The following is a 55989-nucleotide window of genomic DNA, read 5'->3' on the forward strand; positions in this document are numbered from 1 at the left end:
GCCAAGAAGGCGGCCGGCTATTTCTCGCTGGAGCCGCAGAAACCCGAGGCGCTCGGCGACACCGTCGGCCGCCCGCTCGAGAAGTACTGAGCGCAGCAGCAGATCATGGACGACGTCTCATATCTCCTGTCGGCCCGCGCCGTGCGCGAGCGGTCGCATCAGCTGCTTGCGCTCGGTCTCGCCGACAAGCTGCCGCATTTCCGCATCGACATCGCCCGGCTCGACGCGATCGCCGACGTCGTGCTCGATGTGACCCGCAAGGCCTATCCCGACGGCGAGGTGCCGTTCCACTCGCGCTGGCGGCATTTCGTGGTCGGTGGTGTCGATCGCTGGGCCGCGATCGCCGACAAAGTGAATTGGCCGAATGCGGCGTCGCGGGCGCGCGCCGAGTTCGATCTCGCCATCGCGAGCGTGCTGCTCGACGCCGGCGCCGGCGCGGCGTGGCGCTATCATGACGAAGCCAGCGGCTTCAGCATCGGCCGCTCCGAAGGGCTGGCGCTGGCCAGCCTCGAGATGTTCGCAAGCGGCGCGTTCTCGTCCAATGCGAGCGATCCGCTGCGGGCCGATGCGGCGAGGCTCAGGCAGCTCACGATCGCGGATCTCGAACGCGGTTTTCAGGTCGGCGCCGACAATCCGCTGGTCGGGCTCGAGGGGCGCGTGGAGTTGCTCCGGCGGCTAGGCGCCGTCGTGGCGGCAAGCCCCGAGGTCTTCGGTGCGAAGGACGGTCCGCGGCCGGGTGGCCTGTTCGATCGGTTGGCTGCTGGCGGCCGCATCGAGGCCCCTTCGATTTTGCAGCAGGTGCTGCGTCAGCTCGGCCCGATCTGGCCGTCACGCCTGACGCTGCACGGCACGGCGCTCGGCGATTGCTGGCGGCATCCATCATTGATCACCGATGACGCGACCACCGGTCTCGTCCCGCTGCACAAGCTGTCGCAATGGCTGAGCTATTCGCTGATCGAACCGCTGCAGCGCGCCGGCCTTGTGGTGGACAACATCGACGGCCTCACCGGCCTCGCCGAATACCGCAATGGCGGCCTGTTCGTCGACGGCGGTGTGCTGAGCTTGCGCGATCCCGCCGATGCCGCGCGCGTGCATGAGGTCGATTCTCCGCTGGTGGTGGAATGGCGCGCGTTGACCGTCGCCCTGCTCGACCGGCTGGCCGAACTGATCCGCCGGCGCACCGGCCAGACCGCGGAGCAGCTACCGCTGGCGCGCATCCTCGAAGGCGGCAGCTGGGCCGCCGGCCGCAAGCTCGCCTTCGCCCGCCGCCCGGACGGTTCGCCGCCGCTGACCATCCTCACCGACGGCACGGTGTTTTAAGGGGTTTGGGCCTGAGGTCGCCGACCTCGCGGTTCCGTCATTGCGAGCAAAGCGGGAAGGACGTCTGGATTGCTTCGTCGCTTCGCTCCTCGCCATGACGAAACTGATCAGTTGCGCGTACGGTGGGCAAAGCGCAGCGTGCCCACCATTCCAAGCTGAGCTAAGATCGCGGTGGGCACGGCGCGTCGCGCCTTTGCCCACCCACCGCTTCGGAGATGAAAGCCATGGAAGGCGTCACGGTCGTCGATCATCCGCTGGTGCAGCACAAGCTGACCCTGATCCGCGACAAGTCGATCTCGACCAAGTCGTTCCGCGAGCTCTTGAAGGAGATCGGCATGCTGCTCTGCTACGAGGTCACGCGCGACCTGCCGCTGACCGAGGTCGAGGTCGAGACGCCGCTGGCGCGGATGCAGTCGGCCAAGATCGCCGGCAAGAAGCTGGTGTTCGTGCCCGTGCTGCGCGCCGGCGTCACCTTCGTCGACGGCATGCTCGATCTGGTGCCGACCGCTCGCGTCGCCCATATCGGCCTGTACCGCGAGCCGCAGACGTTCACCGCAGTCGAGTACTTCTTCAAGGCGCCGTCCGACCTGCAGGAGCGCCTGGCCGTCGTCGTCACCCCGGTGCTCGCGACCGGCAACAGCGCCGTCGCCGCGGTCGACCGGCTCAAGGAGCGCGGCGCCAAGGATATCCGCATGGTTTGCATGATCGCAGCTCCGGAGGGCGTCGAGCGCGTCCGCGGCCTGCATCCGGATGTCGCCCTGTGGACCGCCGCGATCGATGAAGGCCTCGACGACGACGCCTTCATCGTCCCCGGCCTCGGCGACGCCGGCGACCGCGCCTACGGCACGCGGTAGCAGCATTCAGCCGGCGAATGCCGCCTCTGCCTCCGGCAGCGCCCAGATCCTCTCGATCGCAGCAGTACCCGCGGCGGTGATGGCCGCCTCGTCGCCGTGGAGATAGCGGCCGTCGTGGATCAGCAGCCGGCCATCGATCATCACCTGGTCGATGTTGGCGCGGTTGGCGAGCGCGATCAGGCCGCGGCGCGGGTCGTGTAGCGGCCGAAGATGTGGATGCGTCATGTCGACGACGGTGAGGTCGGCGGTCGCCCCCGCCGCGAGGACGCCGAGATCGTCGCGCTTGATCATGGCGGCGGCCGTCGTGGTGACGGCGTCGATCAATTCCGGCGCGCTCGCCGTCTCGGCGCTTCCCAGCGCGATCTTCGAGATCATCGACGCCGCGTTGAGCTCGCCGAGCAGGTCCATGTTGTAGCCGTCGGTACCGACGGCGGTGCGCACGCCGTGCGCCGCGAAGCGGCCGAAGGCGGCGGTGACGCCGGCGCGCGCGAACACGCGCGGGCAGTTCAGCACGCCGGCGCCGCGCGCCGCCATCAGCGCGAGGTCGGCATCGGTCGAGGCATGGCAGTGCGCGGCCAGCAGATCGGGACCGAGCAGGCCGAGCCAGTCGAGATATTCGGCCGGCGTGCGGCCGCCATGGCGCTGCGCAATCGTCGCGACTTCGCCTGGGCTCTGCGCCATGTGCGTCGTGATGGGAACGTCGAGCTCGCGCGCCCGGCTCGCGGCCGCGCGCAAGAGATCCGGCCCGCAGGTATCCGTCGCGTGCGGGCTCATCGCGAGCCGGATGCGGCCGTCGCCCTGCCCGTGCCAGCGCTGATGCAGCGCGTTCCAGGTCGCCATGTCGGCTTCGCCGTCGTCACCGGCATAGTGCACGGTGCCCGAGGCATCCGCCTTGGCGTCCGAGGTCGAGAACAGATAGGGCGCGCCGTAGAAGCGCAGGCCCATCTCGAATGCCGCATCGAACAGCTCCGGGATGGCGTTGCGGAACGGCTCCATCACCGTGGTCGCGCCGCCCTTCAGGAGCTGCAGCACGCCCATGCGGCCGATCGCCAAGCGCTCCTCCGCGGTGAGGATCTCCGCGCCGCGCTTGGACAGCGGCAGCAGCACCGTATAGACGATGCTCTTGTTGTTGCGGCGGCCGTTGCCGTCCTCGGTGAGCGTGCGTGCGATCGCCTCGCTGAAGATGTGGTTGTGCAGGTTCAACAGCCCCGGCAGCACGAATCGGCCCGGACGATCGAACACCTCGTCCGCCGCCGGCCTGTCGCGCGTCACGGCCGCGATGCGCCTGCCCTCGACCAGCACCCAGTGATCGCGCAGCACGTCCTGTGCGCCGTCCCTGCGCGTCAGCACATAGCTGCCGAAGATCGCGGTCGTGCTCATACGCTCTTCGCTTCCGCCGCCTCGTGACGCTGGTAGTTCGCGGCGATCTCGGCGCCGGTCGTGATCCAGACGTCCTGGCACGATTTGGCGTAGGTCAGGAACTCGCGCAGCAGGCGGAAGCGCATCGGCCGGCCCGAGACCTGCGGATGCAGCACGGTCGTCACCATCGCGCCCCAGTCGCGGACTTCGTCCAGCTCATCCTTCCACATCGACAGCACGTGTTCCTTCGGAAAGATCGAGCGCGGCGAGAACCGCGCCGACAGGCCATGCATCCAGTCGTCATAGCTCGCGGTCACCGGGATCTCGATCGTGCCCGGCCTGCCGTCGGCAAGGCGATGGCGATAGGGCCTGACGTCGTCGCGGAACGACGAGGTGTAGACGATGCCCTGCCGCACCAGCGCGACGCGCAGCTCCTCGCAGAACTCGCCGAACGGCGCGCGGTAGCCGATCGGCCGGATCCCGAGCCGGCGCTGGATCGCCTCGAAGCCGCGCTCGACCTCCTCGACGATGAAGGGATCGCCGGGATCGGGCAGCAGGTGATGATAGCCGTGATGGCCGACCTCGTGGCCGGCCTTGAGCACCGCCTCCGCCATCGCCGGATGCGCATCGACCGCCCATCCCGTGATGAAGAACGTCGCCTTGAGATCGAGTTCGGCGAGCAGCTCCAGCAGCTTCGGCGTGCCGACGCGCGCCTCGTAGCCGCCGAAGCTCATCGTCACCAGCCGCGCCGCATGCGCCGGGTCCTTCGACGTCCAGGCGCTCTCGGCGTCGATGTCGAACGACAGGAACATCGCCGCTCTGTACGGCGCAGGCCATGGATAGTCCGGCGCCGGCGGCGCAGTGTTGGCGGGAACGACCGGGATCCCCGCGAGCGCCTTACTGTCCAGCATTGATCAGCACCTTCTCGATTCCGTTGTCGCTGAGCTTCCACTTCGCCAGAAGCGCCTTGTAGCTGCCGTCGGCGATCAGGCCCTCCAGCGCAGCGTGCAGCGCGCCACGGAGCTCGTCCGCCTTCACCGGCGTCGCGAGTCCGGTATATTGCAGCGCGATCATCTCGCCGACCGGCGTGTAGGCGTTCGGCTCGAGGTCCATGATGTAGGGCAAGGTCTCGTTGCCCTGCACGGCGGCATCGATGCGGCCCTGCTTCAATTGCGTCCGCGCGTCGGCCGAGCCTTCAGTGCCGACGAACTGGATCGGGCTTGATCCGCAGTTCTTCTCGCTCCAGGCCGCGATCTGGTCCGGAAACTTGGTGCGCCTGGAGGCGCCGACCTTCCTGCCGCACAGCGCGGTCGGCTCCTTGAGCTCGGCCGCGCGCGACGCCTGCACGAAGAAGCGCGGGCCGCTGCGCAGATAATCGATGAAGGTCGCGGTGTCCTGCCGGCTCTTGTAGTCGGTCATGCCGGTCAGGATGATGTCGAAACGCTGCGTGGCGAGGCCCGGCATCAACTGGTCGAAGCTCGTCTCCTGCCAGACAGCCTTGACGCCGAGCTTCTTGGCCAGCGCCTCGCCGAGCTCGACATCGAAGCCGGTCAGCGTCGATGTGGCCGGATCCTTGAACTCCATCGGCGGATAGTTCGGCACCACCGCGATGCGCAGGCCGTTCTGCTTGATCTCGGCCGGCAGTTCGGCGGCGAGAGCCGTGCCCGCCACGGCGGCGCTCATGAGTCCAGCCAACACGATCCACTTCAAATCCATCACCTCACCCCACTTCCGCTGCCAGAAACGCTCTTGTTCTCGCCTCGCGCGGCGCGCGCAGCACCTCGCGGGCCGGGCCGCTCTCCACGATCACGCCCTGGTCCATGTAGACCACCCGGTCGGCGACCTCGCGCGCAAAGCCGAGCTCATGCGTCACCACCAGCATGGTCATGCCGGATGTCGCGAGCTCCTTCATCACGGCAAGCACCTCGCCGACCAGCTCCGGATCGAGCGCCGAGGTCGGCTCGTCGAACAGCACCAGCCGCGGCTTCATCGCAAGCGCCCGCGCAATCGCGACGCGCTGCTGCTGGCCGCCCGACAATTGTGACGGATAGGAGCCCGCCTTGTCGGCGAGGCCGACCCGGCGCAGCAGCGCCATCGCCTCGTCCTTCGCCTCGGCCGGCCTGCGCCTCTGCACCTGCACCGGCCCCTCGATGACGTTCTCCAGCGCCGTCATGTGCGGAAACAGGTTGAAGCGCTGGAACACCATGCCGCAGGCGAGCCGCTGCCGCGCGATCTCGCGCTCCGACAGCCGGTGCAGCCGGCCGTCCTGCTCGCGGAAGCCGAGCAGCGCGCCGTCGAGCCAGATGCCGCCGCTGTCGGCCGTGGTCAACTGGTTGACGCAGCGGAGCAAGGTGGTCTTGCCGGAACCGGATTGCCCGATCAGGCAAACCACCTCGCCCTCGAACACGTCGAGCGAGACCTGCTTCAGCGCCTGAAATTCACCGAAGCGCTTGCTCAGTTGGCGGATGGCGACCAGCGGCCTCATCAGCGGCCGCCTCGCGCGATGCCGCGGGCAAAGCGGCGTTCGAGCAGCATCTGCAGCGGCGTGAGGATCGAGACCACGAGCAGATACCACAGGCCGGCGACGATCAGGAGCTCGATGACGCGCGAATTGGCGTAGTAGATGTTCTCGGCCGAGTGCAGCACCTCCGGATACTGGATCACGCTGGCGAGCGAGGTCGCCTTGACCAGGCCGATGAACTCGTTGCCGAGCGGCGGGATCACCACGCGCATCGCCTGCGGCAGAATGATCCGGCGCAGCGCCTGCAATCGTCCCATGCCGATCGCCTGCGCCGCCTCGTATTGCCCGATATCGACCGACAGCAGGCCCGCGCGCATCACCTCGGACGTGTAGGCGCCCTGGTTGATGCCGAGCCCGAGCAGCGCGGCCAGGAACGGCGTCATCACATCGACCGCGCGCGCGCTCCACAGGCCGGGAATGCCGATGGTTGGAAACACCAGCGCCAGATTGAACCACAACAACAACTGGAGGATCAGCGGCGTGCCGCGGAACAGCCAGGTGTAGCCGGCGGCGACCGACCGCAGCACCGGATTGGGCGACAGCCGCATGATCGCAACGACGACGCCGAGCGCGATTCCGAGCATCATCGCCAGGACCGCCATGACCATCGTGTTGACGATGCCGCGCAGGATCACCGGCGCCGTCAGGAAGCGTTCGACGAACACCCACTCGATCTGCCCCTTGGCGAAGGCCCGCCCGATCGCGACGAGGACGACGACGATGACCGCGGCCGCGAGCCAGCGGCCCCAATGCGCCTGCCGCGCAATCCCGTGTCCGGACAGATCCGGGAAGCCGTCGGCCAGGGCCTCGCTGCGGCTCATTGCGGCGCCGCGTTGAGCATGGGCTCGCGGACCGCATTGGCCCCGAGCCCCCATGTGTCCAGGATGGCCTTGTAGCTGCCGTCGGCGATCATCGCCTTGAGCTGCTCGGTCACCACTTCACGCAGCGCGGCATCATCCTTGCGGAACATGATGCCCTGGTAGCCGAAGGCGATGGGCTCGCCGACGATGCGATACTTGCCGGCCTCCTGCGACTGCGCATAGGGCAAAGTCTCGCTGCCCTGCACGGCAGCATCGATGCGGCCCTGCTTGAGCTGATTGCGGACATCGATCGAGTTCTCCCCCGGCACATATTGCGCGGCGGGCTTCCCTGCGGCCTCGCAATTGGCCTTGCTCCATTTCTCGATCTCCTGCGGGAAGCTGGTCGAACGCGTGGTGCCGATCTTCCGGCCGCACAGATCGGTCGCGACCTTGGCATCGCTGTCCGCCAGCACGAAGAACTGCGGGCCGGTGACCAGATAGTCGACGAAGTCGGCGGTCTCGCGCCGCGACGCACGATCCGAGATGCCGGAGATGATGAAGTCGGCGCGCTTCGTCTGCAGCGACGGAATGAGCTCGGCGAACGGCGTCTCGCTCCAGACGATCTTGACGCCGAGGCGCTTCGCCAGCGCGTTGGCGAGGTCGATGTCGAGACCCTTCAGCTCGTTGGTGGCGGGGTCGTGATATTCCATCGGCGCGTAGGTCGAGTTGACCGTGAGCTTGAGCACGCCAGCCTGCTTGATCTCAGCGGGCAGCTCCGCCGCCCCCGCCGCAGCAAACGAGGCGAGGATGACGAGACCTGCAAACAACGAACGGCGCATCCTGCAACACTCCCCCATGTGAACGGCTAATCGACCACGACCGGCTCGACGACGCCGGCGCGCTCGGTGATGAGCCTGTACTGATCCGGCCGGCGATGGGCCGCGAAGTTGAACATCTTCTCCTTGCCCTGGCGGCACAGATCGAGGTCGATGTCGGCGACGACGACCTCGTCAGCGAGCGTCCTCGCCTGCGCCACGATGCAGCCATTGGGATCGACGATGCAGGAGCCGCCGATCAGCCCGCTGCCATCCTCGTCGCCCGCCTTTGCGACCGCGATCGCCCACGTCGCATTCATGTAGGCGTTGGCCTGCGCCACCAGCGTGGAATGGAAGGTGCGCAGCGCGGCATCCTCGGTGTTGCCGCCGTTCGGATCGTAGGCCGCGGAATTGTAACCGACGCAGACCAGCTCGACGCCCTGCAGTCCGAGCACGCGCCACGATTCCGGCCAGCGCCGGTCGTTGCAGATCATCATGCCCATGATGGCGCCGCCCCACTCGCGGCCGGCGCGCACGGCCGGAAAGCCGAGATCGCCATAGCCGAAATAGCGCTTCTCCAGCTGCTGATACTTGGCACCCGGGCGCGGCTCGACGGAGCCGGGCAGATGCACCTTGCGATATTTGCTGATGATCTCACCGTCGGGATCGACCAGGATGGAGCTGTTGAAGCGGCGTCCGTCCGGTGTCAGCTCGGCATAGCCGACATAGAAGCCGACGCGAAGCGCCCGCGCCCGGTCGAACAGCGCGGCAACGGACGGATTCGGCATCGAACGCTCGAAGTGGCCGTCGAGCGCCTCGCCTTCGAGGATCCAGCGCGGGAAGAAGGTCGTGAATGCGAGTTCGGGGAAGACCACCAGCTTCGCGCCCTCGCTGGCGGCCTGATCCAGCAGCGCGATCATGCGGGACAGCGTGTGCGTCCGGCTGTCGGCGCGCTGGGTCGGTCCCATCTGGGCCGCGGCGGCGCGGAAGATACGGCTCAATAGTGCCTCCAATCTGTGCGTCATGCCGAACGATCAGGCGGAACGCCGCCTGAATGCGCGCACTGAAAGAAGGGATCATTTGGCGAAAGCGGCGCGGGATTTGCAATCTGCCCACACGGCCGCGCGCTATGATATTTTGGCCGAGACCATAACCTGGGCTTATAGGGCGTTCACATGAACCTGCGCCAGCTGGAGATCCTGCGGGCGGTCATCCGCCACCACACCACGGTCGCCGCCGCCGAGGAGCTGGCGCTGTCGCAGCCCGCGATCAGCAATGCGCTGAAGGCGATGGAGGCGCAGGCCGGCTTCACGCTGTTCGAGCGCGTCAACAACCGGCTGTTCCCGACGCCCGAGGCGATGACGCTCTATGAGGAGAGCGAGGCGATCTTCACCTTGCATGCCCGGCTGGAAAGCCGCGTGCGTGACCTGCGCGAGCAGAAGACGGGTCATCTGTCGATCGTCGCCACGCCGCCGCTCGCCTACAGCATCATCCCGCCGACCTTGTCAGGCTTCCTGCGGCGCCGGCCGCAGACGCGGATGTTCTTCGACGTGCGCCGCTACGAGGGCATCATCGAGGGCGTGCTCGGAAACGTCGCCGAGCTCGGTTTCGCGCTCGGACTGTCTGACCATCCCGGTATCGCGCACGAGGTCGTGCACACCGGCGAGATGGTGTGCGTGATGCCGGCCCGGCATCCGCTTGCGGAACGCGACATGATTTCAGCGCGGGACCTTGCCGGGTTCCCGCTGATCGGCCTCGAACGCGGCACACGCCTCGGCGAAGCCGTGCGCGAGAGCTTCCGGCAAGCCGACGCCGACTTCCAGCCGACGGTCGAAGTGCGTTACTGCAACACGGCCTGCGTGCTGGCTTCGACCGGCGTCGGCGTCGCCGTGGTCGATCCATTCTCGCCGCGCCAGGGCGGGCATGATCTCGTGGTACGGCCGTTCACGCCGAGCACCAAAGTCTCGGCCTATGTGTTGTGGTCGGAGGCGCGGCCGCTGTCGAACCTGGCGAAGACGTTTCGCAGCGAGGTGCGAAACGCGAGCCGCAGTCTCGCAGATGGCCTCGACGCGGCGGCTCCGAGTCTCGCCGCTTCCGCGGAACGCGGCTGATTGCCGATCGGCACGACGCGTCCAATAGACCCGTGGACGTATCGTTTGCGGTCCATCATCCGAAATGCCTGCCTGCGGCGGGCTTCTCGCGATGATGCTCTGCGCCTCCGTCATCTTGCGGCTGGCGGCGGAATGGTTGCAGGAGACATTGTGGACCATGGCTCGCCCGCCCGCAATCGCGCCGCCAGCGCCGCCGCGCAGCCGACGAGCAGCTTCTCGCCCTTTGCAGCAGATGCCTTGCGCGCATCGCCTGCGACGCCGGAGGTGGTGATGTCGGCGAACGATCTGAACATTTTCAGCGACGGCACCATCGAGCCCATGATGTCGAAGCTCGGCCCGAAGGCCGCGTCGAGCCTCGCCGCATCGACGAGGCTCGGATGAGCCGCCATCATCATCGACGTCTCGGCTTCGCAGGCGTGCATCACACCGTCCTGATCCTCGAGGACCTCGGCCATCGTCTCCCGCCCTTCCATGAAATAGGTCGTGGTCGCGATCGGGGCATTGAACTCGCGCGTCAGTTCGCCGGTGAGGGCGGCCAGCGCCTGGATGTTGCCGCCATGGCCGTTGACGATCACGATGCGGCGGAAGCCGGCATTCAGGATCGAGCGGCAAAGGTCCCTGAGCACAGCGTGGTAGGTGGAGAGACGGAGGGTAAAGGTGCCGCCGAATGGAACGTGATGGTCGGCGAGCCCGCACCAGACAGTCGGCGCGACCACGATGGGATGGTCTGGAGCCAGCTCCAGCGCGGTGCGGCGGCAGACCTCGCTGCACAGGAAGTCGTCGACTCCCGTCGGCAGATGCGGGCCGTGCTGCTCGGTCGAGGCCACCGGCAACAGCACGAGCGCGTCACGGGCCGCGAGCGCGCGAAGCGCTGCGGCGGAAAGTCTATTCCAGGCGGTTTCGGTCATGATGGCTGCTCGCGTGGTCGGAGATGAGGTAGATTGGCTCAGATCACGCAGCGACCGCAACAGCCCATCTCGGCGTCTCTTGCGCGCAGGCCGACAGTGGCCTGCGTGCAGCCAGGCCTGCACGCCACTGCGCGATACAGCGGCCTCTCCCACAAGGGTGACGGCGCGGCAACCCGGACCGCACCCTCGGCTACATCAGGAGCATGCTCTCCATACGCTCAAACATCGACAGCGATTTCGACCTCGAAGGTGCAACGGCCCTGCGTCCTCACAACACCACGGCTCGCGCGGCGGGCCAGTCTCACGCCCGCGTCAATTCGATGTCGTGGGTCTGCTTCGTCTCCGCGTCGTACACCCTGATCTGCAACATCGGAAACCGGCGCTTGAGGTCATGCGCGCCGTTGTGTGCGCCATCCTTGGTCTTGAATTCGGTCTTGATCTGACCATCGACCACGACGGCATAGCCGGTCAGCGGAAGGTCTTTGCCGGATTTGTCTTGAGCAGGCTTGTTGTGAACAGACTTCTCTTGGGCAGACTTGAGCATTGCGAGCCGACGTCGATTCGTGAGTTGAAGGGGTGCCGAGCGCGCGATCTCTCCGCCTCGGACGACTCCGATGTAAGGTGAGTCTGTCGCGACGAGCAAGCGAAGACGTGTTCTTCACAAGCAGGACAACTACGGTTCAACCTGACGGCGCAGCGCCGGCCCGCGATGATCTCGGGATGTTCAGCGCGAACGAGTCGCGCAAGTTCCAGACTTGCGACGCGAACGTTCCGGTCGCTCGGCATCATGCTCGCCACCGCGAACGAGGAGCGCTGTGGTCGCGCGTCTCTCAGGGCCCGCAGCGCCCACCTCGCACCACCCCCAAGGCAGCAGCCCGATGCCAACTTGAGATGCGCTCTCCAACTGAGCACGGGTAGACGCAAAATCCCGCCACCATCGAACGAACGAATCAGCATGACCGCCATGCGCGAATTGCCCGTCGTGTTAGTTCGTCGCACGTTTGGCACTTGCGCCGTCGGGCAAATCACCTGCACATTTCCGCGCATCCCGCCTCATGAAGAGGGGCGTGTCGCGAACGTCACGAGACGTGGAGTGCGGGATGCGATGGACGCGACGTGTCGCAGCGGGTGTCATGCCTGCGGACGAACGGCACGGCGCGGACGGCGAAATCGCATGGTCCTGGCGCCGCGACGCTGGCGTCAAGCTCGCGACGAGGTTTCAGCCTCGCGCGGGTGACGGTGGCAAGACAGCCCGTTCACCGGGGAGAGTGCGTATAAGCCGTAACACCGTCGCGCAGGGAAGGCCGGGATGTCTCGGCCGAACCTGTGGTTCCTGCCCCGTGCATTCTTTCCGCACGGGGGCCATGGGGGCGGCAAGCTCCCGGCCTTCCCTGCGCCCTTGAAGAGGGTTCCGTCAAGCAAGACTCGGGCGCGATCCGCGCCGCGAGATCGCGACGTGCTGATTTGTAGACGTTCTGTTTGTCGATGGCTGTTTGTCGATGGCTGTTTGTCAGAGTGAACTGCTGACCAATGTTGCGTGCCGTGCACGGGGGCACGACGATCTCCGTAAGATGACGGATGGGCTTGCCGACCGCCGGTGCCGCTCCGGCAGCCAGGGATCGTAAACGGCTGGGCAGACCGTTGACCCGCCATTTACCTCACGGTCCGACCACGACATCGTGATTTGATGCAGGTCAACATGCCCGGCCCGGACGCACCACCTACTGACAAGGCGTTCAAGCGAATCAGGCCTTGCCGTTACCTCGTTCGGCGTCCCTCGAACGGTCCTGTGCACTTGTCATCATGGAGAACCACATGAGCGAGACCGGCGTGACCGCCCTGGATCACACCGTCCAGGAAACCAACATCTGGCTGAAGGCCATCGAGCAGCGCCTCGCGCTGGCGAGCCGGCAGCAGGCCTACAATGCACTGCGTGCCGTGCTCCATGTGCTGCGCGACCGCATGCCCCTGGCCGTCGCCGTGAATTTCGGCGTCCAGTTGCCGATGCTCATTCGCGGGATCTACTACGAGGGCTGGCACCACGCGGCAACCCCGACCAAGGACCGCCATCTCGAATATTTCGTCGATGACATCTTCCGCCAACTGCCGCCGCAATTCCCGGTCGATCCGCTCACGGCGGCGCGCGGCATCTTCGAGATTCTCTGGGAGAAGCTCGATCCCGGCGAGTTCGACAAGCTGATGGCCCACCTGCCCGTGTCGCTGCGCAATCTGCGCGAGCCGGCGACGTAAGCGTCAGTGCGCCAACTGCCGGTACAGCGCCGGCAGTGCGGCCGGTAGTCGCCGGATGTTGCCGACGATGGCGTAGCCGCCGCGACCGAACAGGGTTGGAAAATACGACTGCGCCGACGCATCGATGGTCACGCCGAACACCGCGACGCCGCCGCGTCGCGCTTCCTGCACCGCCTTGCGCGTGTCCTCGATCGCGAACCGTCCCTCATAGTGATCGACGTCGTTCGGCTTGCCGTCGGTCAGCACCAGCAGCAGGCGCTTGCGCTCGGATCGCTCGGCGAGCTCGCCGGCGGCGTGACGCACCGCCGTGCCGATACGCGTGTAGTAGCCGGGCCTGAGCGCGCCGATGCGGCGCTCGACCCGCCCGCTCATCGGCTCGCCGAATGCCTTCACGGTCTCCAGGCGGACCCACGAGTTGCGCCGCGAGGTGAAGGTGAGAATGCTGTGGCTGTCGCCGCAGGCCGACAGCCCATGCGCCAGCACCAGCAGCGCCTCCTTCTCGACGTCGAGGACGCGCACGCCATCGATCCATGCATCGGTCGACAGGGACACGTCGACCAGGAGAGTCACCGCGAGATCATGCGCCAGCGGTCGCATCGCGAGGTGCACGCGGTCGATGCCGCCATGGCCGGCATTGAGATCGCTGCGCGCGCGCACCAGCGCGTCGATGTCGAGGTCGTGGCCGTCGGCCTGCGCGCGCATGATCTCGTGGCGCGGCCGCAAGGTCTCGAACCTGCGCCGGACGCTGCGGATCCGCCGGCGCATCGCATCGTCCGGAGCCCACGCCTCGCCCGCTTCGGCGGCGTCGCCGGTCACGACGCGGCAATGATCCGGCAGATAGGCGCCGCTGCGATAATTCCATTCGGGATACAGCCAGCCGCTGTCGAGCCTCGCGGTGTCGACCGCCTCGGGCGGCAGATCGAGGTCGAACTTCAGCTTGCTCGCCGGCCGCCCCTTGCGCCTGGCGATCGCAAGCTCGTCGAGATCGTCGGCGGCCTTGCGGGCGTCGTCATCGTCGGTATCGTCGGACGGACGATCGACATTGACCATCTCCGCCATCGCGAGGATCTTCTCGAAGCGGTTGAGAATGAATGGATCGCGCTTGGCCGTGTCGTCGCGCTCGCGCCGCGCGAATCGCTTGCGGGTGTCGGGTGCCCCCTCCTGCTCTGCGGGCGCCTGCGTCTCGTCGTCGTCCCGCGCCGCGGCAACGGCATCGCGACCCCAGCAATCGCCCCACAGCGGACACGGCAGCATCGGCCGATAGCCGGGCGGGGCGGCCTGCGGCAACGGGCCGCCGGCGATGACCGCATTCCACAGCGCGCCTTTGGGCGGCGCGCCCGCGCCGAGCAGCGCAATGACGATGTGCTCGACCTGCTGCTCGAGCCGAGGCAGCGGCCGCCGCGGCCGCGCCGCAGCCAGCGCTTCAGCGAGTTGCGCATGCGGACGCGCCAGCCCCGGGAAGCGCGCCAGCACCAGCGAGGTCGTCTCACAGGCCCGGCGCAGCGCCAGCAGATCACGCCGCAGCGGATCGCGCTCCGCGATCGGCTCGACTGCCATGGTCGCGAACCACGCCGCGAGCCAGTGATAGAGCTGCGCATTGAGCGCGCGATCCGGCAGCAGCGCGATGGTCTCCGGCAGGAACACGGTGGCGCCGTCGCGCCCGGCCTGGTCGAGGCATTCGTCGCCGAGGCCAATGCGCTGGCGCCAGCCGAGCCGATGGCCCGATTTGCGCGCCTTGGCTCCGGCGACCTGCACGCCGCTCTCGCCGCCCAGCGCGCGGAACATGACGGCGATGCGGCCGCTGATCTCGTTCAGGGCGACGGCCTGGTCCGGATGGACCGGATAGCTCGAGGTCGTGCCGACCATGCGATGCCAGGCACGGCCGACGGTCTCCTCCAGTTCGAGGAAGTCGAGCATGGCTCACCCGATCACGGCATGCGCGACCTCGCGCAGCGCGGCCTTGACGTCGGCGTCGTCGGTGAGCGGCTCGATCATCGCAGCGAGCACGGCGTCCGCGATGGATGCTCCGGCGGCGACGAGCGTCGCACAATAGACCAGCAAGCGCGTCGAGACGCCCTCCTCCAGGTCATGGCCCTGCAGCGCGCGCAGCCGATGCGCGAGCGCCACCAGCGGCCGAACGCGCTCCGGCGCCAGCCCGCTCTCGGCGGCGACCACCACGATCTCCTGCTCGGCCGGCAGGAAGCCGAATTCGATGGCGATGAAGCGCTGCCGTGTCGACGGCTTGAGCGCCTTGTGCAGCGACTGGTAGCCGGGATTGTAGGAGACCACGAGCATGAAGCCGTCGGGCGCGATCAGCTCCTCGCCGGTGCGCTCCAAGGGCAGGATCCGGCGGTCGTCGGTGAGGGGATGCAGCACGACGGTGACGTCCTTGCGGGCCTCGACGACCTCGTCCAGATAGCAGATTCCGCCCTCGCGCACCGCGCGGGTCAGCGGGCCGTCGGTCCACACGGTGTCGCCGCCCTTGAGCAGATAGCGCCCGGTGAGGTCGGCGGCGGTGAGGTCGTCGTGACAGGCGACCGTGTGCAGCGGCAGGCCCAGTCGCGCCGCCATGTGCGCGACGAAGCGGGTCTTGCCGCAGCCGGTCGGCCCCTTCAGCAGCACCGGCAGGCGATGTCGGAACGCATGCTCGAACAGCGCGCATTCATGGCCGGTCGGCGTGTACGAGGGGAACGACGGGGCGGTATCGATCGCGTGCAGCGCGGGCTTCATGACAACTCTCCGTATCAGGGGGATGCAGGCGGCGGCATCGAGGCTGCCGCCTGCGGGATTTCACTCCGCCGGCTGCAGCGCGCCGGGCAGCGCAGCCTCCTTGGTGCGGCCGGGCACCAGCACGGCCCAGACGAACATCAGCGCCGCGATCGCCACGAACACGCCGGAGCCGAGCCGCACCCAGTAGAACATCGCGAGCTGGTCCTGCACGTCCATGTAGCTCTGGCCGAGCACGCGCTGCAGATGCACCTGGATGATACCGGCGAAGGTCAGTGCAAAGGTCATCGTCATCATCGCCGTGCACATGATCCAGAAGCTCGCCATCGAGAGCCACTGGTTATACGGCGCACGCTGGCGCAGCTGCGGCACCGCATAGGCCATGACGGCGAGGTTGAGCATCACATAGGCGCCGAAGAAGGCGAGATGGCCGTGTGCCGCCGTGACCTGGGTGCCGTGGGTGTAGTAGTTCACGCTGGACAGCGTGTGCAGGAAGCCCCACACGCCGGCGCCGAGGAACGCCATCACGGAGCAGCCGACCGACCACAGCAGCGCGGCGCGGTTCGGATGCTTGCGGCCGGCCTTGAGCGTCATCTGCACCGTGAAGATCACCATGGTGAAGAACGGCGCGACCTCGAGGGTCGAGAACAGCGAGCCGATCCACTGCCAGTAGCCGGGGGCGCCGATCCAGTAGAAATGATGGCCGGTGCCGAGGATGCCGGAGAACAGCGCAAGGCCAATGATGACGTAGAGCCACTTCTCGACCACCTCGCGATCGATGCCGTTGAGCTTGATCATCAGGAAGGCCAGGATCGAGGCCATGATCAGCTCCCAGACGCCTTCGACCCAGAGATGGACGATGTACCACCAGTACATCTTGTCGACGGCGAGATTGGCCGGATTGTAGAAGGCGAACAGGAAGAAGATCGCCACGCCCCACAGCCCGAACAGCAGGATGTTGGTCACCGTGGTCTTGCGACCCTTGAGCGCCGTCATCGTGACGTTGAACAGGAACATCAGGCAGACGACGACGATGCCGACCTTGATGATGAAGGGCTGCTCGAGAAACTCTCGGCCCTCATGGTAGTGGAAGAGATAACCGACGACGGCAGCCCCCGCGGCGCCGAAGAACATCCAGAACTGAATCTTGGCGAGCAGCGGGCTGTAGAGCTCGGTCTCGGTCTCCTCGGGCAGCAGGAAGTAGGTGGCGCCCATGAAGCCGATCAGCGACCACACGATCAGCGCGTTGGTGTGGATCATGCGGACGATGTTGAAGGGCAGCAGGACCGACAGCGTGTTCGGCAGCACGTAGATCGTGCCGGCGAGCAGGCCGAAGATGACCTGAGCGAGGAAGAGCGTCAGCGCGCCGTAGAAATACAGCATCGCGACCTTCTGGGTCTCATATCTCATCGCGGATCTCTCTCATGACGGGGGGCGGGATGCCGGCTCAGCCGGCCTTGTTCGGCGGCCAGTCCTGGCGCTTGATCGTGTCGGTCCATTGCAGGAAGTCCGCGAGATCGTTGAGCTCCTGGTCGGACAGGTTGAACTGCGGCATCTGCCGGCGGCCGGGCGCGCCGGAGGGTTGCGACTGCATCCAGGACTTCAGCATCTCGCGCGCGGCGGCCGGGTCCTGCCTGCCGCCCCAGCGGTCCCAGACATTGCCGACCTCTGGCGCGAAATAGGCGCCCTCGCCCAGCAGCGTGTGGCAGTTGATGCAGGAGTTTTTCTCCCAGACGTGCTTGCCGCGAGCGACGCCGTCGGACAGCGTCGACGCACTGGTCGAGGTCGTGACCATGTAGTAGTGGCTGTGCGCTGTGAGCCCGAGGAAGATCGCAAAGAAGAAGGCCGAACCGCCGTAGAAGACGTTCCGTGCGGCAGACTTGGTCAGGCGTTCCGCCATGACACGTCCTTTCCGTTTGGTGAAGGTCGATGGTGAAGGCAATCTACCGGCACTGCCGGGAGTCTCTTTGTCGCCGCGCAAGCAGCATGGCGATGGCGCGTCAGACCAGTGCGCGGATCGCCACCGCGAGCCCGGCGAGCGCGACCAGGCCTAGGAGCCACGATGTGAGCAGGCCCCGCCACAGCGCGGGCGCATGGCGCAGGCCGAGAAAATCCAGCACGATCACCCTGCCCTTGGCCAATGCGAGCACGAGCACGAGAGCATCGGCGAGCCAGCGATTCGGCAGCAGCAGCGAGGCCGCGAGCGTGGCGGTGGCGAGGCTCATCAATTGAAGCCAGGCGAGCGTGAGGCGATCGCGGACCATGACTCATCCCACCAGATAGAGGATCGGGAACATCACGATCCAGACCAGGTCGACCATGTGCCAGAACGCCGTCCCGGTCTCGACGCTGTCGGGCGCGGCATGACGACCGACGCCTCCCAGGATGACCATCCCGAGCACGACGTGGAGCAGATGGAAGCCCGTGAGCAGAAAATAGAGCGTGAAGAACGGCGACGTCTCCAGGCCTGCGCCGGCGGCAATCTCCCTGCCATACTCGGTCAGCTTGACGGCAATGAAGGCCGCGCCGAGCAGGATCGCCAGCATGATCCAACGCCGTGCGGTGGGCGGCGATGCGCCTCTCGCCGCGGCCGCCGCGCGCGCCGCAGCCCACCCGCTCGTCACAAGCACGATTGTGTTCAATGCGGCGAGAGGTCCGTCCAGCATGGCCTGCCCGGCCGCGAACACGACTGGATTGACTGCGCGCGCCACGACGAAAGCGCCGAGCAGCAGGCCGAAAGCGACGAGCTCGCTGAGGATCAGGACCCACATCATGGGGTCGCCCGGCAACCCGTCGAGCACGCCCCAGCGCTCCGTTGGTTCCGGTTCGTATGTGAGTGCCGACACCGCCACCTCCGATCAGATGTCGGCAAAGCTAATCGGGACGGCAGACATGCTCTTTGTCGGCGCACAAACAGCACGGCGCCTGGATGCGCTACGGGATCGGCATCAGGAGCATGTCCATGACCGAAGCGCAGCTCGGCCTCATCACCGCCACCCCGATCATCATCGTGTTTGCAGCGGCGCTGCGGCGCATGGGCGTGCTGTCGACCACCGGGACGGTGTCCGCGATCGCGCTCTCCGTTGCGATTGCGGTTGTCCTGTTCACCACGCAGTAACCGGGCCTGGAACCTTTGCCGCTCTCGGGCGTCAGATCGTCCGGAGGTGCCGCATGGACGACAACCGGTTCGCAGAGCTGCTCGGAAGCGCCGCCATCGGCGTCTGGGGCGACATGCCGCGCGACATCCAGGAGGCGCTGTTCGAGACGGCGATGCGCGGTCACGACGATCTGAGGCACGAACTCGCCAAGCTGCTTCACGACCGGCATCCGCGGACACAGCATCCGCCGCGCCCGGCGTGAGCGGTCTCAGTCGCGATGATCATCAGCCCCGAACTGTGATGGTTCGTCGTAGCCCTTGCGGCTGCTGTAGAACAACAGCACCATCAGCCCGATCCCCACGATGAGCGAAAACACCACGCCGAGCGCGAGCGCGATCCAGCCCCCGGCCGGCATCGGATCGCCAGGCAGGGTCATGCCCTGATAGGCGAAGATGACGGCGGCTGCGAGAATCAGCAGCAATGCAACGATGATGGTGATCGGTCCTGCCCGCATGGCGGTCGCACTCCTGACACGAGAACAGGACGGGACCATGATCGTTCCTGCACGGGTGCGGTAGAGGCGCACGGCGGCAGTTCCGAAATTCGAGGACGGCCTCCCCACCCTTCTCGCTGCGCCGCCGAAAGCATCGCGCTGCATCCCATCGCAGCATCATCTGCTCAAAGGATGACGCGCGCTCCTCCGCGCCTTGCCGCGGGCCGCATGGCTGCTCTCGCGGCGGATCGCTAGGCGTCGGGGAACTTAGCTGATAACCATACCGGCTTCCTATCGGCTAAAGAGGACAAGACCGGAGATGGACAACCGCAGCGAGATCTGGCGCGGCGTCGACGCGATCAAGACCCGTTTCATCGAGCTCAGCGACCGGGTGTGGAGCATGCCCGAGGTCTGCTACACTGAGGCCCGCTCATCTGCCGAACACCTCGCCGAGCTCAAGCACCAGGGTTTTCGCATCACTGAAAAGGTCGCGGGCATCCCGACGGCGCTGATGGGCGAATGGGGAGAAGGCGGTCCGGTCATCGCCTTCATGGGCGAATACGACGCCCTGCCCGGCCTCAGCCAGGAAGCGGGAGTTGCCGAGCATCGTCCGATCGAGACCGGCGGCCACGGCCATGGCTGCGGCCACAATCTGCTGGGCTCGGCGGCGCTGCTCGCGGCCACCGCCGTCAAGGACTGGCTCGCCGCCAACAAGGTCCCGGGACGCGTGCGCTACTACGGCTGCCCTGCCGAGGAAGGCGGCGCCGCAAAGGCCTTCATGGTGCGCTCAGGCGCGTTCGAGGATACCGACATCGCGATCACCTGGCATCCGTCGAGCTTCTGGGAAGTGGTGATGACGCCCTCGCTCGCCAACACGCGCGCGGACTTCATCTTCACCGGACGCACCTCGCATGCGGCCGCCTCGCCGCATCTCGGCCGCAGCGCGCTCGACGCGGTGGAATTGATGAATGTCGGCGTCAACTACATGCGCGAGCACATGCCGAGCGACGCCCGCGTGCATTACGCACTGCTCGACACCGGCGGCATCGCACCCAACGTCGTGCAGGCGCATGCGCGCGTGCGCTACTCGATCCGCGCGCGCGACCTGCCCGGCATGAACGAGCTGGTCGGGCGCGTGCACAAGATCGCGCTAGGTGCCGCGATGATGACCGAGACCAAGGTCGAGATGAAGATCATCTCGGCGGTCTCCAACATCCTGCCCAACACGCCGCTCGAAGAGGCGCTGCACGGGATCATGGAAGAGCTCGGGCCGCCGCATTTCGACACGACCGACAAGGATTTCGCCGGGCAGATCCAGGCGACCCTGACCGACAAGGACATCGAATCCGTCTACTACAGCATCGGCATGGACCCGACCGACAAGCCGCTGGCCGACTTCCTGGTGCCGCTGAACGCCAAGCGCAATCCGCAGATCGGCTCGACCGATGTCGGAGACGTCAGCTGGGTGGTGCCAACGGTGCAGGTGCACGCGCCGACGGTGGCGATCGGCACGCCGTTCCATACCTGGCAGGTCGTCGCGCAAGGCAAGACGCCGGCCGCGCACAAGGCGATGGTGCAGGCCGCGAAGGCGATGGCCGGTCTCGGCATCAAGGCGCTCAATGAGCCGGCGCTGATCGCAGCCGCCAAGGCCGACCTGAAGAAGCGGACGCAGCGCACGCCCTATGTCAGCCCGCTGCCCGCCGAGGTCGAGCCGCCGCTGACGATGTCGGTCGTTTGAGAGATAGATAACTGGGGGAAACACGATGGCGAAGACAGCGACAAAGAAGAAGCCGGCGGCGAAGACCGCCAAGCCGGCTCCGAAGCGCGTGTCCGCGCGCGCCACGGCTGGCAGGAAGCCCGCAAAGACGAAGCCGCAGGCCAGACCACAGGCAAAGGCAGCCGCGCCAAAGCCGCGGCTGCCGAAAGGACCGGTCTGGCAGTGGTCGGCGCTCGACACCGCCGCTGCGATCCGCTCCGGCGCGGTCTCCTCGGTCGAGGTGACCGAGGCTCATCTCGCGCGCATGCATGAGGTCAATCCGAAGCTGAATGCGGTCGTCGTCGATCTGTCCGAAGAAGCCTTGAAAGCTGCGCGCGCCGCGGACAAGGCGCGCAACAAGGACGGCCTGCTGCATGGCGTGCCCGTCACGATCAAGGAGAACGTCGACTACGAGGGACGGCCAAACCCCAACGGCGTTCCGGCGCAGACGGGGATCATCGCGCCGTCGGACGCGCCGGTCGTGCGCAACCTCAAGAAGGCGGGCGCGATCGTGCTCGGCCTCACCAACACGCCGGAATTCTCATTCCGCGGCTTCACGGACAACCCGCTGCACGGGCTGACCTTGAACCCGTGGGATCCCGAGATCACCTGTGGCGGCTCGTCGGGCGGCGCCGGAGCCGCGGTCGCCGCCGGCATCGGCACCATCGCGCATGGCAACGACATCGGCGGCTCGCTGCGCTGGCCGGCGCATTGCAACGGCGTGGTCACGATCAAGCCGACACAGGGGCGCATCCCGGCCTACAATGAAAGCGCCGCGGCCGAGCGGCCGATGCTGGCGCATCTGATGTCGTCGCAGGGGCCGCTGGCGCGCAGCGTCGCCGACGTCAGGCTGGCGCTGGAGGTGATGAGCCGGCGCGATCCGCGCGATCCCTGGTGGGTGCCGGCCCCGCTCGAGGGCGAGACGCCCAAGCGGCCGATCAAGGTCGCGCTCGCCAAGATTCCTGATGACATGGACGTCGATCCCTCGGTGCAGGCCGCGCTCCGGCAGGCCGCGGATCATCTGGAGCGCTCCGGCTACCGGGTCAGCGAGGTCGAGGTCCCCGACATCTCCGGCGTCTGGCAGACCTGGTGCGACGTCATCACCACCGAGGTGGTCGTGATGCAGGAAGCCAAGATGCTCGCCGTCACCTCCGAAGACTTCCACAAGGCGTGGGGCGGGATGCGGGCCAAGGCCGAGATCCTCGACCTCGCAGGCTGGATGAACGCGACGGCGCAGCGCTCCACCCATATCCGCGCCTGGCAGATGTTCTTCGAGGAGTATCCGGTGGTGCTGGCGCCAACGACGGTCAAGCCGACGCCGGGCCCGCGCGAGGACACGGTAAGCCCGGAGCGCGTGCGTGATATCTTCTTCAACGAGATCCGCTTCATCTCGGCCATCAACGTGCTCGGGCTGCCCGGCGCGGTGGTGCCGGTGGCGGTTCACAATGGCCAGCCGATCGGCGTGCAGCTGATCGCCGGCCGCTATCGCGAGGACCTCGCGCTCGATGCCGCCGCGGCGATCGAGAAGCGCGCGGGCATGCTGGTGCGGCAGCTCTGGGAGCGGATGGCTTAGTCTCGCGCCGGCCCGAAGACCCCTGGTTCTCGGGCCGTCACGTTTCCGACATCGCTTCAGCCTCGATTGTCGAAAGTCGAACACTGACGCCCATCGCGTTTGCCCGAGGGAGCCCCTCGGGTTGACGGGACGTCGCCGACCTGTCTATTTTGATGTATACGAATGAATATAGCACGGCATCGGTACGGGCCGCTGCGCCGGAACGAGACTTGCAATTCACCGAAGCGAACCCGTCTCTGTCGATATGAACGAGGACAATTGTGATGAGATCGATGCGCTTCGTCGCCGCTGCTCTGTGCGCGGCTGCCGCTCTCCTGACTGGGGCAAACGCGTTTGCCGGCAGCGCCAACATCGCCGTGGCCGCCAACTTCACCGAGCCGGCGAAGGAGATCGCCGGCCTGTTCAAGGCCAAGACGGGACACGAATTGGTGCTGAGCTTCGGCGCGTCCGGACAGTTCTACACCCAGATCAAGGAGAACGCGCCGTTCGCGATCCTGCTCTCCGCCGACGACGAACGGCCTAAGAAGCTGGTCGACGAGGGCCTCGGCGTCGCCGAGAGCCGCTTCACCTACGCCATCGGCAAGCTCGTGCTGTGGAGCAAGGACCCGAAGGCGGTGAAGGGCGAGGAAACGCTGAAGGCGAACGCGTTCAACAAGCTGTCGATCGCCAATCCCACCGCCGCGCCCTATGGCGCGGCCGCAGTGGAGACGCTGAAGGCGCTCAAGCTCTATGAGACGATCCAGCCCAAGATCGTGCAGGGCAACACGATCTCGCAGGCGTTCCAGTTCGTTGATACCGGCAATGCCGAGGTCGGCTTCGTCGCGCTGTCGCAGCTGATGCCGAATGCGGGCGGGTCGCGCTGGCTGGTGCCGCAGACCCTCTACACCGAGATCCGCCAGGATGCCGTGCTGCTGAAGGCATCCGCCGGCAACGAGGCGGCGACTGCGTTCCTGACCTTCCTCAAGACTCCGGAAGCCCGTGCGGTCATCGAGAAGTTCGGCTATGCTCTGGACCCGAAGTCCGGCAGCTGAGCGCCCACGTCGATGAACTTCCAGGGATGAACTTGCACGTCTCGGCCGATATCTGGCAACCGGTCAGCCTGACCCTTGAATTGGCAGCGATCACGACCGTCATTCTGATGATCGTGGGAACACCGATCGCATGGTGGCTGGCGCGGTCGCAGGCGTGGTGGAAAGAGGCGGTCGCAGCCCTGGTGGCGATTCCACTGGTGCTGCCGCCGACCGTGCTCGGCTTCTATCTACTGGTCGCGCTCGGCCCGAGCGGTCCCGGCGGGGCGCTCGCTTCCTTGTGGGGCGCACGCACCCTCGCCTTCACTTTCCCGGGCCTCGTGATCGGCTCGGTGCTGTTCTCGATGCCGTTCGTGGTGCAGCCGATCCGCAACGCCTTCGAGGCCATGGGCGAGAAGCCCCTGGAAGCAGCCGCCACGCTGCGGGCCTCGCCCTGGCGCGCGTTCTGGACGATCGCCGTGCCGCTGGCGAGCCCCGGCTTCCTCACCGGCGCGATCCTCGGCTTTGCCCACACTGTCGGCGAGTTCGGCGTCGTGCTGATGATCGGCGGCAACATTCCCGGCAGGACGAAGGTGCTGTCGGTCGCGATCTACGACTACGTCGAGACCTCGCAATGGACCGAAGCCTCCGTGCTGGCGCTCGGCATGGTCGTGTTCTCGTTCGGCGTCATTCTGACGATGATGCTGATCGAGAAGAAGATGACGCGACGGGCGTCATGAGCACCGTCAAGGTCGATTTCCGCGGTACGCTCGGGCGCTTTGAGCTGAACGCGCGGTTCGAGGTTCCGGCGCGCGGCGTCACCGCGATCTTCGGCCCGTCCGGCTGTGGCAAGACCGCCGTCATGCGCAGCATCGCCGGCCTCAACCGCCTGGACGGACGATGCTCCGTCGCCGGCGACGTCTGGCAGGACGAGAAGACCTTCCGCCCGGTGCACCGGCGCCCGATCGGCTACGTGTTCCAGGAAGCCAATCTGTTTCCGCATCTCTCCGTCCGCCGCAACCTCATGTACGGCCATCCCGGCCCGTCCGGCCCCACCGCCATCGGCTTCGATGAGGTCGTGTCGCTGCTCGGCATCGCCAAGCTGCTGGAGCGCTCGCCGCGCCATCTGTCCGGCGGCGAGCGGCAGCGCGTGGCGATCGGCCGCGCTCTGCTCAGCCAGCCGAAGCTGCTGCTGATGGACGAGCCGCTGTCGGCGCTCGACCAGATGACCAAGGACGAGATCCTGCCCTATCTGGAGCGCCTGCATGCCGCGCTCGACCTGCCGATCCTCTACATCAGCCACGATATCGCGGAGGTCGAGCGGCTTGCCGATCAGCTGGTGCTGATGCGCAATGGCAGCGTCCTGGCTTCGGGCCCGCTGTCCGTGCTCCAAGCCGACCTGACACTGCCGCTCGCGCTCTCCCGCGATGCTGCGGTGAGTCTCGACGCCACCGTTCTGAAGCACGACGCCATCGACGGCATGGTGACGCTTGCGGTGCCCGGCGGGCATTTCGTGCTGCCGGCCGAGCCGCTTGCGTCCGGAACACGCCGCCGCCTGCGCGTGCTGGCCGATGACGTCAGCCTCGCCGTGGAAACGCCGAGCCGCAGCACCATCGTCAACGTGCTGCGCGCGAAGATCCTGGAAATCCGCAGCCAATCGGACCACCGCGTCACCGCCCTGCTCGGCCTCGGCGAGGACGGTGAGGGCGCGCGATTGCTGTCGCGGGTCACCCAACGCTCGTGGAACGAGCTCGGCCTGCAGGCGGGGCTTGCCGTCTACGCCCAGGTCAAGGGCGTCGCGCTGGTTCGGCGCGAAGAGCCCATCGTCTGATCGGCACGCGCCGACCCTCCTCCCACCATCGCAACACATGTTGTATAAGCGACAATATAGCGTCCGATGTTATATCCTAGACAATATAGCTTTGGATCGCAAAACCGAAGCCTGCCTGCTTTTCCTCAATGCAATGAACAAGTTGGTCGGCGCCTAACGATCTGGCCCGCGGCTTGCTCATTCGATCTCGCAACACGAGGTCATCAGCATGAAAGCCGCCGCCGTCACCTGGCATCCGAACGCGCCCAAGCCGCTCGCGCTGGTGCTGGGCACCAACGAGATCGCCTCCGCGATCGCGGCCAAGCTCAACCAGGCATGCTTCGCGCTCGTCCTTTGTCACGACGCCTTTCCGCCGGTGATCCGACGCGGCATGGCCTTTCACGACGTCCTGTATGGTGAGACGTGCGACATCGACGGCGTGATCGGCTGCCGGGCCGAGGGCATCGCGGACGTCGTGCGCATTCATCGCGAGCCAGGCCGGGTCGCCGTCACCGGGATGCATCTCACCGACATCATCGCGTTCCGCTATCCCGCGGTCATCGTCGACGCACGGATGCAGAAGCATCTTGCCACGCCGGATCTGCGCGGCGTCGCCGGCATCGCCGTCGGCATTGGGCCGCGCTTTGCGGTCGGGCACAATTGCGACATCGCGGTCGAGACACATCCTTGCGAGACCGGCGCGATCGTGGCGCACGGAACGACGCGCGATGCGGACGGCAAGGCACGCGATCTCGGCGGCGCAGGCCGCGAGCGCTTCGTCTATTCCGATCAGGATGCCGTCTGGCATACGCCGCTCGACATCGGCACCCGCGTCTACAAAGGACTGCAGCTCGGATCGCTCGGCGGCACGCCGGTGCTGGCGCCGCTCGATGGCGCACTGCGCGGCATCGCGCGCGACGGTCTGCGCGTGCCGGCCAACGTCAAGCTGCTGGAGATCGATCCGCGCGGCCGCCACGCCGCATGGACCGGCATGGACGACCGCGGGCGATCGATCGCCGCGAGCGTCGTCTCGGCTGTCCAAGAGATCATGCGAACCGGTCGGAAGGCGGGCCGCGTCTCCGCCAATGCGTGAGGAGGACTGCCATGGGTGTCGCTGAGGTCGGGACATGTCAGATCGTGGCGCTGCAGGGCGCCGCGTCCACCGTCATCCAGGAGCTGCTCGACGAACTCGCCACGCGGCTCGCAGGCGTGGGGCTGCGCGTCTCCGGCGTGATCGAGAGCAGCGTCGACAAGACCAGGCCGTGCAAGGCCATGATGCTGCGCAGCCTCGACGACAACCGCATGTTCTCGATCTCGCAGGATCTCGGCCCGGGATCGCAGGCCTGCAACCTCGATCCCGAAGGATTGGTGCTGGCCTGCGCCGCCGTGCAGCAGTCGATCGCGCGTGGCACGGATGTCGTGATCCTCAGCAAGTTCGGCAAGCAGGAGGCGGCGGGAGGTGGCCTCGCCGACGCCTTCGGCTCGGCGATGTCAGCCGGGCTTCCGATCATCACGGCGGTATCGCCTGCGATGATGGAGGCGTGGACGCGCTTCGCCGGCGTGTTCGCCGAATGCGTCCCGGTCGAAGTCGCGCGCCGTGCCGGCTGGATCGAAGCGTGGTCCGGCCGCATGGTGACAGCGCAGAGCCCGCGTGACATGATCGGCTCACAACGCGAGCGGATCGGAATAGGATGAAGCGCGAAGCTCAGATCGCATTGACCATCACTTTCGGCAACGGCGGAAGTCTGTCGCCCGAGGATCTGCTGCTGATCGACTTCATCCGCCGGGAGCGCTCGATCCTGGGCGCCGCGCGCGCGAGCGGCATCTCCTACCGCAAATGCTGGCTGATGGTCGATGCGCTCAACCGCACCTTCGAGACGCCGGTGTTCGAGACCCATCCCGGCCGCCGCGGCGGCGGCGCCGAGATCACGCCGTTCGGCGAGCGGCTGATCGCGCTGTATCGCTCGATGGAGCGGCGCACCCGCACGGCCACCGCTGCGGCGCTCGTCGAGCTGCAGAAGGCTACCGATCCGCGCTATCAGAAGCGGGCCAGCGGCGCGGCCGAGGCAGCTCCGAAGGCCGAACCGCGCCGGGTCCGATCGCGACGCTCTTGATCATCGCCCAGGCCGATAGATCCGGCTCCAACGCCAGCCGCTCGACCGATTCCAAGGTCACGAGCGCGTGGAGCCTGGTCGCACCGAGATCGAACGTCACGCGCACATAGGGCGGATCGAGCGGCAGGATCTCCTCGATCCGGCCCGGCAGCCGGTTGGTGATCGACACATCCATCGGCCGCGACAGCGCGATCGAGACGTCGCGGGCCTCGATGGTCACGGAGACGCCGGCGTCAACAGCCGCATCGACCATCGGCACGCGCAGCTCGCCGTCGGCGAAGAACAATGTCGACATGCCGTATTGCGGATCATGGCGCAGCACGCGCGCCGGCACCGTCGTGCTGAGAACGACGGACGAGGCTGAAGACGATGCAGACGAGCCGGTCATCGCGCGGCAGCCTCCACAGCCTCAGGGCCGGTCGTGATCGTACAGGACGCGCACGCGGATCGTGCCCTCCACCGCGCGCAGCTCCGACAGCAGCGCCTCGCCCTCACCGCCGACCACGTCGGTCTCGAGCACGACATAGCCGACCTCGGGATCGGTCTGCAGATATTGCGCAAGGATGTTGATGTTGTGCCGCGACACCGCATCGTTGACCTGGCGCAGCACGCCCGGCACGTTCCGGTGGACATGGATGAAGCGCGTGCCGGTCGGGCGCGCCGGCAACTGCACCTGCGGGAAGTTCACGGCGCCGAAGGTCGAGCCGACATCGGAATAGTCGATCAGCTTGCGCGCAACCTCGCCGCCGATGCGGTCCTGCGCCTCCTCGGTGGAGCCGCCGACATGCGGGGTCAGGATCACGTTGGGCAGGCCCTGCAGCGGCGAGACGAACGGATCGGCGTTCGAGGCCGGCTCGACCGGAAACACGTCGACGGCGGCGCCTGAGAGCTTGCCCTCGCGCAACGCGCTGGCCAGCGCCTCGATGTCGACTACCGTGCCGCGCGAATTGTTGATCAGATAGGCGCCGTCCTTCATGTGACGGATCTGGCGCTCGCCGATCATGTTGGCGGTCGCCGGCGTCTCCGGGACATGCAGCGACACGACGTCGCTGATCGCCAGGAGCTCGTCGAGGCTCTCGACCGGCTCGGTGTTGCCGTGGCGGAGCTTGTCGGTGAGATCGAAGAAGATCACCCGCATGCCCATGGCCTCGGCGAGGTTCGACAGCTGCGAGCCGATGTTGCCGTAGCCGACAATGCCGAGCGTCTTTCCGCGCACCTCTCGGCTGCCATTGGCGGACTTGTCCCAGCCGCCCGCATGCGCCGACACCGAGCGCGGGAAGATGCGGCGCATCAGCATCACGACCTCGGCGATCGTCAGCTCGGCGACGCTGCGGGTGTTCGAATAGGGCGCATTGAACACGGGGATGCCGAGCCGCTTCGCGGCATCGAGATCAACCTGGTTGGTGCCGACGGAGAAACAGCCGACCACCATCAGCCGGTCGGCGGCCTGCAGCACTTCCTCGGTCAGATGCGTGCGCGAGCGAATGCCAAGCATGTGCACGCCCGACAGCATACGTTTCAACTCCGCCGAACCGAGCGCCTTCGGCAGCCGTTCGATTTCCGTATAGCCGTTGGCCTCGAACATGCGGACGGCCGAGTCGTTCACGCCCTCGAGGAGCAGAACGCGGATCTTTTGCTTGGGCAGCGATAGCGGCATGGGCCTGGCCTGATTCAGTCGTGGAGGTGGCGTAGTGTAGCGGTTGTTACAGTCGCGATGCGTTGAAACTTGGTGAATGCGACGCGGCAGGGTGGCTTTCTGTCGCTTTCTCAGGGTCTTGTCCACTCCGTCGCGGCCTTTTGACCGGCGATGCAAAATCAGCGCCTGGCATACCTGCCGCGCTGCACGGTCCGCACTGCAACAACCGCAGATCGTTGTTTTGGCTGCTGACAAACCATGCGAGCAGAGCTAGCCTTTCCTCCAATCACAAAATCATCGGGAGGTCAGCATGTCAGACGGGATTGTCGAGACACGCGCGTCGGAGGCGTCGGGCGGTGAAACGCAGACGGTCGATGTCGCCGTCGTGGGGGCCGGATTTGCAGGGCTTTACCTGCTGCACCGTCTGCGCAAGGCGGGCTTCTCGACCGTCGCTCTGGATACGGCCAACGACGTCGGCGGCACCTGGTACTGGAACCGCTATCCCGGCGCGCGCTGCGACATCCAGACCGTCGACTACAGCTACACCTTCGATCCCGAGCTCGAAAAGGCCTGGCAGTGGTCGGAGAAATACGCCACCCAGCCGGAGATACTGCGCTATCTCGGCTTCGTCGCCGATCGCTACGATCTGCGCCGCGACATCCGCTTCGGCACCCGCGTGCTCGGCGCCGCCTGGGATGAGGCCAGGGAGCGCTGGCTGCTGACGACCGACCACGGCCCTGCCGTGTCCTGCCGCCACTACATCATGGCGACCGGCTGCCTGTCGCAGCCGAAGCCGCCGGAGATCGACGGCGTGCACGACTTCAAGGGCGAGATCTACTTCACCAGCCGCTGGCCGCATGATGGCGTGGACCTCCGTGGCAAGCGCGTGGCCGTGATCGGCACCGGCTCGTCCGGCATCCAGTCGATCCCGATCATCGCCGAGCAGGCCGCGCAGCTCACGGTGTTCCAGCGCACGCCGAATTTCGCGCTGCCGGCGCATAACGGTCCGCTCCCGGCCGATCGCGCCGCGCAGCTCGCGGAGGATCGCAAGGGGCTGCGCGAGCAGGCACGCTGGTCGATGACCGGCGTGCCGATCCCGCCGGCCACCGAGTTCAGCTGGGCGCTGAGCGAGGCCGAGCGCCGCGAGCGCTTCGAGAAGATGTGGGCCTCCGGCGATCTCGTCGGCATGCTGACGCAGCTCTGGGCCGACCAGGGCGTCGATGCCGACGGCAACGCGCTGCTCGCCGATCTCATCCGCGAGAAGATCCGCGAGATCGTCAAGGATCCCGAGACGGCCGAGGCGCTCACGCCGCACGATCACCCGTTCGGCGCCAAGCGTCCATGTCTGGACACGAACTACTACGCGACGTTCAACCGTCCGAACGTGACGCTGGTGAACCTGCGCAAGGAGCCGATCGCATCCATCACATCCAATGGCATCAAGACCGACAAGCGCAGCTTCGACATCGACGTCATCGTGTTCGCGACCGGCTTCGATGCCATGACCGGCGCGATCCGCGCGGTGCATCCGATCAAGGGCCGTGGCGGCAAGTCGCTCGACGACAGCTGGGCTGATGGCCCGGAGAGCTATCTTGGATTGACGGTCGCCGGCTTCCCCAACCTGTTCCTGATCACCGGTCCCGGTAGTCCATCGGTGCTGTCGAACATGGCGGTGTCGATCGAGCAGCACGTCGACTTCGTGGTCGATCGTCTCGCCGCGATGCGCGACGCCGGCTTCACCACCATCGAGCCGACCGAGACCGCGCAGGCCGGCTGGATGCGCCACATGGCGGACTGCTCGACGGTCACGCTGCACCGGCTCGCCAACACCTGGTACACAGGCGCCAACGTGCCGGGCAAGCCGCAGACGCTGATGCCATACACCGGCGGCGTCGGGCCCTATCGCGGCATCTGCAACGAGGTCGTCAGCCGCGGCATGCTCGGCTTCAAGCTCACGGGCCCGAACGGTGCGAGCCAGTGCAACGACGGCGAGATCGTGAAGCTGCAGCCGGATGTGCGGCTGGTGCTGAACATGCTCACCGAGATGAACCTGCCGCCGATCGAATCGATGGGCGCGCAAGGCGCACGCGACTTCGTCGCCGAATTCAACAAGGCCCGACCGCCGGGCCGCCCCGTGGGCGAGGTCAAGGACGGCACTCTGCAAGGCGCCGAGGGCCCTCTTGCCTACCGCCTCTACCGTCCGGCCACGCCCGGGCCGCATCCGATCGTCGTGTATTTCCATGGCGGCGGCTGGGTGCTCGGCGACGAGCAGTCGGACGATCCGTTCTGCCGCGACATGTGCCGCCGCTCCAACATGATCTTCGTCAGCGTGAACTACCGCCACGCGCCCGAGCACCGCTTCCCGGCGGCGGCCGAGGACGGCTATGCAGCGGCGCGCTGGGTCGCCGAGCACGCCGCCGAGCTCGGCGGACGCGACGGACCGGTGCTGGTGGCCGGCTGGAGCGCCGGCGGCAACATCGCAGCCGTCACCTGCCAGCTCGCTCGGGATCGCGGCGGGCCTGCGATCGGCGGTCAGCTGCTGGTGTGCCCGGTCACCGACTGCAGCTTCGATCGTCCCTCCTACACCGATAATGCGGCCGGCTACTTCCTGACGCGCGGCCTGATGTACTGGTTCTGGGACATCTACTGCTCGCCGGCGGATCGCACCGATCCGCGCGCGTCGCCGTTGCGGGGCAAGCTGCAGGGCCTGCCGCCGGCCTACATCGTCACCTGCGAGTTCGATCCGCTGCGCGACGAGGGTGTCGCCTATGCGGAAGCGCTCGCCGCCGCCGGCGTGCCGGTCGGGCAACTCAAGGCCCACGGCCACTTCCACTCGTCGTTCACGATGGTCGACGTCGTCATCACCGGCGTCGGCGGCCGCATGCAGATGGCGGAGGCGCTGCAGGCGTTCACGCAGTCTGCGGAGGAAGGCGAATCGCCCGAGATCAACGCCGCCGCGAGCTGACCAGCGGAGGCCGCCGCCGAGCGTTGTCGCAACGACCCGCAGCTTTGCGGGCCGTTGCCGTGACGCGCAGCTTGCGCCGGATCGTCCACGCCGTCACCGAGACAACGAGCCAGCCGGTCGTTGCGGTGACGAAGGCGGTCGCGACGCTCGTCCGACAACATCACGAGACCGTCATGGAGTGTGGACGCACTCAGCTCGCCGCTGCGATGGCCTCGTCATAGGCACGAACCGAAGCGGCCGCGGTCTGCCGTACATCGCTCGCGCTCATGCCCGGCTTGTACAGGCTCGAGCCCAGTCCGAAGGCCCGCACGCCGACTGCAGCATAGGAGGCGAGATTGCTGTCCGACACGCCGCCGACGGCGCCGACCACGACGCCCTTCGGCAGGACGGCAAGCTGCGCGGCAATTCCCGACGGACCGAGCACTGAGGCAGGAAAAAATTTCAGGGCCGAGGCGCCGCAACGCAGCGCGAGAAACGCTTCGCTCGGCGTGAACACCCCGGGCATGGTCACCATGTCATAGGCCTGCGCGGTCGCCAGCACTTCGACGTCGACGTTGGGGCTGACCATCAGACGCCCGCCGGCCTCCGCGACCCGCACGCAATCTGCGGCATTGACGACCGTCCCTGCACCGATCAGGCAGTGCTTGCCGAACCGGGCGGCGAGACGCTCGATCGAGGCGAACGGTTCCGGCGAGTTGAGCGGAACCTCGATCAGCTCGAAACCGGCTTCGATCAGGACATCGACGACGGCCTCGGACTCGTCGGGTTTGATGCCGCGCAGGATCGCGACGAGCGACCGCTTGACGTGCGGCCAGGCAACGGACTTTGTCATGGTCGGAAACGCGCTCCCCAGATCTGCCGCGCGGCCTTGACCAGGCCGCGCCGGGACGCCTGCTCGGCATCACATTCGTTCACGTCGAAATCAGCAGCTGCCAGCGCCGCGCAGTAGAGACGGCCGAGCCGGCCCGCTCCGATCAACCGCAGCGGAAGCTCGGCGCCGAACCGCACCCGCGCGTCGGCGATCTCGCTGCCGATCAGAAGCCCGGAGAGCCTCGCAGCCCCGTCGGACCGCTGCTCGAAATTGAGGAGCTGGGCTGCGCGGAGCCGGAACAGCGCATTGGTCAGTGCCGTCGGCGCGGCAAGCGCCGCCGCAAGGCTCTCGCGGAATGCCGCGTCGTGCGCGACGGTCGAGGCTTCCGGCTCGACGGCGTGCATCAAAATGCTATGCTGAGAGACGACAGCGAACAGCTCGCCAGTCATGTAGGTGGCAAAATCGATCACAGCGCCGGCATCGATCCGGATCCATTTGCTGTGCGTGCCCGGAATACAGACGATCCCGGTGAAGTCAGGCTCGGTGACGCCGAGCAGCTGGGTTTCCTCGCCGCGCATCACGTCCGGCTGATCTGCACGGGCCTGCGCCAGCCCCGGCAGAATCCTGACGTCGCCATCCGTGTCGACGCCGATCGCGCCGGCGTGCAACGCCTCCAGCCGGGTCGGCGTGTGCAGATACGGCGCCTCGACCCAGCCTTGCCGGGCGCCGGCCATGCCGCAGATCAGCACCGGAACATCGGCCGGCGCGCCGAGTTGCGCCAGATGATCGCGCAGCACCGGCGCAAAGCCCGATGTCGCGCAATGCAGCATGCCCTCGCCACCACGGCTCTCCGCCTGCTCCGTGCCGTCTCCTGCCATTAGCCAGGCACGGAAACTGGAGGTGCCCCAGTCGACGGCGACAAAGGCCGGCGTTGCTGACGAATCGACGGCGGTCACGTCCTGCTCCCGAACAGTTCGACATCTGGCAATGACATGCCCGGCCGGCCGCGCAAACAACAAATTGCATCGTGCACGATTATGCACGTTGTTATTCTTGTTCCTGCCTGATATGAGGAGGCATGTCAGACCTTCCACTGGCGCGTCGCGACCAGATCGCCGGCCGCCTCGCTACAGGGCACGCGGTCATCGCGGCCGCCCTGGCCCATGAATTCGGCGTCTCCGAGGATGCGATCCGGCGCGATCTTCGCGCGCTTGCCGCCGAAGGACGCTGCCGCCGGGTGTACGGCGGCGCATTGCCGATCGCCGGCGGCATGACCCCGATGGCGGCGCGGATCGGGCAGGATCGCGAACGCAAGCTGGCGCTCGCCCGGACGGCCGCCCGCGGCATCGCGCGTGGCGAATTTCTTTTCCTCGATAGTGGCAGCACCAACCTCGCGCTCGCTGAGGTCCTGCCCGATGATTTCGATCTCACCGTCGCAACGAACGCCATCGACATTGCCGCAACCGTGCTGCATCGGCAGGACCTGCAACTGATCATGATCGGCGGCTCCGTTCACCCCGCAGTCGGCGGCTGTGTCGACGCCGACGCCCTCATGCAGATGCAGCGCTTGAACATCGACCGCTGCTTCATCGGCGCCTGCGCCGTGTCGGCGCAAGGCGGCATCAGCGCGATTGATCCGACCGACGCAGCGTTCAAGCGGACGCTGCTGTCGCTGAGCCGCGTCAGCGTCGCAATGGTCACCAACGAGAAGCTCGAGACCCGAGCGCCTCACCGTGTCGCCGGCGCCAAGACGATCAGCCAGCTCACCGTCGAGCATGATGCGCCGGCGGCTCGACTTGCCCTGCTCAAACGGGCGGGAGCGACCATCGTGACGGCCGCTCCGCCGGTGTGACAGCGCCTTTCAGAAAGTCAGGAATCTTCCAAATGAGTTCTGATCACAGCGCGGCGCGGCTCGCGACCCGCCTGGCCTTTTTCGTCGCCGGCTTCGGCATCGCCTGCTGGGCACCGCTGGTGCCGTTTGCCAAGCAGCGGCTCGGCGTCGACGATGCGACGCTCGGCCTGCTGCTGCTCTCGCTCGGCGTGGGCTCGGTCGCATCGATGCTGGCCGCCGGACTGCTGAGCGCCCGCTATGGCAGCAAGCCTGTCGTCGTCGTCAGCGGCATCGCTCTCGCGCTGTTCCTGCCGCTGCTGGCGATCGCCGCAACGCCAGCGACGCTTGCGCTCGCATTGTTCGCCTTCGGAGCGGCGCTGGGCTCGCTCGACGTCGCGGTGAACATCCAGGCGATCGACGTCGAGCGGCTGAGCGAGCGTCCGCTGATGTCCGGTTTCCATGCCCAGTTCAGCATCGGCGGCTTCGCGGGCTCCGGCGTCATGACCGCGCTGCTCGCGTTCGACGTCGCGCCGCTGCTCGGCACGCTGGCCTGCTGCGCACTCGCTTTGGCCGCGATGATCGTCGCTGCCCCACGACTGATGGCGAGCAAGCCCGCGCAAACGGGGCCTCTGCTCGTGCTTCCCCATGGCGCGGTGCTGCTGCTGGCAGCGCTCGCGGCGATCATGTTCCTGGTCGAAGGCGCGATGCTCGACTGGAGCGCGCTGCTGCTCGCCGGTTCCGGGCGCCTGCCGGCCGCACAGGCCGGACTGGGCTACATCATGTTCTCGATCGCAATGACCGCCGGGCGCCTCGTCGGGGATGCCGTGGTTGCCCGGATCGGTGATCGCGCAACGCTGCTGGGGGGCAGCGCGATCGCGATCGCCGGCTTCGTCCTGCTGCTCACGGCTCCCTGGGTTGCTGCTGCCATGGCGGGCTTTGCGCTGATCGGCCTCGGCGCGTCGAACCTCGTCCCGGTGCTGTTCCGCCGGGCCGGGGCGCAGACCGCGATGCCCGTCGGGCTGGCCGTCGCTGCCGTCACCACCGCAGGCTACTCCGGCGTGCTGCTCGGACCGGCCGGCATCGGCTTCGTCGCCGCGGCCACGAGCCTCCCGGCCGCGTTCTGGATGTTGGCCGCGCTGCTGGTGATCGTACTCTTGAGCGCACCGCTGGCCGCGCGGACACCGCCCTAGGAGCGCTGTGCGCGGCTCAGGCTCCAGCATCTCATGGCTCGACCATTCGCCTGCACGAAACGGCGACGTCTGACCGCTGAGCCGCCAATCTCACGCCGAAGCCGAACCATCTTGCAGCAGGCTCTCACGCATTTCCTGACAGCGGGCGCCGGTCTGCGGCTTGACGAACAGCGCCGCGACGATCGGATGCCGCGCCCTCAGCTCGCTTTCGATCGCCACGACGGCCCGCTCGATGTCGTCGGCGCGCTGATCGTCCGCAAACTCGATGCTCAGCGCGACGACGACCTGCTGCGGCGACAGCTGCACCGTGAGCAGCCCGTTGGCCGACTTGACGCTTTGCCTCCTGCGCGCGATGTCGAGGATCGAACGCGCCAGCTCGGGATCCGCGGGCTCGCCGATCAGGAGGCTCTTGCTCTCCCGCGCGAGCACCATCGAGGTCACCGCAAGCAGCACGCCGATCAGGATGGACCCGATGCCGTCCCATGCCGGCTGATCGAAGGCGACGGCCGCGGCCATGGCAGCAGCAGCGATGACGATGCCGATCAGGGCCGCGCTGTCCTCGAACACGACCATGAAGGCCGGCGGGTCCTTGCTGCGCTTGAACGCCTCGAGATAGGAGAGCCCCGGCGCAGCCGCGCGAAACCGCCGCACCGCCACCCACCAGGAGCCAGCCTCGAACACGAATGAGAGCCCGAGCACGATGTAGTTCACCGTCGGGTCTTCGATCGGCAGCGGATGCATCAGGTGCGCGACGCCTTCGTACAGCGAGACGCCGGCGCCAAGCGCGAACAAGAGCAGCGCAACGATGAAGCTCCAGAAGTAGAGCTCACGGCCATGGCCGAGCGGATGTCGCTCGTCGGGCGGTCGGCTCGCGCGATGAAAGCCGTAGAGCAGCAGGAGTTCGTTCGAGGTGTCAACGACGGAGTGGATCGCCTCGCTCATCATGGCCGAGCTTCCGGTCCAGACCGCCGCGGCGATCTTGGTACAGGCCACCAGCAGATTGCCGGCAAGCGCCGCATAGACGGCAACCCTGGAATCCGCATTTGCCGCCATGTCGCCTGCCTGCACTCCGCGCTCCTGCGCCGGGAAACGCGAGCCGCGGGGCATCGGTTCCCATGGCGCGCTTGCGGACGCCGCCGCGCCGGAGCAGGATCACCCGATCCGCAACGGAGCAGAGTGGTGATGGCGTCGGTAGATCAGGCGGGAGACGGACAGAGGCCGGCCGGCGCCCAGGACCGGGACGCACATTTCCTGCGCCACAGCTTCGCCATCGCCCGCCGCGCTGCTTCCAACGGCAATCATCCATTCGGAGCGGTGCTGATCGCTGCCGACGGCCGCGTTCTGCTCGAGGCAGAGAACGGCTACATGCCGTCACATGACGCCACCGCACATGCCGAGCGGCTGGCCGCGACCCAGGCCTGCATTTCGATTGCACCCGAAATCAGAGCGGCTGCCACGCTGTATTCGTCGGCGGAGCCGTGCGCGATGTGCGCGGGCGCCATCTACTGGGCCGGCATCGGACGCGTGGTCTATGGCCTCGGTGAGCGGCGGCTGCGCGGCATCACCGGCAATCATCCGGAGAATCCGACCCTCGACCTGCCCTGCCGCGACGTGTTCGCGAGCGGCCAGCGTGCGACCGAGGTCGTCGGCCCGCTGCTGGAGGAGGAAGCCGCGACGCTGCATGAGGGAGCTTGGGACAAATGAAGCAGGCGCCGCGACCGGAGGCGCGGCGCCTGCTTGCGTGGCTCGATCGATGTCAGAACTTCACGGTCACGCCCGAGTAGAGCGACGACTCGGTGCAGGCGCCCGTGGCGACGCGGGTGCCGCCGACGCCGGCGACGGAACAGCCGACCGCGTTGTTGTGGTCGAGGCCGAACTTGTTCTGCCAGTAGCGATAGGCCACCCAGACGTCGATCATGTGGCTCTGCTTCTCGCCCCACATCGCCTTCGACGCGTCGAAGGTCAGGCGGATCGGCTCGGAGTTGAACTCGACCTTCGTCGGATAGACGCCGTTCGCGACGCTCGCCGGGAGCGGCTCGGTATCGGTGCCCTTCTTGCCGTACCAGCCGGCGCGGCCCGAGATCGAGAAGAACTGCATGCTCTCGGGCAGGAAACCGAGATCCATGTAGTAGTTGGTCTCGACCGCCCAGGTCGGCTTGAACGAGGTGTTGCCGTCATTGATGCAGGGGTTCGACCAGCCGGCGCCGCACTGTGAGAACGAGTTGTGGTTGGCGAACTCCCAATACATCAGGGGAGCGACGTTGAAATAGCCCTTGTAGGGCAGGTTGAACGCGAACTGCAGGCCGGCCACCACGTCGCGCTTGGCGGCGCCGAAATAGCGATTCTCCGTGTTGGCATCCATGCCCACCTCGAACGAGATGTTCTGCAGCGGGCCCATGGTGAAGGCCTTGGTGTTGAAGATCTGATTCCAGCCGAAGGTCGAGCGGAACAGGCCGTAGATCTCGGTCGCGCCGGCGCAGCTCGCCGGCGTGAACGCGAAGCCGGCGTTGGGCGAGACGATGCCGCCGGTCTGCGTGCACGGTCCGGCGGGATCGTTGTGGTCCGACTTGAACAGCGAGATCGTGAAGAAGTTGGTGCCGTAGCCCCAGACGTCGAAATGGGTGAACGAGTAGACCTGCTTGGCGGTCTTGGCGTTGAATGTGCCGTTGCCGTTCACGCTCCATGCACCAGGCTGGCTGGCATCGAAGATGTAGGAGTAGCTGACGCGATTGTCGACGACGAGGAAGAACGGCACCTCGGCCGGGGCCTTTTTCGCGACCGCCTTGGCAGGCAGATCAGCGGCCCCAGCGACACCGATTGACGTCAGTGCGACCGCGCCCAGCGCGACGGCCGCCGCGATTATTTGACGAAACGACATTCCGAACACCCCCAGTTGACAAGCGCAGATTCCCGACTTGCATGCACAGTTGCGCCGTTCCACCGGCCGGAGAAGCCTCAACTTTCTCCAGGACTTGCCCGCAGTTTGATCAAGGTTATGCCGTATTGCGGCGTCGACGGTGGCGGTCGCGGGCGCGACCATGGGACGATTGGCCGCGGCCGCGACGCTCCCGGATCACGATCTTGCTGCTTCACATTGCTGAAGTTTTTCCGAAAAGCGTCGCCTGGCCTCTCGCACGATTTCGCGATCACCCGTGAGCGCAAGCGCGCCATTGGACGCGCATTGCATGACGCTGCTCATCCAACGTGCAGCCTGCTGCGACCGGATCGATTTCCCGGCCAGTGTCGCAGAAGCGCCACAGAACGTCATGGGGCGCTGCGCTCGACTCGATTGCGGCCTGCGATGCCTGCAACCGACGGCGCGCTGCATTCGCCGGTCTCCGCGGATGAACCGTTGGACAAGAGTTGGGCAAAGAATGGCGCTTTTCGCCTCTTACGCGCCGCGGCAAATTAGATCACAATTGAGGCAGCTTCATTCCCCCTGCCCCATGACGCAGCAAATGCCTGACCCAGCGCCGGTCGATCCGAAATCTACGCCTCCGCTCCTGCAGACGGTCGGATTGACCAAGCGCTATGGCGACTTCGTTGCCAACGACAAGATCGACATCGAGATCCGGCGACGCGAGATTCACGCCCTGCTCGGCGAGAACGGTGCGGGGAAATCGACCCTGGTGAAGACGATCTATGGACTGGTGCAGCCGAGCGCCGGCGAGTTGCGCTGGCAGGGTGAGCCGGTCCAGCTGTCCGGCCCGGCCGAAGCGCGATCCCTCGGCATCGGCATGGTGTTTCAGCATTTCTCTCTGTTCGACAACCTCACCGTGGCCGAGAACGTGGCGCTCGGGCTCGACGGCAAGGAGCCGTTCAAGGCCATGTCGGCGCGGCTCGCGGATGTCGCGCGCGATTATGGCCTGCCGCTGGATCCGAAGCGCGAGGTATGGCAATTGTCGGTCGGCGAGCGGCAGCGCATCGAGATCGTGCGCGCGCTGATGCAGAATCCGAAATTCCTGATCCTGGACGAGCCCACCGCCGTGCTGACGCCGCAGGAGGCCGACCAACTGTTCGTCGTCCTGGAGCGCCTGAAAGCGGAAGGCCGCGCTGTTCTCTACATCAGCCACAAGCTGGAAGAGGTGAAGCGGCTGTGCGACACCGCCACCATCCTTCGCGGCGGCAGGAAGGTCGCGACCTGCAATCCGAAGCTGGAGACGGCTGCCTCGCTGGCCCGCATGATGGTGGGCACCGAGATCAAGGAGGTGAAGCCGCCGGCCGAGCGGCACACCACCGTGCCGCGTCTGGTCGTCAATGATCTCACCCTCGCCCCGGGCGAGCTTCATGGCGTGGCTCTCAAGAACATTTCCTTCGAGCTGAAGGGCGGAGAGATCCTCGGCATCGCCGGTGTCGCCGGCAACGGCCAAGACGAGCTGTTTGCTGCGCTGTCCGGCGAACGCCTCGTCAAGGAGCCCGGCACGATCATCATCGACGGCCTCGCCTGCGGGAATCTCTCGATCACCCAACGGCGCAAGATGGGCGCGGCGTTCGTGCCGGAGGAGCGGCTGGGGCACGGCACCGCGCCGCGGATGCGGCTGTCCGAGAACGCGCTGCTGACCGGACACGCCGCGAGCGACATGGTCCGGCACGGCTTCATCAACGCGGCCGCGACGTTGCGGACGGTCGATCTGACGACCGAGACATTCGACGTCCGCAAGGCCAAGCGGGATCCGGAAGCGGCGAGCCTGTCCGGCGGCAACCTGCAGAAGTTCGTCGTCGGCCGCGAGATCCTGCGCACGCCGGCGGTGCTGGTCGTCAACCAGCCGACCTGGGGCGTCGACGCCGGCGCCGCCGCGATCATCCGCCAGGCGCTGATCGATCTCGCCAGCGCCGGCGCTGCCGTCCTCGTCACCAGCCAGGACCTCGACGAACTGATCGAGATCGCCGACCGCATCGCGGTGATGTTTCATGGACACTTGTCGGAGGCGCTGCCGCGCGCCGAGGCCACGCGGGAGAGGCTCGGCCTGTTGATGGGCGGCGCCAGCCTCGAGAAGGAGGCGGCGCATGCAGCTCGTGCTTGAGAAGCGCGCCGAGCGTTCGCGCACCATCGCGCTGGTTTCGCCGCTGATCGCGATCGGACTGACACTCGTCACGATGAGCGTGCTGTTCGCCGTGCTCGGCAAGAACCCGATCACCGCGCTCGGCGTCTACTTCGTCGCGCCGCTCACCGACGGCTATTCGCTGCAGGAGATCGCGGTGAAAGCGACGCCATTGGTGATGATCGCGATCGGTCTGTCGCTGTGCTACCTCGCCAACGCCTGGAACATCGGCGCCGAAGGCCAGTTCCTGATCGGCGCCGTTGCCGGCAGCTGGATCGCGGTCAAGACGCAAGGCACCGAGGCCGGACATTGGGTGCTGCCGGCGATGCTGGTCGCAGGCGCCGCAGCCGGCGCGCTCTACGCGCTGATCCCGGCGCTGTGCCGCGTCAGGTTCGGCGCCAGCGAGATCCTCACAAGCCTGATGCTGGTCTATGTCGCCGATCTCCTGCTCGACTATCTCGTCCGCGGCCCCTGGCGCGATCCCGCCGGCTTCAACTTCCCCACCACGGCGGAGTTCGACCCGGTCGCCACCGTGCCGGTGCTGATCGAGGGCGGACGCCTGCATCTCGGCAGCGTCATCGCGCTGCTCGTCGTTGCAGGCGCCTTCGTGCTGCTCGAGCGCACCATCAAGGGGTTCGAGATCCGCGTCGTCGGCGCGGCCCCCCGCGCGGCACGCTTCGGCGGCTTCAACGCCAACCAGCTCATCCTCCTGACATTCGCGGTGTCCGGCGCATTGGCCGGTCTCGCAGGGATCATCGAGGTGGCGGGCCCCATCGGACATCTGCAACCAGGCATCTCGCCGGGCTATGGCTTCACCGCGATCATCGTGGCCTTCCTCGGGCGTCTCAATCCAGTTGGAATATTCATTGCAGGGCTCTTCCTCGCATTGACGTTCATTGGCGGCGAGCAGGCCCAGATCACGATGAAGATTCCACTCGATGTGACCAAGGTGTTCCAGGGCATCCTGCTGTTCTACGTGCTCGCCTGCGATTCCCTCATCCTCTACCGTTTCAAGCTCGTCTTCGCCGCGCGGCAGGTGCAAAGTGGTGCTGGTTGAAGCAATCATCCTGTCGGTGCTCGCCGCATCGACGCCGCTGCTGCTGGCGGCCACCGGTGAGCTGGTCACCGAGCGCTCGGGCGTGCTCAACCTCGGCGTCGAGGGCATGATGATCGTCGGCGCGGCCTGCGGCTTCGGCGGGGCCTGGCTGTCCGGCTCGATCGTCGTCGGCGCATTGTGCGGCATCGTCGCCGGCATGCTGATGTCACTGATCTTCGCGTTCATGACCCTTGGCCTCGCCGTCAATCAGGTGGCCACGGGCCTCGCGCTGACCATCCTCGGCATCGGTCTGTCCGGCCTGATCGGCGCGCGCTTCGTCGGCGAGCGCATCGGCACCGCGCCGCACCTCTCCATTCCCGGTCTCAGCGACATTCCGCTGGTCGGCCGCATCCTGTTCGGCGAGGACGCGTTCGTCTATCTGTCGCTCGCGCTGATCATCGCCGTCTGGTGGTTCCTGTACCGCACCCGTGCCGGCCTGGTGCTGCGCGCCTGCGGCGACAACCATGTCTCCGCCCACGCGCTCGGCTATCCCGTGCTGCGCATCCGTTTGCTCGCGGTGCTGTTCGGCGGCGGCTGCGCCGGGCTCGCCGGCGCCTATCTGCCGCTGGCCTATACCCCGTTCTTCATTCCCGGCATGACAGCGGGACGCGGCTGGATCGCGCTGGCGCTGGTCGTGTTCGCATCCTGGCGACCGGGCCGCCTCGTCATTGGCGCCTACCTGTTCGGCGCGGTGACGATCCTGCAGCTCCATGCGCAGGGTGCGGGCGTGGGCATCCCCTCGCAGTTCATGTCGGCGCTGCCCTATCTCGCCACGGTGATCGTGCTGGTGCTGCTGTCGCGCGCCCGCACCGGCGGCTCCACTGCGCCGGCGGCGCTGGGGACGGTGTTCGTGCCGGATCGCTGAAGCAATCATCCGGAGCGCCAGCGATGGGGCGCGGCGCTCTGGCTCACGAGGTTTCCCCCGATTGTTTGGAGGCATGGACGATGATGAAAAGGCTTCTGGGGGCTGCCGTTGCGCTGGTGCTGGCGGGAAGCATCGCCGGCGTGGCGCACGCCGCCGACAAGCTGAAGGTCGGCTTCATCTATCTCGGACCGATCGGCGACCTCGGCTGGACCTATCAGCATGAGCTCGCGCGCCAGGCGCTGGTGAAGGAGCTCGGCGACAAGATCGAGACGACCTATCTGGAGAACGTACCGGAAGGCCCGGACGCCGAGCGCGCCATCGAGCAGTTGGTCCGCGCCGGCAACAAGCTGATCTTCACGACCTCGTTCGGCTACATGGATCCGACCCTGAAGGTCGCCAAGAAGTATCCCAACGTGCATTTCGAGCACGCCACCGGCTACAAGCGCGACAAAAACATGTCGACCTATTCGGCGCGCTGGTATCAGGGCCGCTACATCCAGGGCATCATCGCCGGCAAGATGTCGAAGGCAGGCGTGCTCGGCTATATCGGCTCGTTCCCGATCCCGGAGGTCATCTCGGGCATCAACGCCACCATCATCGGCGCGCAGACGGTGAACCCGAACATCAAGGTCAAGATCATCTGGGCCAACACCTGGTTCGACCCGGGCAAGGAAGCCGACGCCGCCAAGGCGCTGATCGACCAGGGCGCCGACATCATCATGCAGCACACCGACAGCCCGGCCGCCATGCAGATCGCGGCCGAGCGCGGCAAGCTCGCCTTCGGCCAGGACTCAGAGATGATCAAGTTCGGCCCCAAGGCGCAGCTCACCTCGATCCTCGACACCTGGGGCCCCTACTACATCGCGCGCGTCAAGGCCGAGCTCGACGGCACCTGGAAATCGGAGGACACCTGGGGCGGCCTCGATTCCAAGATGTTCGAGATGGCGCCCTATACCAACATGCCTGACGACGTGAAGAAGCTGGCCGAGGAGACGCAGGCCGCGATCACCGCCGGCAAGCTGCACCCGTTCAAGTGCCCCGTGCTCGGCCAGGATGGCAAGGAGATCGAGTGCAAGGGCGGCGACCATCTCGCCGATGGACAGATTCTCGGCATGAACTTCTACGTCAAGGGCGTCGACGACAAGGTGCCGGGCAAGTAGACGCAGTACACCGCTAGAACTCTCCCCCACAAGTCGGGGAGAGTTCTCGAGCGAATATTTTCCAACGCTGCGCGCTTCACCCTCCCCGCATGGCCCTGGCTGCCGCGCTGTGCCGATCGATCAGCCCGCCGACGTCCAGTCCCGGAATTGCGCCGTCGACCACGGTCCAACGGCCGCCGACCATGACGCGATCGGCGCGGTGCGCGCCGCATAGCACCAGCGCCGCGATCGGATCGCCTGCACCCGAGAAGCGCAGCTCGTCGAGCTTGAACAGCGCGAGGTCGGCGGCCTTGCCCAGCGCGATCTCGCCGAGCTCTGGCCGGCCGACGCAGGCGGCCGAGCCCTTGGTCGCCCAGCGCAGCGCATCCTTGTGGCTGATCCGGCCAACGCCATAGCGCGCCCGCTGCAGCAGGAATGCGGCACGAACCTCCTGCATCAGGTTGGAGCCGTCGTTCGACGCCGAGCCGTCGACGCCGAGGCCGATCCCGACGCCCGCCTCCTCCATCTCGCACACCGGACAGCAGCCGGAGGCAAGCAACTGGTTCGAGCAGGCGCAATGGCTGATCGTGGTCCTGGCCTTGCCGAGCCGCTTCATCTCCTCGGCATTGAAGAAGATGCCGTGCGCCAGCCAGGTGCGCGGGCCGAGCCAGCCGTTCTTCTCGAGATAGTCCAGCGGACGGCAGCCGAACATCTGCTCGCAGAAGCGGTTCTCATCCTCCGTCTCGGCGAGATGCGTGTGCAGCCGCACGTCGAGCTTATCGGCAAGCGCAGCGGTCTTCTGCATCAGCGATCCCGTCACCGAGAACGGCGAGCACGGCGCCAGCGCGATCTGCACCATCGCATCGGGTCCGCGCTCGTGATAGGTCGTGACCACGCGCGCGCTGTCGGCGAGGATCGTGTCCTCGTCCTGCACCACGCTGTCCGGTGGCAGTCCGCCGTCGCGCTCCGACAGGTTCATCGAGCCGCGGGTCAGCAGCACACGGATGCCGAGCCGCTTCGCCACCGCGACCTCGATGCCGACGGCATCTTCGAGCCCGGCGGGGAAAACGTAGTGATGATCGGTCGTGGTCGTGCAGCCCGACAGCATCAGTTCGGCCATCGCGACCGTGACCGCCGCATCCAACGCCTCCGGCGTCAGCTTCGCCCAGATCGGATAGAGCGCCTTGAGCCAGGGGAACAGCTCGCGGTCCATCGCAGCCGGCAGCGCGCGCGTCAGCGTCTGGTAGAAGTGATGGTGCGTGTTGATCAGACCAGGGATGACGACATGCGCGCTCGCATCATAGGCCACCGCGCCCGCAGTCGCCGGCTCGGCACCGGCAGGCACCAGCTCGACGATGCGACCGTCCTTGACGACGACACCGCGCGTGGCGCCCTCGGCGAGAATGGCGAGCGGGTCCTTGATCCAGATCGGCGTCGTGCTCATGGCTGCCTCGTCTCGGTGATTGGGCGCTTGCATGTGCCGGTAGCTTGCAAGCGGAAGGCCAGCGTCATCCTATTGCCAGTTGGCGCTGGTCTTGCAAGGATTCCACCCGCGACAGGCTGCGCCCACGAGCTGGCATCACCATGGACCTGAACACCATCACGGAGGTCGTGCGCCCGAGAACGCGGGCCGAACTGCCCGCCTGGCAGGCAGGCGACGCCTGGCTGGCCGGCGGCACGTGGCTGTTCTCGGAACCGCAGGCGCGCCTGTCGCGGCTGATCGATCTCAGCGATCTCGCCTGGGCGCCTCTCGGCATCAGCGATCAGGGCCTGTGCATCGCCGCGACCTGCAGCGTCGCCGCGCTGGACGGGCTGTCCTGCCCGGCCGAGTGGGTCGCGGCGCCGTTGATCGATCAATGCTGCCGCGCGTTCCTGGCTTCGTTCAAGATCTGGAAGACGGCGACCGTCGGCGGCAATCTCTGCATGTCGCTGCCGGCCGGGCCGATGATCTCGCTGCTCGCCGCGCTCGAGGGCATTTGCTTGATATGGAAGAATGACGGAGGCGAGCAGCGCGTCCCCGTCGCCGATTTCGTCACCGGCAACAACAGCAACGTGCTCGCGCCCGGAGATCTGCTGCGGCAGATCGACATTCCGCTGGCCGCGCTGAAGCGCCGCGGCGCTTTCCGCCAGATCGCGCTGACGCCGGTCGGGCGCTCCGGCGCACTGCTGATCGGCACGTCGGGCCGCGACGGCGACCTGCTGCTCACCGTGACCGGATCGACCATCAAGCCGCAGCAACTGCGCTTTGCCAGCATGCCCGACGCGACCACGTTGCGCGCCGGCCTGCTCGTCGAAATTCCAGATGCGTCGTACCACGACGATGTTCATGGCAAGCCTGCCTGGCGCAAGGCGATGACCCTGCGCCTCGCTGAGGAGATTCGCGCCGAGCTCGCGGACTTCAGGCCATGAGCGTGATCGTCAATGGCAGGGAAGTCGACACCGCGCCGCGCGCCGGACAATGCCTGCGGACCCTTCTGCGCGACACCGGCCATTTCGGCGTCAAGAAGGGCTGCGACGCCGGCGACTGCGGTGCCTGCACCGTGCTGCTCGACGGCGAACCGGTGCATAGCTGCCTGATCCCCGCCTTTCGCGCCGAGGGCAAGGCGGTCACGACCGTGGAAGGTCTCGCCGCCGATGACGACCTGCATCCGATGCAGCAGGCCTTCCTCGATGCGCAGGCGTTCCAATGCGGCTTCTGCACCGCCGGCATGATCGTCACCTGTGCCTCGCTGAATCAGGCGCAGAAGAAGGATCTCGGCGCGGCGCTGAAGGGCAATCTGTGCCGCTGCACCGGCTATCGCGCCATCGAGGACGCGCTGCTCGGCCACGTTCACGTCGAGCAGGTCGCGGCCGGCGAAGCCTTCGGGCGCAGCCTGCCCGCCCCTGCCGGCCCCGACGTGGTGCGCGGCCGGGCGCGCTATACTTTCGATACCACGATCGACGGCCTGCTGCACGTCAAGCTCGCGCGCTCGCCGCACGCGCATGCGCGCATCGTCGGCATCGACAAGAGGGCCGCGCTGGCAGTACCTGGCGTGCATGCCGTGCTGACGCACGAGGATGCGCCGGCGACGCTGTTCTCGACCGCGCGCCATGAGCAGGCCTGGATGGATCCGGCGGACACCCGCGTGCTCGACGACGTCGTCCGCTTCATCGGCCAGAAGGTCGCGGCCGTCGTCGCCGAGACCGAGGCCGCGGCCGAAGAGGCCTGCCGGCGCCTCGTCGTCGACTACGAGATCCTGCCTGCCGTGGTCGATCCCGCTGACGCTATTACGCCCGGTGCGCCGATCATTCACGCCGGCCGCGGCAGCGAACATCGCATCGCCGACGTCGGCCGCAACATCGTCGCCGAGACCCACGGCGAGTTCGGCGACGTCGCCGCCGCGCTGGCGTCGGCCGCCGCGAGCTATGAACGCACCTTCACCACGCAGCGCGTGCAGCACGCCGCGCTGGAAACGCATGGCGGTCTCGCTTGGCTCGACGACGACGGCGTGCTCACCCTGCGTTCCAGCACACAGGTGCCGTTCCTGACGAAGCGGGCGCTGTGCGAGATCTTCGACCTCAAGCCCGACAAGGTGCGCGTGTTCTGCGAGCGCGTCGGCGGCGGCTTCGGCGGCAAGCAGGAGATGTTCGTCGAGGATATCCTGGTGCTGGCGGCGCTGAAGACAAGGCGGCCGGTGAAGCTCGAATTCACCCGGGAGGAGCAGTTCATCGCCACCTCGACGCGGCATCCGATGCGCGTCACCGTCAAGGCCGGGGCCGACAAGGATGGCAAGCTGACGGCGCTGCAGCTCGACGTGCTCTCCAACACCGGCGCCTATGGCAATCACGCCGGGCCCGTGCTGTTCCATGCCTGCGCCGAGTCGATCTCGGTGTACAATTGTCCGAACAAGAAGGTCGACGGGATCGCCGTCTATACCAACACGGTGCCGGCCGGCGCCTATCGCGGCTACGGCCTGCCGCAAACCACCTTCGCGGTCGAAGCCGCGATCGACGAGCTTGCGCGGCAGCTCGGCATCGACGCGTTCGAGATGCGACGCCGCAACATCATCAGGCCCGGAGATCCCATGCTGGCGCCGCCGGCATCCGGGCATAGCGACGTGCTGTACGGCTCCTACGGGCTCGACCAGTGCCTCGATCTGGTCGAGCGCGCCATGGCCGAGGCCACGCCGACGCCGGAGCTGTCGGCCGAGTGGCTGAAGGGCGACGGCATCGCGCTGACGATGATCGACACCGTGCCGCCCGACGGCCACTTCGCCGACGCCGTGATCAGCCTGCGCGACGACGGCGGCTTCGTGCTCACCGTCGGCACCGCCGAGTTCGGCAACGGCACCAGCACGGTGCATCGCCAGATCGCCGCGACCGTGCTCGGTACCACCGTCGATCGCATCAGCCTCAGACAGTCCGACACCGCCCATGGCGGCCACGACACGGGCGCCTATGGCTCGACCGGCACCTTCGTCGCGGGACGCGCGACCCAGGCGGCGGCGGAGGCGTTGGCCGAGACGATCAAGCGGTTCGCCTCCGACAGGTGGAACGTCGCTCCCGGCGCCTGCGTGATCGCCGATGATGCAATCACCTGTGGCGCACATCGTCTCGCTTTCGCCGAACTCGCCAAGGCCAGCGGCGCGCCGCTCACCACGAGCGGTAATTCGCAGGGCACGCCGCGCTCGGTCGCGTTCAACGTCCAGGGTTTGCGTGTCGCCGTGAACAAGGGGACCGGAGAGGTCAGGATCCTCAAGAGCGTCCAGGCCGCGGACGCCGGCCAGGTCGCCAACCCGATGCAGTGCCGCGGCCAGATCGAGGGCGGCGTGGCGCAAGCGCTCGGCGCCGCGCTGTACGAGGAGATCGTGATCGACGGCACCGGCCGCGTGATCAATCCGCGCTTCCGCGACTATCATCTGCCGTCCTATGCCGACGTTCCGCGCACCGAGGTGCTGTTTGCCGATACCCACGACACGATCGGCCCGCTGGGGGCGAAGTCGATGAGCGAGAGCCCGTACAATCCGGTCGCCGCCGCGCTCGGTAACGCGATCCGCGCCGCGACCGGCATCCGCTTCACGGCCGCGCCGTTCAAGCCGGACCGGCTGTTTCCGCAGTTGCAGGAAAAGTTCGGCGAATGAGGCGGTCTGGGGAAACGGCTGCGCTATGGCTTGGGTCGGCGATCATACGACCAGCCGAACAGGCCGCTCCGCTGGGTCTCGGGCTCTGGTTCCGCAGCCGGCTCCGACGGCTGGGCGGCCGCCTGTGGCGGGGCGGCGGGAGCGACCGGCTTCGGGATGCTCTCGCATTTCATCGCATAGACCAGCTTGCCGTCCTCGGTGCGTCCGATCGGCGCGCAAGCATCGGCGCGCTTGGCCGTGCTCTGCTTGGGGGCGGTCTGCGCCATCGCCAGAGGCACACCAGCGAACTGTCCCAGCACCAGCATGATCAGAACCAGTCTCGTCATCCCGCCCCGTCCCGCTTGTCAGACCGCCACATTGAACGCAATCGCGCCGCCGGAGTCCACTGCGTCACGCGCACATGGCAGCTAATCTGTTGTGCACCGACTGCCACAGCGACGTGCTGGAAATCAGATGCGATCGATGCCACAGATGAGACGCAGGCACTCGGCTCTGGACTTGCCCTGTCGAAGGAGATGAGCGCGCGATGTGGGCCTCGATCATATCGGAATGGCTGAGCCTGATCTTCCGCTGGCTGCACGTGATCGCCGCGGTCGCCTGGATCGGCAGCTCGTTCTACTTCATCGCGCTCGATCTCAGCCTGAAGCCGCGGCAAGGCCTGCCGACCGGCGTGATGGGCGAGGCCTGGCAGGTGCACGGCGGCGGCTTCTACCACATCGTCAAATATCTGGTGGCGCCGGCGCAGATGCCGAGCGAGCTGACCTGGTTCAAATGGGAGGCCTACACCACCTGGCTGTCCGGCTTCTTGCTGATGATCGTGGTGTACTATCTCAACGCCGACCTGTTCCTGGTCGACAAATCGATCCTCGATCTCACGCCCCTCCAGGCCGGCCTGTTCAGCTTTGGCTCGCTGGCGCTGGCGTGGCTGCTCTACGAGGCCGCCTGCCGCAGCGGCCTCGCCCGGCAGGAGCTGCCGTTCGCGATCGGCGGCTACGTCTTTCTCGTCGCGCTCACCTACGCCTTCACCCATGTGCTGAGCGGCCGCGGCGCCTTCAACCAGATCGGCGCGATCATCGGTACCATCATGGTCGCCAACGTGTTTGCCGTGATCATCCCCAACCAGAAGAAGATCGTCGCCGCGCTGCTCGCAGGCCAAGCGCCGGACCCCAGGCTCGGCAAGGCCGGCAAGGAGCGTTCGGTCCACAACAACTATCTGACCCTGCCGGTGGTGGTGCTGATGATCAGCAACCACTATCCGCTCCTGTTCGGCACCCGCTACAACTGGGCGATCGTCGCCATCGTGCTCGCGCTCGGCCCGGTGATCCGCCATTTCTTCAACGAGCGTCACAAGGGAAATCCATCGCCATGGTGGGTGTGGGGTGTCGCGGCCGCGGGCATGATCGGCATCCTGCTGCTGTCCGCAGCGGGTCCTCGCGACGCCAAGACGGCTATGAGCGCCCCGCCGAGCTTCGCACAGGTCGAGGAGATCGTAACCTCCCGCTGCAGTATGTGCCACGCCGCCGAGCCGATGTGGGACGGCATCGTCGCGGCACCCAGGGGCGTGCGGCTCGACACTGCCGACAACATCCAGCGCAACGCGCGGCTGATCGCACGCAACGCCGCGTGGTCGAGCGCCATGCCGCCCGGCAACATCACCGAGATTACCGGCGAGGAGCGCACCGTGCTCGCGGCGTGGGCCAGCGCGCAGTAGCAGCCATGTGCGCCGATCGTCGTGCTGGACGTCTCAAGCAACCGGTCTCGTCGGGTACCTGATGCGCAGAAGCGCATTTGATCCGTTACTCGGAGAGATGACGCGGCTTCGCGTTGCCGCGACGCGATGCGCCCGGATCGTGCGATATCTCGGCCCTCATCGTAACGAGAGGGCGCAGGGAAGGCCGGACCTCGGCGACGATGGATGCTCGCTTCGGTTCCCCACGACGAATGCGTGAAGCCGGCACAAGGACAACCGGATTTTCGCAACGCGGAGTTGAACTGCGATGCATGCGACGACGATTGAGCTGGAGCACATCCGATTGTCGTCATGAGCTTGCGGCAAAATTTACCACCCGTTGGGACGCGGCTTGGCTGCAGAAAACATGGCGCTAGAGTGGCGCCCACAATCAGCTCTCAGCGAAACGCCCCATCATGTCGATCTCCGTCAAAGGCCGGCTGGCCATTGTCGCGCTCATCGCGCTTGCCTGCTTCGCAAGCTCGGTACTGAAGCTCTATCTGGGGCTGCTGTGCATCTCGCTGCTTTTGAGCTTTGCCGTGGTCGGCGTCGTGGCCCGGCTGGTCGAAGGGATCGTCATCAGGCGCGACCGGAGCAGCGAGCGACGGCTGGCACATCGCAGCGATCGCTCCGCTCGCGTCGACGAAACGCAGCCGCTGTCGATGACGACGATGGATCATGTCGACACGCCATCGCCGGCCGAACCCGCGCGATGAGGGGATTCTCCGTCTGGCGATCGCGCGCTGAGGAACAGGGATACCGCACATCGGAGAATGGCAATGGTGCTACGAGTTCGACCGCTGGAACGGCGACGACCAGATCATCCTTCCGAACCAGCCGATTGCGGACGCGACGACGCCGTGCTCGGTGGCGACACATCGGAAGAGCAGCACGTGGCCGTTCAAATCGCCGCGCTGATCGCCTCGATACGCCGGCTGTACCTCATCCCTTCGTCCGCTTCCGCTTCGCCTCGAGAGCGCTCAGATAGGTAGCCATCATCTCGGGCAGCGCTGCGACGACGACATCGCGGCTGCGCGGATCCTGCTCGCGCGTGAACAGCAGTGTCCCGAGCACGACGGCATCGAGCGTCGTGGCCGCCTGCCTGCCGAGTTCGTCGCCGAGCCTGGCGCGCATGACGCGGTCGATGACGACCCTGAACTCGGCGTGCATGGTCTGGTCGTGCAGATCGAGCGTCGCCAGCGCATCGGGGTGGCGAACGAAGTAGCGGATCGCCCAGCCAATCAACTGCTCGATGACCTGCGGCGGCGACATCGCCGCCCATTCCGCATCGCTTCGCTGCACCACGCGGTCGAACGCCGGCTGCAGCTCGGCATCATGACGCTCGGCGAGCGCATCGAGCATCTGATCCTTGTCGCGGAAGAAGTGATAGACCGAGCCGATCGACGCGCCGGCGCGCTGGGCCGCGGCATGCATGCTGACGGCACCGATCCCGGACTCGGCGATGATGGCGGCTGTCGCGTCGAGCAACTGCTCGCGGCGCTCACGGCCACGCGCCTGCCGCGGCGCACGTGATGTCGTGCGCACGGGGGCATTCAGGTCGGTCGCAGCTTTGCGTCGCACGTTCGCGTCATGCCTTGGCTCGCCGCGGCGGCAGCGCTGGCCGATGTCCCAACGGGAGCGCCCGGGCAACCCGCACAGGGGGAATTCGAAACCGCCACGAGAATGTTACTAGACGAATTATTCTAGATTTGATTGTCTAATTCACGCACTGTCAAGAGGATGGTGTTCAACTTTCGCGTGAACCTGCTTGCCTGCAACGGCGGGCGGGTTTTGCGGGCTGCTGACGACCAACAGGTGCTTTCCGGTCCCTGCGTGCTTGCGCGGCAGGACGGGAATGATCGCCACCACCCAACCGGGCCGAAGATACGACCATGTCTCCATTCACAGGATCCTCTTTCCTTCGGGCACCGGGCTCACGCCTGCTGGCCGCGGCCGGCTGCGCTGCCGTCGGCCTGCTGCTGGCCGGCTGCGAGCAGAAGACGGCCGCAACCGCGCCGCCGTCCCGGATGGTGCGGACCGAGGTGGTCAAGCTGTCGGAGCGCCGGCAATCGATCACGCTGACCGGTGACGTGCAGGCGCGGGTGCTCGCAGACCTGTCGTTCAGGGTCAGCGGCCGCGTCACCGAGCGGCTCGTGGAGGTCGGCGCGCACGTCAAGGCCGGCCAGTTGCTCGCCAGGATCGATCCGGCCGAGCAGCAGGCCGATCTCGATTCCGCGGAGGCCGCCGTGGCGGCCGCGGAGTCGCAGGTAAAGGTCGCAACCTCCAATTTCAACCGCCAGCAGACGCTGATCACGAGCGGCTTCACGACGCGCGCGACCTTCGACCAGGCCCAGGAGACGCTGCGCACGGCGGAGGGATCGCTGGAGGCCGCCAAGGCCCAGCGCGACACCGCCAAGGACGCCCTGACCTACACCGAGCTCCGCGCCGACGCGGACGGCACCATCACCGCGCGCAACATCGAGGTCGGGCAGGTCGCCCAGGCCGCGCAGTCCGTGTTCACGCTCGCGCATGACGGCGACCGCGACGCGGTCATCGACGTCTACGAAGCCGCGCTGTCGCTCAAATTCGACGACAGCAAGGTCGCGCTGGCGCTGCTGTCGGATCCCTCGGTCACGGCCAAGGGCACGGTGCGCGAGGTCTCGCCGACCATCGATCCGAAGTCGGGCACCGTCCGCGTCAAGATCGCGATCGAGAATCCGCCGCCGGAGATGATCCTCGGCAGCGCCGTCAGCGCCACCGGCTTCATCAAGCCGGAGCAGCGCATCGTGCTGCCGTGGAGCGCGCTGACCGCCGCCGGCAAGACGCCGGCAGTCTGGCTGGTCGATGACGGCGACAAGACGGTGTCGCTGAAGCCGATCACGATCGAGGACTATGAGACCGGCGCGATCGTGGTGTCGGCCGGACTGCGACCGGGAGACCGCGTCGTGACCGACGGCGGCAAGCTGCTCAGCGTCGGCCAACAGATCACGTTCAACGAGGAGAAGCGGTCGTGATGTCGCCGATGCGCTGTGTTCTTCCGCTCGGCGCGCTCGCTCTGCTCGCCGGCTGCAACGAGAAGGCCGCCGCTCCCGATCCGGTCCGGCCGGTGCTGTCGATGAAGGTCGAACGGCAGACGGCCAATGTCTCGACGGTCACCGGCACGATCGAGCCGCGCTACAAGGCCGATCTCAGCTTCCGCGTGCTCGGACGCCTGATCGCGCGGCCCGTCTATGTCGGCGACATGGTCAAACAGGACCAGGTCGTGGCGGCGATCGATCCCGCCGCGCTCGAACTCGCCGTGCGCGCCTCGGCCGCCGAGGTCTCGCGCAGCCAGGCGCAACTCACCAACGCGACCGGCACCGAGGGCCGGCAGCGCACCCTGCTGGAAACCGACGCCACCACCAAGGCGACGCTGGAGAGCGCCGAGCAGTCGCGTGCGGCCGCCCAGGCCTCCGTGATCAAGGCGCAATCCAACCTCGCCAAGGCGCGCGAGCAGCTCGGCTACGCCCAGCTCAAGGCCGATTTCGCCGGCATCGTCACGGCCGTCGGCGCGGAAGTCGGACAGGTCGTCTCGCCCGGCCAAAGCGTGGTCACGGTGGCGCGGCCCGACATTCGCGAGGCGGTCATCGACGTCGGCGACGACATTGCGGGCGCGCTGCAGGTCGGTACGCCGTTCACGGTGCGGCTGCAGGTCGATCCGACCATCAGCACGACCGCGAAGGTCCGCGAGATCGCGCCGCGCGCCGACGCCACGACGCGCACGCGTCGCGTCCGCATCACGCTCGACAACCCGCCCGAAACCATGCGGCTCGGCACCACCGTCACCGCGACCGTGAACACCGAGCAACGGACCGTCATCCGATTGCCGTCGACGGCGATCCTGGAGCAGGACGGCAAGAGCTTCGTCTGGCTGGTGGATGACGCCAACAACTACGTCAAGCGCCAGGAGATCATGGTCGCCCGCAACGAGGACGGCAGCATCCGCGTCACCGGCGGCCTCGAACCCGGGCAGCGTGTCGTCACCGCCGGCGTGCACAGTCTCAAGGATGGCCAGTCCGTCCGCATCGATCAGGAATCTCAGCCGTGAAGTCCTTCAACCTCTCCGACTGGGCGCTCGAGCACCGCTCGCTCGTCTGGTATTTCATGATCGCCTTCATGGCTGCGGGCCTCTTCTCCTACGTGCATCTCGGCCGCGAGGAGGATCCGTCCTTCACCATCAAGACGATGCTGATCCAGGCCAAATGGCCCGGCGCCTCCGCCGAGGAGATGACGCGGCAGGTCACCGACCGCATCGAGAAGAAGCTCGAGGAGCTGCCGGCGCTCGACTACACCAAGAGCCTGACCGTGCCCGGCCAGACCACGGTGTTCGTCAACCTGCGCGACACGACCAAGGCGCGCGACGTCGTCCCGACCTGGCTGCAGGTGCGCAACCTGATCAACGACATCAAGGGCGACTTTCCGTCCGGCGTCGTCGGGCCAGGATTCAATGACCGCTTCGGTGATGTGTTCGGCAACATCTACGCCTTCACCAGCGATGGCCTCAGCCAGCGCCAGTTGCGCGACCGCGTCGAGGAGGTCCGCGCCAAGGTGCTGACCGTGCCCAATGTCGGCCGCGTCGACATCGTCGGCGCGCAGAACGAGGTGATCTATCTCGAATTCTCGCCACGCAAGGTCGCCGCGCTGGGCATCGACCAGCGCACCATCCTCAACGCGCTGCAGGCGCAGAATGCGGTGTCGCCGTCCGGCGTGCTGCAGGCCGGCCCCGAGCGGGTCGCGGTACGCGTCTCCGGCCAGTTCACCTCCGAGGAGAGCCTCAAGGCGATCAACCTGCGCATCAACGACCGTTTCTTCCCGCTCACCGACGTCGCCACCATCACCCGCGGCTACGAGGATCCGCCGACCTCGCTGTTCCGCTTCAACGGCCAGCCCGCGATCGGGCTTGCCATCGGCATGAAGGCCGGCGCCAACCTGCTCGATTTCGGCGAGGCGCTGAAAGAGGAGATGACCAAGGTCGTGGCCGATCTGCCGGTCGGCGTCGGCGTGCATCTG

Annotated in this window: 55 protein-coding genes (2 of these 55 only partly in view); 30 read left to right on the forward strand and 25 right to left on the reverse strand. The window is 66.8% G+C overall.

The annotated features are described in order from the left end of the window. The 3 genes from ACQR1H_RS18075 to upp all read left to right on the forward strand — a co-directional run. Window positions 1-90: the final stretch of a GTP cyclohydrolase II gene (locus tag ACQR1H_RS18075; RefSeq protein WP_316238413.1), read on the forward strand. The gene continues 1167 nt to the left of window position 1, outside the view; 90 of the gene's 1257 nt are visible here — the last part of the coding sequence; its start codon lies beyond the left edge, outside the window; it ends in the stop codon at window positions 88-90. A gap of 15 nt (window positions 91-105) precedes the next feature. Then, window positions 106-1320, forward strand: a complete 1215-nt coding sequence (locus ACQR1H_RS18080; RefSeq protein ID WP_434907955.1) for a URC4/urg3 family protein — start codon at window positions 106-108, stop codon at window positions 1318-1320. Window positions 1321-1544: 224 nt separating this feature from the next. After that, entirely contained in the window at window positions 1545-2174 is a 630-nt protein-coding gene (gene upp, locus ACQR1H_RS18085; protein WP_316238412.1) for a uracil phosphoribosyltransferase, read from the forward strand. A 6-nt stretch (window positions 2175-2180) separates the two neighbouring features. Here upp and ACQR1H_RS18090 read toward each other — a convergent pair whose 3' ends face one another. The 7 genes from ACQR1H_RS18090 to ACQR1H_RS18120 are packed head-to-tail and all read right to left on the reverse strand — an operon-like array spanning window position 2181 to window position 8694. Next, window positions 2181-3554, reverse strand: a complete 1374-nt coding sequence (locus ACQR1H_RS18090) for an amidohydrolase family protein (RefSeq protein WP_434892934.1) — start codon at window positions 3552-3554, stop codon at window positions 2181-2183. Further along, complete coding sequence (locus tag ACQR1H_RS18095) at window positions 3551-4444, reverse strand: polysaccharide deacetylase family protein (RefSeq protein WP_434907956.1); 894 nt, start codon at window positions 4442-4444, stop codon at window positions 3551-3553. The genes ACQR1H_RS18090 and ACQR1H_RS18095 overlap by 4 nt, the downstream gene beginning before the upstream one ends. Then, window positions 4431-5249, reverse strand: coding sequence for an ABC transporter substrate-binding protein (locus ACQR1H_RS18100; protein WP_434907957.1), 819 nt, complete (start codon window positions 5247-5249; stop codon window positions 4431-4433). The genes ACQR1H_RS18095 and ACQR1H_RS18100 overlap by 14 nt, the downstream gene beginning before the upstream one ends. Window positions 5250-5253: 4 nt before the next feature. Then, on the reverse strand, window positions 5254-6021 hold the full coding sequence (locus ACQR1H_RS18105) for an amino acid ABC transporter ATP-binding protein (RefSeq protein WP_316178444.1): 768 nt from the start codon (window positions 6019-6021) through the stop codon (window positions 5254-5256). Beyond that, window positions 6018-6875: an amino acid ABC transporter permease gene (locus ACQR1H_RS18110; RefSeq protein ID WP_315804438.1), complete on the reverse strand. Its 858-nt coding sequence runs from the start codon at window positions 6873-6875 to the stop codon at window positions 6018-6020. Before ACQR1H_RS18110 ends, ACQR1H_RS18105 begins: the two co-directional genes overlap by 4 nt. Then, entirely contained in the window at window positions 6872-7693 is an 822-nt protein-coding gene (locus ACQR1H_RS18115; RefSeq protein ID WP_434907958.1) for an ABC transporter substrate-binding protein, read from the reverse strand. The genes ACQR1H_RS18110 and ACQR1H_RS18115 overlap by 4 nt, the downstream gene beginning before the upstream one ends. Before the next feature lie 26 nt (window positions 7694-7719). Next, window positions 7720-8694, reverse strand: a complete 975-nt coding sequence (locus ACQR1H_RS18120) for an N-carbamoyl-D-amino-acid hydrolase (protein ID WP_434874138.1) — start codon at window positions 8692-8694, stop codon at window positions 7720-7722. A gap of 150 nt (window positions 8695-8844) precedes the next feature. Between ACQR1H_RS18120 and ACQR1H_RS18125 the strand changes: the two genes are divergently transcribed. Further along, window positions 8845-9780: a LysR family transcriptional regulator gene (locus ACQR1H_RS18125; RefSeq protein WP_316177923.1), complete on the forward strand. Its 936-nt coding sequence runs from the start codon at window positions 8845-8847 to the stop codon at window positions 9778-9780. Window positions 9781-9890: 110 nt separating this feature from the next. Here ACQR1H_RS18125 and ACQR1H_RS18130 read toward each other — a convergent pair whose 3' ends face one another. Continuing rightward, window positions 9891-10688 carry a creatininase family protein gene (locus tag ACQR1H_RS18130; protein WP_434907959.1) on the reverse strand — a complete coding sequence of 266 codons (798 nt, stop codon included), beginning with the start codon at window positions 10686-10688 and terminating at the stop codon, window positions 9891-9893. A 301-nt stretch (window positions 10689-10989) separates the two neighbouring features. After that, entirely contained in the window at window positions 10990-11331 is a 342-nt protein-coding gene (locus ACQR1H_RS18135) for a hypothetical protein (protein WP_410051440.1), read from the reverse strand. A gap of 1172 nt (window positions 11332-12503) precedes the next feature. Between ACQR1H_RS18135 and ACQR1H_RS18140 the strand changes: the two genes are divergently transcribed. Further along, window positions 12504-12938 (forward strand): DUF2267 domain-containing protein, encoded by a 435-nt coding sequence (locus ACQR1H_RS18140; RefSeq protein WP_315804432.1) that lies wholly within the window; start codon window positions 12504-12506, stop codon window positions 12936-12938. Window positions 12939-12941: 3 nt separating this feature from the next. Here ACQR1H_RS18140 and ACQR1H_RS18145 read toward each other — a convergent pair whose 3' ends face one another. The 6 genes from ACQR1H_RS18145 to ACQR1H_RS18170 all read right to left on the reverse strand — a co-directional run bounded on the left by ACQR1H_RS18145 (window position 12942) and on the right by ACQR1H_RS18170 (window position 18511). After that, window positions 12942-14855 (reverse strand): nitric oxide reductase activation protein NorD, encoded by a 1914-nt coding sequence (locus ACQR1H_RS18145; RefSeq protein ID WP_434907960.1) that lies wholly within the window; start codon window positions 14853-14855, stop codon window positions 12942-12944. Window positions 14856-14858: 3 nt separating this feature from the next. Continuing rightward, window positions 14859-15668, reverse strand: coding sequence for a CbbQ/NirQ/NorQ/GpvN family protein (locus tag ACQR1H_RS18150; RefSeq protein WP_434874136.1), 810 nt, complete (start codon window positions 15666-15668; stop codon window positions 14859-14861). A gap of 60 nt (window positions 15669-15728) precedes the next feature. Next, window positions 15729-17075, reverse strand: coding sequence for a cbb3-type cytochrome c oxidase subunit I (locus ACQR1H_RS18155; protein ID WP_315804429.1), 1347 nt, complete (start codon window positions 17073-17075; stop codon window positions 15729-15731). Between the two features lie 37 nt (window positions 17076-17112). Next, the gene (locus ACQR1H_RS18160) at window positions 17113-17565 is read right to left on the reverse strand and encodes a c-type cytochrome (protein WP_315804428.1); all 453 of its coding nucleotides are present in this window, start codon (window positions 17563-17565) and stop codon (window positions 17113-17115) included. A gap of 100 nt (window positions 17566-17665) precedes the next feature. Then, complete coding sequence (locus ACQR1H_RS18165) at window positions 17666-17929, reverse strand: cytochrome C oxidase subunit IV family protein (RefSeq protein WP_316238404.1); 264 nt, start codon at window positions 17927-17929, stop codon at window positions 17666-17668. A 3-nt stretch (window positions 17930-17932) separates the two neighbouring features. Further along, the gene (locus ACQR1H_RS18170) at window positions 17933-18511 is read right to left on the reverse strand and encodes a cytochrome c oxidase subunit 3 family protein (RefSeq protein ID WP_315804426.1); all 579 of its coding nucleotides are present in this window, start codon (window positions 18509-18511) and stop codon (window positions 17933-17935) included. 116 nt (window positions 18512-18627) lie between these two features. On the opposite strand from ACQR1H_RS18170, the gene ACQR1H_RS18175 reads away from it, so the two are divergent. Then, window positions 18628-18783 carry a hypothetical protein gene (locus tag ACQR1H_RS18175; RefSeq protein WP_316238403.1) on the forward strand — a complete coding sequence of 52 codons (156 nt, stop codon included), beginning with the start codon at window positions 18628-18630 and terminating at the stop codon, window positions 18781-18783. 53 nt (window positions 18784-18836) lie between these two features. Next, the gene (locus ACQR1H_RS18180) at window positions 18837-19025 is read left to right on the forward strand and encodes a hypothetical protein (protein ID WP_315804425.1); all 189 of its coding nucleotides are present in this window, start codon (window positions 18837-18839) and stop codon (window positions 19023-19025) included. 6 nt (window positions 19026-19031) lie between these two features. On the opposite strand, the gene ACQR1H_RS18185 is transcribed toward ACQR1H_RS18180, so the two are convergent. Beyond that, entirely contained in the window at window positions 19032-19277 is a 246-nt protein-coding gene (locus ACQR1H_RS18185; protein WP_316238402.1) for a hypothetical protein, read from the reverse strand. Between the two features lie 298 nt (window positions 19278-19575). On the opposite strand from ACQR1H_RS18185, the gene ACQR1H_RS18190 reads away from it, so the two are divergent. The 8 genes from ACQR1H_RS18190 to ACQR1H_RS18225 all read left to right on the forward strand — a co-directional run bounded on the left by ACQR1H_RS18190 (window position 19576) and on the right by ACQR1H_RS18225 (window position 27516). After that, window positions 19576-20994: a M20 family metallopeptidase gene (locus ACQR1H_RS18190; RefSeq protein WP_434874135.1), complete on the forward strand. Its 1419-nt coding sequence runs from the start codon at window positions 19576-19578 to the stop codon at window positions 20992-20994. 25 nt (window positions 20995-21019) lie between these two features. Then, window positions 21020-22585 (forward strand): amidase family protein, encoded by a 1566-nt coding sequence (locus ACQR1H_RS18195; protein ID WP_434874134.1) that lies wholly within the window; start codon window positions 21020-21022, stop codon window positions 22583-22585. Between the two features lie 263 nt (window positions 22586-22848). Further along, the gene (modA, locus tag ACQR1H_RS18200) at window positions 22849-23616 is read left to right on the forward strand and encodes a molybdate ABC transporter substrate-binding protein (protein WP_434874133.1); all 768 of its coding nucleotides are present in this window, start codon (window positions 22849-22851) and stop codon (window positions 23614-23616) included. Window positions 23617-23642: 26 nt separating this feature from the next. Continuing rightward, the gene (modB, locus tag ACQR1H_RS18205; protein WP_316177910.1) at window positions 23643-24332 is read left to right on the forward strand and encodes a molybdate ABC transporter permease subunit; all 690 of its coding nucleotides are present in this window, start codon (window positions 23643-23645) and stop codon (window positions 24330-24332) included. Continuing rightward, window positions 24329-25423 (forward strand): molybdenum ABC transporter ATP-binding protein, encoded by a 1095-nt coding sequence (gene modC / locus ACQR1H_RS18210; RefSeq protein WP_316217571.1) that lies wholly within the window; start codon window positions 24329-24331, stop codon window positions 25421-25423. The genes modB and modC overlap by 4 nt, the downstream gene beginning before the upstream one ends. A gap of 208 nt (window positions 25424-25631) precedes the next feature. Beyond that, on the forward strand, window positions 25632-26495 hold the full coding sequence (locus tag ACQR1H_RS18215) for a xanthine dehydrogenase (RefSeq protein ID WP_316217572.1): 864 nt from the start codon (window positions 25632-25634) through the stop codon (window positions 26493-26495). An 11-nt stretch (window positions 26496-26506) separates the two neighbouring features. Beyond that, window positions 26507-27097 carry a DUF2478 domain-containing protein gene (locus ACQR1H_RS18220; RefSeq protein ID WP_316238400.1) on the forward strand — a complete coding sequence of 197 codons (591 nt, stop codon included), beginning with the start codon at window positions 26507-26509 and terminating at the stop codon, window positions 27095-27097. Next, complete coding sequence (locus ACQR1H_RS18225; protein WP_315804416.1) at window positions 27094-27516, forward strand: winged helix-turn-helix domain-containing protein; 423 nt, start codon at window positions 27094-27096, stop codon at window positions 27514-27516. Before ACQR1H_RS18220 ends, ACQR1H_RS18225 begins: the two co-directional genes overlap by 4 nt. Here the strand turns inward: ACQR1H_RS18225 and ACQR1H_RS18230 are convergent. Together ACQR1H_RS18230 and serA are read right to left on the reverse strand one after the other, a co-directional pair. Further along, window positions 27425-27904, reverse strand: a complete 480-nt coding sequence (locus ACQR1H_RS18230) for a TOBE domain-containing protein (protein WP_315804415.1) — start codon at window positions 27902-27904, stop codon at window positions 27425-27427. The two genes, ACQR1H_RS18225 and ACQR1H_RS18230, sit on opposite strands and share 92 nt — an antisense overlap. A 21-nt stretch (window positions 27905-27925) precedes the next feature. Then, on the reverse strand, window positions 27926-29173 hold the full coding sequence (gene serA, locus ACQR1H_RS18235; protein WP_315804414.1) for a phosphoglycerate dehydrogenase: 1248 nt from the start codon (window positions 29171-29173) through the stop codon (window positions 27926-27928). A 289-nt stretch (window positions 29174-29462) separates the two neighbouring features. Here serA and ACQR1H_RS18240 point away from each other — a divergent pair, with 289 nt between their 5' ends. Next, window positions 29463-32117 carry a flavin-containing monooxygenase gene (locus tag ACQR1H_RS18240; protein WP_316177899.1) on the forward strand — a complete coding sequence of 885 codons (2655 nt, stop codon included), beginning with the start codon at window positions 29463-29465 and terminating at the stop codon, window positions 32115-32117. 190 nt (window positions 32118-32307) lie between these two features. Here ACQR1H_RS18240 and ACQR1H_RS18245 read toward each other — a convergent pair whose 3' ends face one another. Next, window positions 32308-32949: a 2-dehydro-3-deoxy-6-phosphogalactonate aldolase gene (locus tag ACQR1H_RS18245; RefSeq protein WP_315804412.1), complete on the reverse strand. Its 642-nt coding sequence runs from the start codon at window positions 32947-32949 to the stop codon at window positions 32308-32310. Beyond that, window positions 32946-33884, reverse strand: a complete 939-nt coding sequence (locus ACQR1H_RS18250; protein WP_434907961.1) for a 2-dehydro-3-deoxygalactonokinase — start codon at window positions 33882-33884, stop codon at window positions 32946-32948. Before ACQR1H_RS18250 ends, ACQR1H_RS18245 begins: the two co-directional genes overlap by 4 nt. 122 nt (window positions 33885-34006) lie before the next feature. On the opposite strand from ACQR1H_RS18250, the gene ACQR1H_RS18255 reads away from it, so the two are divergent. Both ACQR1H_RS18255 and ACQR1H_RS18260 read left to right on the forward strand, forming a co-directional pair. Then, the gene (locus ACQR1H_RS18255; RefSeq protein WP_315804410.1) at window positions 34007-34780 is read left to right on the forward strand and encodes a DeoR/GlpR family DNA-binding transcription regulator; all 774 of its coding nucleotides are present in this window, start codon (window positions 34007-34009) and stop codon (window positions 34778-34780) included. Window positions 34781-34812: 32 nt separating this feature from the next. Next, window positions 34813-35949 (forward strand): MFS transporter, encoded by a 1137-nt coding sequence (locus tag ACQR1H_RS18260; protein WP_434874131.1) that lies wholly within the window; start codon window positions 34813-34815, stop codon window positions 35947-35949. 90 nt (window positions 35950-36039) lie between these two features. On the opposite strand, the gene ACQR1H_RS18265 is transcribed toward ACQR1H_RS18260, so the two are convergent. Continuing rightward, window positions 36040-37002, reverse strand: coding sequence for a cation diffusion facilitator family transporter (locus ACQR1H_RS18265; RefSeq protein ID WP_434908000.1), 963 nt, complete (start codon window positions 37000-37002; stop codon window positions 36040-36042). A gap of 129 nt (window positions 37003-37131) precedes the next feature. Between ACQR1H_RS18265 and ACQR1H_RS18270 the strand changes: the two genes are divergently transcribed. Continuing rightward, entirely contained in the window at window positions 37132-37653 is a 522-nt protein-coding gene (locus tag ACQR1H_RS18270; RefSeq protein ID WP_434887343.1) for a nucleoside deaminase, read from the forward strand. 52 nt (window positions 37654-37705) lie between these two features. Here the strand turns inward: ACQR1H_RS18270 and ACQR1H_RS18275 are convergent, their stop codons facing one another. Further along, window positions 37706-38827: a hypothetical protein gene (locus tag ACQR1H_RS18275; RefSeq protein WP_434887342.1), complete on the reverse strand. Its 1122-nt coding sequence runs from the start codon at window positions 38825-38827 to the stop codon at window positions 37706-37708. Between the two features lie 580 nt (window positions 38828-39407). Here ACQR1H_RS18275 and ACQR1H_RS18280 point away from each other — a divergent pair. The 4 genes from ACQR1H_RS18280 (at window position 39408) to ACQR1H_RS18295 (ending at window position 44112) form a co-directional block, all read left to right on the forward strand. Beyond that, complete coding sequence (locus ACQR1H_RS18280) at window positions 39408-40973, forward strand: ABC transporter ATP-binding protein (protein WP_434887341.1); 1566 nt, start codon at window positions 39408-39410, stop codon at window positions 40971-40973. Continuing rightward, a complete protein-coding gene (locus ACQR1H_RS18285; RefSeq protein WP_434887340.1) occupies window positions 40957-42048 on the forward strand; it encodes an ABC transporter permease in 1092 nt (363 codons plus the stop codon). The genes ACQR1H_RS18280 and ACQR1H_RS18285 overlap by 17 nt, the downstream gene beginning before the upstream one ends. Then, window positions 42035-42952, forward strand: coding sequence for an ABC transporter permease (locus ACQR1H_RS18290; protein WP_315804404.1), 918 nt, complete (start codon window positions 42035-42037; stop codon window positions 42950-42952). Before ACQR1H_RS18285 ends, ACQR1H_RS18290 begins: the two co-directional genes overlap by 14 nt. Before the next feature lie 80 nt (window positions 42953-43032). After that, window positions 43033-44112: a BMP family ABC transporter substrate-binding protein gene (locus tag ACQR1H_RS18295; protein WP_315804403.1), complete on the forward strand. Its 1080-nt coding sequence runs from the start codon at window positions 43033-43035 to the stop codon at window positions 44110-44112. A gap of 76 nt (window positions 44113-44188) precedes the next feature. Here ACQR1H_RS18295 and ACQR1H_RS18300 read toward each other — a convergent pair whose 3' ends face one another. Next, window positions 44189-45535: an 8-oxoguanine deaminase gene (locus tag ACQR1H_RS18300; protein WP_315804402.1), complete on the reverse strand. Its 1347-nt coding sequence runs from the start codon at window positions 45533-45535 to the stop codon at window positions 44189-44191. A 140-nt stretch (window positions 45536-45675) separates the two neighbouring features. Here ACQR1H_RS18300 and ACQR1H_RS18305 point away from each other — a divergent pair, with 140 nt between their 5' ends. Together ACQR1H_RS18305 and ACQR1H_RS18310 are read left to right on the forward strand one after the other, a co-directional pair. Then, window positions 45676-46500 carry an FAD binding domain-containing protein gene (locus ACQR1H_RS18305; protein WP_315804401.1) on the forward strand — a complete coding sequence of 275 codons (825 nt, stop codon included), beginning with the start codon at window positions 45676-45678 and terminating at the stop codon, window positions 46498-46500. Next, on the forward strand, window positions 46497-49211 hold the full coding sequence (locus tag ACQR1H_RS18310) for a molybdopterin-dependent oxidoreductase (RefSeq protein WP_315804400.1): 2715 nt from the start codon (window positions 46497-46499) through the stop codon (window positions 49209-49211). Before ACQR1H_RS18305 ends, ACQR1H_RS18310 begins: the two co-directional genes overlap by 4 nt. Window positions 49212-49234: 23 nt before the next feature. Here ACQR1H_RS18310 and ACQR1H_RS18315 read toward each other — a convergent pair whose 3' ends face one another. Continuing rightward, window positions 49235-49537, reverse strand: coding sequence for a hypothetical protein (locus ACQR1H_RS18315; RefSeq protein ID WP_315804399.1), 303 nt, complete (start codon window positions 49535-49537; stop codon window positions 49235-49237). A 200-nt stretch (window positions 49538-49737) separates the two neighbouring features. Here ACQR1H_RS18315 and ACQR1H_RS18320 point away from each other — a divergent pair, with 200 nt between their 5' ends. Both ACQR1H_RS18320 and ACQR1H_RS18325 read left to right on the forward strand, forming a co-directional pair. Next, entirely contained in the window at window positions 49738-50922 is a 1185-nt protein-coding gene (locus ACQR1H_RS18320; protein ID WP_434907962.1) for a urate hydroxylase PuuD, read from the forward strand. Between the two features lie 434 nt (window positions 50923-51356). Then, the gene (locus ACQR1H_RS18325) at window positions 51357-51656 is read left to right on the forward strand and encodes a hypothetical protein (protein WP_315804397.1); all 300 of its coding nucleotides are present in this window, start codon (window positions 51357-51359) and stop codon (window positions 51654-51656) included. Between the two features lie 226 nt (window positions 51657-51882). Here the strand turns inward: ACQR1H_RS18325 and ACQR1H_RS18330 are convergent, their stop codons facing one another. Further along, the gene (locus ACQR1H_RS18330; protein WP_315804396.1) at window positions 51883-52521 is read right to left on the reverse strand and encodes a TetR/AcrR family transcriptional regulator; all 639 of its coding nucleotides are present in this window, start codon (window positions 52519-52521) and stop codon (window positions 51883-51885) included. Window positions 52522-52832: 311 nt separating this feature from the next. On the opposite strand from ACQR1H_RS18330, the gene ACQR1H_RS18335 reads away from it, so the two are divergent. The 3 genes in view from ACQR1H_RS18335 to ACQR1H_RS18345 are tightly spaced (each overlapping or abutting the next) and all read left to right on the forward strand, a layout consistent with a single transcriptional unit that may run on beyond the window. Further along, on the forward strand, window positions 52833-53954 hold the full coding sequence (locus tag ACQR1H_RS18335) for an efflux RND transporter periplasmic adaptor subunit (RefSeq protein ID WP_316217588.1): 1122 nt from the start codon (window positions 52833-52835) through the stop codon (window positions 53952-53954). Further along, window positions 53951-55027, forward strand: a complete 1077-nt coding sequence (locus ACQR1H_RS18340) for an efflux RND transporter periplasmic adaptor subunit (protein WP_434907963.1) — start codon at window positions 53951-53953, stop codon at window positions 55025-55027. The genes ACQR1H_RS18335 and ACQR1H_RS18340 overlap by 4 nt, the downstream gene beginning before the upstream one ends. Further along, on the forward strand, window positions 55024-55989 hold the 5' portion of the coding sequence (locus ACQR1H_RS18345) for an efflux RND transporter permease subunit (protein ID WP_316238388.1). It continues 2112 nt past the right edge of the window; the window shows 966 of its 3078 coding nt (coding positions 1-966); it begins with the start codon at window positions 55024-55026; the stop codon falls past the right edge of the window. Before ACQR1H_RS18340 ends, ACQR1H_RS18345 begins: the two co-directional genes overlap by 4 nt.

This window comes from Bradyrhizobium sp. HKCCYLRH2015 (assembly GCF_051168215.1).
Classification (GTDB): Bacteria; Pseudomonadota; Alphaproteobacteria; order Rhizobiales; family Xanthobacteraceae; genus Bradyrhizobium.

Coding starts and splice junctions, on each gene's coding strand:
- ACQR1H_RS18080 (WP_434907955.1), top strand. CDS start 106: ATGGACGACGTCTCATATCTCCTGTCGGCCCGCGCCGTGCGCGAGCGG.
- upp (WP_316238412.1), top strand. CDS start 1,545: ATGGAAGGCGTCACGGTCGTCGATCATCCGCTGGTGCAGCACAAGCTG.
- ACQR1H_RS18090 (WP_434892934.1), bottom strand. CDS start 3,554: ATGAGCACGACCGCGATCTTCGGCAGCTATGTGCTGACGCGCAGGGAC.
- ACQR1H_RS18095 (WP_434907956.1), bottom strand. CDS start 4,444: ATGCTGGACAGTAAGGCGCTCGCGGGGATCCCGGTCGTTCCCGCCAAC.
- ACQR1H_RS18100 (WP_434907957.1), bottom strand. CDS start 5,249: ATGGATTTGAAGTGGATCGTGTTGGCTGGACTCATGAGCGCCGCCGTG.
- ACQR1H_RS18110 (WP_315804438.1), bottom strand. CDS start 6,875: ATGAGCCGCAGCGAGGCCCTGGCCGACGGCTTCCCGGATCTGTCCGGA.
- ACQR1H_RS18115 (WP_434907958.1), bottom strand. CDS start 7,693: ATGCGCCGTTCGTTGTTTGCAGGTCTCGTCATCCTCGCCTCGTTTGCT.
- ACQR1H_RS18120 (WP_434874138.1), bottom strand. CDS start 8,694: ATGACGCACAGATTGGAGGCACTATTGAGCCGTATCTTCCGCGCCGCC.
- ACQR1H_RS18125 (WP_316177923.1), top strand. CDS start 8,845: ATGAACCTGCGCCAGCTGGAGATCCTGCGGGCGGTCATCCGCCACCAC.
- ACQR1H_RS18130 (WP_434907959.1), bottom strand. CDS start 10,688: ATGACCGAAACCGCCTGGAATAGACTTTCCGCCGCAGCGCTTCGCGCG.
- ACQR1H_RS18140 (WP_315804432.1), top strand. CDS start 12,504: ATGAGCGAGACCGGCGTGACCGCCCTGGATCACACCGTCCAGGAAACC.
- ACQR1H_RS18145 (WP_434907960.1), bottom strand. CDS start 14,855: ATGCTCGACTTCCTCGAACTGGAGGAGACCGTCGGCCGTGCCTGGCAT.
- ACQR1H_RS18150 (WP_434874136.1), bottom strand. CDS start 15,668: ATGAAGCCCGCGCTGCACGCGATCGATACCGCCCCGTCGTTCCCCTCG.
- ACQR1H_RS18155 (WP_315804429.1), bottom strand. CDS start 17,075: ATGAGATATGAGACCCAGAAGGTCGCGATGCTGTATTTCTACGGCGCG.
- ACQR1H_RS18160 (WP_315804428.1), bottom strand. CDS start 17,565: ATGGCGGAACGCCTGACCAAGTCTGCCGCACGGAACGTCTTCTACGGC.
- ACQR1H_RS18165 (WP_316238404.1), bottom strand. CDS start 17,929: ATGGTCCGCGATCGCCTCACGCTCGCCTGGCTTCAATTGATGAGCCTC.
- ACQR1H_RS18175 (WP_316238403.1), top strand. CDS start 18,628: ATGACCGAAGCGCAGCTCGGCCTCATCACCGCCACCCCGATCATCATC.
- ACQR1H_RS18180 (WP_315804425.1), top strand. CDS start 18,837: ATGGACGACAACCGGTTCGCAGAGCTGCTCGGAAGCGCCGCCATCGGC.
- ACQR1H_RS18185 (WP_316238402.1), bottom strand. CDS start 19,277: ATGCGGGCAGGACCGATCACCATCATCGTTGCATTGCTGCTGATTCTC.
- ACQR1H_RS18190 (WP_434874135.1), top strand. CDS start 19,576: ATGGACAACCGCAGCGAGATCTGGCGCGGCGTCGACGCGATCAAGACC.
- ACQR1H_RS18195 (WP_434874134.1), top strand. CDS start 21,020: ATGGCGAAGACAGCGACAAAGAAGAAGCCGGCGGCGAAGACCGCCAAG.
- modA (WP_434874133.1), top strand. CDS start 22,849: ATGAGATCGATGCGCTTCGTCGCCGCTGCTCTGTGCGCGGCTGCCGCT.
- modB (WP_316177910.1), top strand. CDS start 23,643: ATGAACTTGCACGTCTCGGCCGATATCTGGCAACCGGTCAGCCTGACC.
- modC (WP_316217571.1), top strand. CDS start 24,329: ATGAGCACCGTCAAGGTCGATTTCCGCGGTACGCTCGGGCGCTTTGAG.
- ACQR1H_RS18215 (WP_316217572.1), top strand. CDS start 25,632: ATGAAAGCCGCCGCCGTCACCTGGCATCCGAACGCGCCCAAGCCGCTC.
- ACQR1H_RS18220 (WP_316238400.1), top strand. CDS start 26,507: ATGGGTGTCGCTGAGGTCGGGACATGTCAGATCGTGGCGCTGCAGGGC.
- ACQR1H_RS18225 (WP_315804416.1), top strand. CDS start 27,094: ATGAAGCGCGAAGCTCAGATCGCATTGACCATCACTTTCGGCAACGGC.
- ACQR1H_RS18230 (WP_315804415.1), bottom strand. CDS start 27,904: ATGACCGGCTCGTCTGCATCGTCTTCAGCCTCGTCCGTCGTTCTCAGC.
- serA (WP_315804414.1), bottom strand. CDS start 29,173: ATGCCGCTATCGCTGCCCAAGCAAAAGATCCGCGTTCTGCTCCTCGAG.
- ACQR1H_RS18240 (WP_316177899.1), top strand. CDS start 29,463: ATGTCAGACGGGATTGTCGAGACACGCGCGTCGGAGGCGTCGGGCGGT.
- ACQR1H_RS18245 (WP_315804412.1), bottom strand. CDS start 32,949: ATGACAAAGTCCGTTGCCTGGCCGCACGTCAAGCGGTCGCTCGTCGCG.
- ACQR1H_RS18255 (WP_315804410.1), top strand. CDS start 34,007: ATGTCAGACCTTCCACTGGCGCGTCGCGACCAGATCGCCGGCCGCCTC.
- ACQR1H_RS18260 (WP_434874131.1), top strand. CDS start 34,813: ATGAGTTCTGATCACAGCGCGGCGCGGCTCGCGACCCGCCTGGCCTTT.
- ACQR1H_RS18265 (WP_434908000.1), bottom strand. CDS start 37,002: ATGGCGGCAAATGCGGATTCCAGGGTTGCCGTCTATGCGGCGCTTGCC.
- ACQR1H_RS18270 (WP_434887343.1), top strand. CDS start 37,132: ATGGCGTCGGTAGATCAGGCGGGAGACGGACAGAGGCCGGCCGGCGCC.
- ACQR1H_RS18275 (WP_434887342.1), bottom strand. CDS start 38,827: ATGTCGTTTCGTCAAATAATCGCGGCGGCCGTCGCGCTGGGCGCGGTC.
- ACQR1H_RS18280 (WP_434887341.1), top strand. CDS start 39,408: ATGCCTGACCCAGCGCCGGTCGATCCGAAATCTACGCCTCCGCTCCTG.
- ACQR1H_RS18285 (WP_434887340.1), top strand. CDS start 40,957: ATGCAGCTCGTGCTTGAGAAGCGCGCCGAGCGTTCGCGCACCATCGCG.
- ACQR1H_RS18295 (WP_315804403.1), top strand. CDS start 43,033: ATGATGAAAAGGCTTCTGGGGGCTGCCGTTGCGCTGGTGCTGGCGGGA.
- ACQR1H_RS18300 (WP_315804402.1), bottom strand. CDS start 45,535: ATGAGCACGACGCCGATCTGGATCAAGGACCCGCTCGCCATTCTCGCC.
- ACQR1H_RS18305 (WP_315804401.1), top strand. CDS start 45,676: ATGGACCTGAACACCATCACGGAGGTCGTGCGCCCGAGAACGCGGGCC.
- ACQR1H_RS18310 (WP_315804400.1), top strand. CDS start 46,497: ATGAGCGTGATCGTCAATGGCAGGGAAGTCGACACCGCGCCGCGCGCC.
- ACQR1H_RS18315 (WP_315804399.1), bottom strand. CDS start 49,537: ATGACGAGACTGGTTCTGATCATGCTGGTGCTGGGACAGTTCGCTGGT.
- ACQR1H_RS18320 (WP_434907962.1), top strand. CDS start 49,738: ATGTGGGCCTCGATCATATCGGAATGGCTGAGCCTGATCTTCCGCTGG.
- ACQR1H_RS18325 (WP_315804397.1), top strand. CDS start 51,357: ATGTCGATCTCCGTCAAAGGCCGGCTGGCCATTGTCGCGCTCATCGCG.
- ACQR1H_RS18335 (WP_316217588.1), top strand. CDS start 52,833: ATGTCTCCATTCACAGGATCCTCTTTCCTTCGGGCACCGGGCTCACGC.